The sequence below is a fragment of the Enterococcus sp. DIV0436a genome, assembly GCF_051711605.1.
Lineage (GTDB): Bacteria > Bacillota > Bacilli > Lactobacillales > Enterococcaceae > Enterococcus_B > Enterococcus_B faecium.
On the sequence record NZ_JBIONA010000001.1, the window covers coordinates 115,343 to 173,013 of the forward strand.

55 protein-coding genes, 1 pseudogene and 1 riboswitch (2 of these 57 running past the window's edge) are annotated in these 57,671 nt (G+C 38.9%); of the genes and pseudogenes, 42 read left to right on the forward strand and 14 right to left on the reverse strand.

Features of this window, described 5'->3' with window-relative positions:
- From IGL15_RS00580 to IGL15_RS00590, 3 genes are all read left to right on the forward strand, one after another.
- Positions 1-175, forward strand: the 3' end of a protein-coding gene (locus tag IGL15_RS00580) for a lectin-like domain-containing protein (protein WP_010776644.1). Its footprint begins 1,853 nt before the window's first position; 175 of the gene's 2,028 nt are visible here — the last part of the coding sequence; the start codon falls outside the window, past its left edge; it ends in the stop codon at positions 173-175.
- 107 nt (positions 176-282) lie between these two features.
- A complete protein-coding gene (locus tag IGL15_RS00585) occupies positions 283-1,380 on the forward strand; it encodes a DUF916 and DUF3324 domain-containing protein (protein ID WP_002317549.1) in 1,098 nt (365 codons plus the stop codon).
- Positions 1,381-1,686: 306 nt separating this feature from the next.
- Positions 1,687-3,156, forward strand: coding sequence for a helix-turn-helix domain-containing protein (locus IGL15_RS00590; protein WP_002294277.1), 1,470 nt, complete (start codon positions 1,687-1,689; stop codon positions 3,154-3,156).
- A gap of 92 nt (positions 3,157-3,248) precedes the next feature.
- Here IGL15_RS00590 and IGL15_RS00595 read toward each other — a convergent pair whose 3' ends face one another.
- Entirely contained in the window at positions 3,249-3,983 is a 735-nt protein-coding gene (locus IGL15_RS00595) for an MIP/aquaporin family protein (RefSeq protein WP_002290500.1), read from the reverse strand.
- 325 nt (positions 3,984-4,308) lie between these two features.
- Between IGL15_RS00595 and IGL15_RS00600 the strand changes: the two genes are divergently transcribed.
- The 6 genes from IGL15_RS00600 to IGL15_RS00625 all read left to right on the forward strand — a co-directional run bounded on the left by IGL15_RS00600 (position 4,309) and on the right by IGL15_RS00625 (position 8,886).
- Entirely contained in the window at positions 4,309-4,719 is a 411-nt protein-coding gene (locus tag IGL15_RS00600) for a CidA/LrgA family protein (protein WP_002294274.1), read from the forward strand.
- The gene (locus IGL15_RS00605) at positions 4,712-5,413 is read left to right on the forward strand and encodes an LrgB family protein (protein ID WP_002294273.1); all 702 of its coding nucleotides are present in this window, start codon (positions 4,712-4,714) and stop codon (positions 5,411-5,413) included. The genes IGL15_RS00600 and IGL15_RS00605 overlap by 8 nt, the downstream gene beginning before the upstream one ends.
- Positions 5,413-6,990 (forward strand): helix-turn-helix domain-containing protein, encoded by a 1,578-nt coding sequence (locus IGL15_RS00610; RefSeq protein ID WP_104765171.1) that lies wholly within the window; start codon positions 5,413-5,415, stop codon positions 6,988-6,990. The genes IGL15_RS00605 and IGL15_RS00610 overlap by 1 nt, the downstream gene beginning before the upstream one ends.
- Positions 6,991-7,016: 26 nt before the next feature.
- Entirely contained in the window at positions 7,017-7,238 is a 222-nt protein-coding gene (locus IGL15_RS00615; RefSeq protein WP_002290506.1) for a DUF2829 domain-containing protein, read from the forward strand.
- Positions 7,235-7,996: a 3-oxoacyl-ACP reductase gene (locus IGL15_RS00620; protein ID WP_002297929.1), complete on the forward strand. Its 762-nt coding sequence runs from the start codon at positions 7,235-7,237 to the stop codon at positions 7,994-7,996. Before IGL15_RS00615 ends, IGL15_RS00620 begins: the two co-directional genes overlap by 4 nt.
- 380 nt (positions 7,997-8,376) lie before the next feature.
- On the forward strand, positions 8,377-8,886 hold the full coding sequence (locus IGL15_RS00625) for a QueT transporter family protein (RefSeq protein ID WP_002294268.1): 510 nt from the start codon (positions 8,377-8,379) through the stop codon (positions 8,884-8,886).
- Between the two features lie 69 nt (positions 8,887-8,955).
- On the opposite strand, the gene IGL15_RS00630 is transcribed toward IGL15_RS00625, so the two are convergent.
- Positions 8,956-9,495, reverse strand: a complete 540-nt coding sequence (locus IGL15_RS00630; RefSeq protein ID WP_002297927.1) for a biotin transporter BioY — start codon at positions 9,493-9,495, stop codon at positions 8,956-8,958.
- A 139-nt stretch (positions 9,496-9,634) separates the two neighbouring features.
- Positions 9,635-10,246, reverse strand: coding sequence for a 30S ribosomal protein S4 (rpsD, locus tag IGL15_RS00635; RefSeq protein WP_002294265.1), 612 nt, complete (start codon positions 10,244-10,246; stop codon positions 9,635-9,637).
- 261 nt (positions 10,247-10,507) lie between these two features.
- Here rpsD and IGL15_RS00640 point away from each other — a divergent pair, with 261 nt between their 5' ends.
- From IGL15_RS00640 to IGL15_RS00675, 8 genes are all read left to right on the forward strand, one after another.
- Positions 10,508-11,359, forward strand: coding sequence for a formate/nitrite transporter family protein (locus IGL15_RS00640; protein WP_181045212.1), 852 nt, complete (start codon positions 10,508-10,510; stop codon positions 11,357-11,359).
- A gap of 27 nt (positions 11,360-11,386) precedes the next feature.
- Positions 11,387-12,022, forward strand: a complete 636-nt coding sequence (locus IGL15_RS00645) for a DNA alkylation repair protein (protein WP_104765160.1) — start codon at positions 11,387-11,389, stop codon at positions 12,020-12,022.
- Positions 12,023-12,041: 19 nt separating this feature from the next.
- Complete coding sequence (locus IGL15_RS00650; protein WP_002294261.1) at positions 12,042-12,815, forward strand: Cof-type HAD-IIB family hydrolase; 774 nt, start codon at positions 12,042-12,044, stop codon at positions 12,813-12,815.
- 407 nt (positions 12,816-13,222) lie between these two features.
- Positions 13,223-14,020: a TIGR00282 family metallophosphoesterase gene (locus IGL15_RS00655; protein WP_002297139.1), complete on the forward strand. Its 798-nt coding sequence runs from the start codon at positions 13,223-13,225 to the stop codon at positions 14,018-14,020.
- The gene (locus IGL15_RS00660) at positions 13,998-14,411 is read left to right on the forward strand and encodes a YlbF family regulator (protein ID WP_016628157.1); all 414 of its coding nucleotides are present in this window, start codon (positions 13,998-14,000) and stop codon (positions 14,409-14,411) included. Before IGL15_RS00655 ends, IGL15_RS00660 begins: the two co-directional genes overlap by 23 nt.
- Positions 14,395-17,040 (forward strand): DNA mismatch repair protein MutS, encoded by a 2,646-nt coding sequence (gene mutS / locus IGL15_RS00665; RefSeq protein WP_002297135.1) that lies wholly within the window; start codon positions 14,395-14,397, stop codon positions 17,038-17,040. The genes IGL15_RS00660 and mutS overlap by 17 nt, the downstream gene beginning before the upstream one ends.
- A gap of 17 nt (positions 17,041-17,057) precedes the next feature.
- The gene (mutL, locus tag IGL15_RS00670) at positions 17,058-19,166 is read left to right on the forward strand and encodes a DNA mismatch repair endonuclease MutL (protein ID WP_104765159.1); all 2,109 of its coding nucleotides are present in this window, start codon (positions 17,058-17,060) and stop codon (positions 19,164-19,166) included.
- Positions 19,167-19,187: 21 nt separating this feature from the next.
- The gene (locus IGL15_RS00675; RefSeq protein WP_002307359.1) at positions 19,188-19,748 is read left to right on the forward strand and encodes a Maf family protein; all 561 of its coding nucleotides are present in this window, start codon (positions 19,188-19,190) and stop codon (positions 19,746-19,748) included.
- Between the two features lie 84 nt (positions 19,749-19,832).
- Here IGL15_RS00675 and treP read toward each other — a convergent pair whose 3' ends face one another.
- Positions 19,833-21,821 carry a PTS system trehalose-specific EIIBC component gene (treP, locus tag IGL15_RS00680; RefSeq protein WP_104765158.1) on the reverse strand — a complete coding sequence of 663 codons (1,989 nt, stop codon included), beginning with the start codon at positions 21,819-21,821 and terminating at the stop codon, positions 19,833-19,835.
- A gap of 221 nt (positions 21,822-22,042) precedes the next feature.
- Here treP and treR point away from each other — a divergent pair, with 221 nt between their 5' ends.
- The 7 genes from treR to IGL15_RS00715 all read left to right on the forward strand — a co-directional run bounded on the left by treR (position 22,043) and on the right by IGL15_RS00715 (position 26,697).
- Entirely contained in the window at positions 22,043-22,756 is a 714-nt protein-coding gene (treR, locus tag IGL15_RS00685) for a trehalose operon repressor (protein ID WP_002294254.1), read from the forward strand.
- Between the two features lie 76 nt (positions 22,757-22,832).
- Entirely contained in the window at positions 22,833-23,279 is a 447-nt protein-coding gene (msrB, locus tag IGL15_RS00690; RefSeq protein WP_104765157.1) for a peptide-methionine (R)-S-oxide reductase MsrB, read from the forward strand.
- 169 nt (positions 23,280-23,448) lie between these two features.
- Positions 23,449-24,051, forward strand: a complete 603-nt coding sequence (gene ruvA / locus IGL15_RS00695) for a Holliday junction branch migration protein RuvA (RefSeq protein WP_002290528.1) — start codon at positions 23,449-23,451, stop codon at positions 24,049-24,051.
- Positions 24,052-24,063: 12 nt separating this feature from the next.
- A complete protein-coding gene (gene ruvB / locus IGL15_RS00700) occupies positions 24,064-25,065 on the forward strand; it encodes a Holliday junction branch migration DNA helicase RuvB (RefSeq protein ID WP_002289812.1) in 1,002 nt (333 codons plus the stop codon).
- Positions 25,066-25,093: 28 nt separating this feature from the next.
- Positions 25,094-25,672, forward strand: a complete 579-nt coding sequence (locus IGL15_RS00705) for a TetR/AcrR family transcriptional regulator (RefSeq protein WP_104765156.1) — start codon at positions 25,094-25,096, stop codon at positions 25,670-25,672.
- Between the two features lie 51 nt (positions 25,673-25,723).
- On the forward strand, positions 25,724-26,212 hold the full coding sequence (locus IGL15_RS00710) for a low molecular weight protein-tyrosine-phosphatase (RefSeq protein ID WP_104765155.1): 489 nt from the start codon (positions 25,724-25,726) through the stop codon (positions 26,210-26,212).
- Between the two features lie 110 nt (positions 26,213-26,322).
- The gene (locus IGL15_RS00715; RefSeq protein ID WP_104765154.1) at positions 26,323-26,697 is read left to right on the forward strand and encodes a hypothetical protein; all 375 of its coding nucleotides are present in this window, start codon (positions 26,323-26,325) and stop codon (positions 26,695-26,697) included.
- Positions 26,698-27,496: 799 nt separating this feature from the next.
- Here IGL15_RS00715 and brnQ read toward each other — a convergent pair.
- The gene (gene brnQ / locus IGL15_RS00720; RefSeq protein WP_002294246.1) at positions 27,497-28,849 is read right to left on the reverse strand and encodes a branched-chain amino acid transport system II carrier protein; all 1,353 of its coding nucleotides are present in this window, start codon (positions 28,847-28,849) and stop codon (positions 27,497-27,499) included.
- Positions 28,850-28,995: 146 nt separating this feature from the next.
- On the opposite strand from brnQ, the gene IGL15_RS00725 reads away from it, so the two are divergent.
- Positions 28,996-29,586: a TMEM175 family protein gene (locus IGL15_RS00725; RefSeq protein WP_104765153.1), complete on the forward strand. Its 591-nt coding sequence runs from the start codon at positions 28,996-28,998 to the stop codon at positions 29,584-29,586.
- Positions 29,587-29,713: 127 nt separating this feature from the next.
- Here the strand turns inward: IGL15_RS00725 and IGL15_RS00730 are convergent, their stop codons facing one another.
- The 4 genes from IGL15_RS00730 to IGL15_RS00745 form a co-directional block, all read right to left on the reverse strand.
- On the reverse strand, positions 29,714-31,063 hold the full coding sequence (locus tag IGL15_RS00730; protein WP_002294242.1) for an amino acid permease: 1,350 nt from the start codon (positions 31,061-31,063) through the stop codon (positions 29,714-29,716).
- 167 nt (positions 31,064-31,230) lie between these two features.
- Positions 31,231-31,971: an amino acid ABC transporter ATP-binding protein gene (locus IGL15_RS00735; RefSeq protein WP_002294240.1), complete on the reverse strand. Its 741-nt coding sequence runs from the start codon at positions 31,969-31,971 to the stop codon at positions 31,231-31,233.
- Positions 31,972-31,983: 12 nt separating this feature from the next.
- Complete coding sequence (locus IGL15_RS00740; RefSeq protein ID WP_002297081.1) at positions 31,984-33,576, reverse strand: ABC transporter permease subunit; 1,593 nt, start codon at positions 33,574-33,576, stop codon at positions 31,984-31,986.
- 137 nt (positions 33,577-33,713) lie between these two features.
- Positions 33,714-33,888, reverse strand: a riboswitch (Lysine riboswitch).
- Positions 33,889-34,143: 255 nt separating this feature from the next.
- A complete protein-coding gene (locus IGL15_RS00745) occupies positions 34,144-34,440 on the reverse strand; it encodes a hypothetical protein (RefSeq protein ID WP_002293448.1) in 297 nt (98 codons plus the stop codon).
- Between the two features lie 175 nt (positions 34,441-34,615).
- On the opposite strand from IGL15_RS00745, the gene IGL15_RS00750 reads away from it, so the two are divergent.
- Genes IGL15_RS00750 through IGL15_RS00760 form a run of 3 tightly spaced genes read left to right on the forward strand, consistent with a single transcriptional unit; the run spans position 34,616 to position 36,700 of the window.
- Complete coding sequence (locus IGL15_RS00750; protein WP_002297083.1) at positions 34,616-35,341, forward strand: NAD-dependent protein deacylase; 726 nt, start codon at positions 34,616-34,618, stop codon at positions 35,339-35,341.
- Entirely contained in the window at positions 35,334-36,176 is an 843-nt protein-coding gene (locus tag IGL15_RS00755) for a chorismate mutase (RefSeq protein WP_002294234.1), read from the forward strand. The genes IGL15_RS00750 and IGL15_RS00755 overlap by 8 nt, the downstream gene beginning before the upstream one ends.
- 2 nt (positions 36,177-36,178) lie before the next feature.
- Positions 36,179-36,700, forward strand: coding sequence for a transcription repressor NadR (locus tag IGL15_RS00760; RefSeq protein ID WP_002294232.1), 522 nt, complete (start codon positions 36,179-36,181; stop codon positions 36,698-36,700).
- 252 nt (positions 36,701-36,952) lie between these two features.
- On the opposite strand, the gene def is transcribed toward IGL15_RS00760, so the two are convergent.
- Positions 36,953-37,516, reverse strand: a complete 564-nt coding sequence (gene def / locus IGL15_RS00765; protein ID WP_002289284.1) for a peptide deformylase — start codon at positions 37,514-37,516, stop codon at positions 36,953-36,955.
- A 250-nt stretch (positions 37,517-37,766) separates the two neighbouring features.
- Here def and rpsO point away from each other — a divergent pair, with 250 nt between their 5' ends.
- The 5 genes from rpsO (at position 37,767) to IGL15_RS00790 (ending at position 44,792) form a co-directional block, all read left to right on the forward strand.
- Positions 37,767-38,036 carry a 30S ribosomal protein S15 gene (gene rpsO, locus IGL15_RS00770; protein WP_002289282.1) on the forward strand — a complete coding sequence of 90 codons (270 nt, stop codon included), beginning with the start codon at positions 37,767-37,769 and terminating at the stop codon, positions 38,034-38,036.
- A 187-nt stretch (positions 38,037-38,223) separates the two neighbouring features.
- Complete coding sequence (gene pnp / locus IGL15_RS00775) at positions 38,224-40,350, forward strand: polyribonucleotide nucleotidyltransferase (protein ID WP_002297086.1); 2,127 nt, start codon at positions 38,224-38,226, stop codon at positions 40,348-40,350.
- A 509-nt stretch (positions 40,351-40,859) separates the two neighbouring features.
- A complete protein-coding gene (locus IGL15_RS00780; RefSeq protein ID WP_104765273.1) occupies positions 40,860-41,126 on the forward strand; it encodes a GlsB/YeaQ/YmgE family stress response membrane protein in 267 nt (88 codons plus the stop codon).
- Positions 41,127-41,269: 143 nt separating this feature from the next.
- Complete coding sequence (locus IGL15_RS00785) at positions 41,270-43,261, forward strand: KUP/HAK/KT family potassium transporter (protein ID WP_002289279.1); 1,992 nt, start codon at positions 41,270-41,272, stop codon at positions 43,259-43,261.
- A gap of 229 nt (positions 43,262-43,490) precedes the next feature.
- On the forward strand, positions 43,491-44,792 hold the full coding sequence (locus IGL15_RS00790; protein WP_104765272.1) for a hemolysin family protein: 1,302 nt from the start codon (positions 43,491-43,493) through the stop codon (positions 44,790-44,792).
- Positions 44,793-44,921: 129 nt separating this feature from the next.
- Here IGL15_RS00790 and IGL15_RS00795 read toward each other — a convergent pair whose 3' ends face one another.
- From IGL15_RS00795 to IGL15_RS00805, 3 genes are all read right to left on the reverse strand, one after another.
- Positions 44,922-46,292 (reverse strand): MATE family efflux transporter, encoded by a 1,371-nt coding sequence (locus IGL15_RS00795; RefSeq protein ID WP_002289277.1) that lies wholly within the window; start codon positions 46,290-46,292, stop codon positions 44,922-44,924.
- A 181-nt stretch (positions 46,293-46,473) separates the two neighbouring features.
- Positions 46,474-46,797 carry a DUF960 domain-containing protein gene (locus IGL15_RS00800; RefSeq protein ID WP_002289744.1) on the reverse strand — a complete coding sequence of 108 codons (324 nt, stop codon included), beginning with the start codon at positions 46,795-46,797 and terminating at the stop codon, positions 46,474-46,476.
- A 325-nt stretch (positions 46,798-47,122) separates the two neighbouring features.
- A complete protein-coding gene (locus IGL15_RS00805; protein ID WP_002299254.1) occupies positions 47,123-47,731 on the reverse strand; it encodes a 50S ribosomal protein L25/general stress protein Ctc in 609 nt (202 codons plus the stop codon).
- Between the two features lie 329 nt (positions 47,732-48,060).
- On the opposite strand from IGL15_RS00805, the gene IGL15_RS00810 reads away from it, so the two are divergent.
- From IGL15_RS00810 to IGL15_RS00840, 7 genes and pseudogenes are all read left to right on the forward strand, one after another.
- Entirely contained in the window at positions 48,061-48,777 is a 717-nt protein-coding gene (locus IGL15_RS00810) for a 16S rRNA pseudouridine(516) synthase (RefSeq protein WP_002289747.1), read from the forward strand.
- A 12-nt stretch (positions 48,778-48,789) separates the two neighbouring features.
- On the forward strand, positions 48,790-49,485 hold the full coding sequence (locus IGL15_RS00815) for a YjjG family noncanonical pyrimidine nucleotidase (RefSeq protein ID WP_086324356.1): 696 nt from the start codon (positions 48,790-48,792) through the stop codon (positions 49,483-49,485).
- Positions 49,486-49,568: 83 nt separating this feature from the next.
- Positions 49,569-50,198 carry a uridine kinase gene (gene udk, locus IGL15_RS00820; protein ID WP_002289751.1) on the forward strand — a complete coding sequence of 210 codons (630 nt, stop codon included), beginning with the start codon at positions 49,569-49,571 and terminating at the stop codon, positions 50,196-50,198.
- 503 nt (positions 50,199-50,701) lie between these two features.
- Positions 50,702-51,304 carry a TVP38/TMEM64 family protein gene (locus IGL15_RS00825; RefSeq protein WP_002294220.1) on the forward strand — a complete coding sequence of 201 codons (603 nt, stop codon included), beginning with the start codon at positions 50,702-50,704 and terminating at the stop codon, positions 51,302-51,304.
- Between the two features lie 21 nt (positions 51,305-51,325).
- Positions 51,326-51,814: a GNAT family N-acetyltransferase gene (locus tag IGL15_RS00830; RefSeq protein ID WP_104765606.1), complete on the forward strand. Its 489-nt coding sequence runs from the start codon at positions 51,326-51,328 to the stop codon at positions 51,812-51,814.
- A 321-nt stretch (positions 51,815-52,135) separates the two neighbouring features.
- Positions 52,136-53,510, forward strand: a pseudogene (locus IGL15_RS00835) (hypothetical protein).
- A complete protein-coding gene (locus IGL15_RS00840) occupies positions 53,494-53,961 on the forward strand; it encodes a YaiI/YqxD family protein (protein WP_002325207.1) in 468 nt (155 codons plus the stop codon). The pseudogene IGL15_RS00835 and the gene IGL15_RS00840 overlap by 17 nt, the downstream one beginning before the upstream one ends.
- Positions 53,962-54,209: 248 nt before the next feature.
- Here the strand turns inward: IGL15_RS00840 and IGL15_RS00845 are convergent, their stop codons facing one another.
- Positions 54,210-55,955: an ABC1 kinase family protein gene (locus IGL15_RS00845; protein ID WP_104765608.1), complete on the reverse strand. Its 1,746-nt coding sequence runs from the start codon at positions 55,953-55,955 to the stop codon at positions 54,210-54,212.
- A gap of 195 nt (positions 55,956-56,150) precedes the next feature.
- On the opposite strand from IGL15_RS00845, the gene IGL15_RS00850 reads away from it, so the two are divergent.
- Complete coding sequence (locus tag IGL15_RS00850; RefSeq protein WP_104765609.1) at positions 56,151-57,227, forward strand: D-alanine--D-alanine ligase; 1,077 nt, start codon at positions 56,151-56,153, stop codon at positions 57,225-57,227.
- A gap of 152 nt (positions 57,228-57,379) precedes the next feature.
- Positions 57,380-57,671, forward strand: partial view of a UDP-N-acetylmuramoyl-tripeptide--D-alanyl-D-alanine ligase gene (locus IGL15_RS00855; protein ID WP_025479235.1) — the beginning only. Its footprint extends 1,061 nt past the window's final position; the window shows 292 of its 1,353 coding nt (coding positions 1-292); the start codon lies at positions 57,380-57,382; its stop codon lies beyond the right edge, outside the window.

Sequence of the window (57,671 nt, forward strand, 5' to 3'; positions counted from 1 at the left end):
GACATCCGCTGTTACGATTTTCGAAAGTGATCAAAAGGGTGAAAGCGATTTGTCCTCTCTTTTAGATTCTACAGCTCATCGTGGAATCAGAATAGATATTCCTGTAGAAAACCAAAGAATCGGAACCTTTGAGGGGAAACTATCTTGGATACTTGCAGATGTCCCAGGAAATTAACAGGAAGAGAAGAATATAACAAAATTATTGAGTTTCAAGAAGGGCACAGGTACCATAGGCTCTTGTGTCCCACAGAGACAAGATTTTGTTATAGTCTTCTCTTACATATGATTAAAGGAGCGATTTTCTTGAGACCAAAACAACAATTATTTATAACACTCCTAGTTATTTTAGGGGCACTTTTTAACAATATATCAGTGTCAGCTAGTGCATTTAATTTTTCAGTGACGCCGATAACTTCAGAGAATCAAATCGACAAGAGAAAAACTTACTTCGATCTTCAACTTGATCCGGATCAGGAAGTAGAAGTAAAAGCGGAATTGAGAAATGATACAGAAAAAGAAGTGAAAATCGATATTTCTGTGAATAGCGCAACCACCAATTCAAATGTGATGGTTGAATACGGAAAAAACGAGATTGAAAAAGACATGAGCCTGATCTTTGATCTGGTAGATTATGTGAGCTATCCACAGATAGTGACGCTAAAACCTAAAAGTGTCCAAACCGTTGCTTTTCATGTCAGGATGCCGAATAAGCGATTTGATGGTGTATTGGCTGGTGGGATCACATTCCAAGAAATCCAGACGGAAAAGGACCAAACAGAAACTAAGGATCAAAGCTTATCGATTGAGAATGAATACACCTATATTATTGCTTTGTTGATGCGACAGACACTGAACGAAGTTGCTCCGAACCTTACTCTTCATGAAGTTAAACCAGATCAAATCAATGCAAGAAATGTCATCTTAGCAAACGTTCAAAATGATCAAAAAACCTATATCAATCAAGTAGTTATTGAAACAAAAATTACAAAAAAAGGACATTCTGAAGTTTTATATCAAGAGGAAAAAGAAGCGTTGCAGATTGCGCCGAATACAAATTTTTCTTTTCCAACTGCTTTAAATGGTCAACCGCTAACCCCAGGTGAATATCACCTTACAATGACTGTTTTAGGAAATGAAAATGAAAATGGAAAATTTTCGAGAAAAAAAGGAAATACTACGATCAACTATACCAATCAATGGGTATTTGAAAAAGATTTTACAATAGACGGAAAAGTAGCCAAGGAATTGAACACGACGGATGTTACGATTAAAAAAGACAATAATTGGATTTATATCTTAGTAGCTTCACTTTTCTTATTGTTTATTTTATTATGCATACTTTTGTTTGTTTTGAGAAAAAAAGAAGAGAAAGAAAAGTAAGGTTAAGATAACAAATAGTAAATTTTTATTATTGTAGGATGGTTGGGCTCTTTTTATAATAATATAAAATATACCATTTTATTAATAAAAATGCATACTAGTAAATGATATAATTCTTATAACAGGTTTGATCGCGAGAAAGGCCAAATAAAACGCTCTCCAAAATGTTAAAAAAAAGACAGGACGATGTATATTATACAAACAAGAATCGCTGACAACAGTGACTCGGATCCAGGAAATCAGTTTTATCCCCAGCTAGTTGGTGAATGCATGGAAAGTAATATACGTAGAAAGAGCTGATGACTAATGAATTATGAGTTTTTTTTAAGCAAAGAAGATCACAGAAGTTATTCATTACTTAAATATTTAGAAGCAAGCTCAAATTTATCAGAGTCAATATCGAATGTTCAAGAAGAGTTGTCGCTATCGACATTTCTCTTGAAAAAAACGATCGATAAGCTGAAACATGATTTACAAAAGTTCGATCTAGAGAAAAATTTGCGAGTAACCGTCAGTGAATTGGATATATGTCTGGAAATTAATGGAAAATGTTCTAGCAAAGCTCTGTTATCTCGTTATATAACGGATTCTTTATCTATGAAAATGGTATTGGCTTTCTTTCAGGAAAAATATATCTCAGTAGAAAATTTTGCTAAACAGCATCACGTGAGTTATTCTGTGGCTTATAAAGTATTACAAAGACTAAAAAGAAATCTTAAAAAATATCAAATTTTTTTTGAAAAGAGAAAGTTGACAGGGAATCCTAAAAACATTCGGCTTTTTTTATATAATCTTTTTAACTCAACAGAGATAAGTTTTGTGGAATTGTATACGCTACCTATAATTATAAAAACAGAAAAAATGTTAAAAGATTTAAAACAGTATTATCCTCTGTCTGCTTATGAAAAAAAGAAATTATTCCACTTTTTAGCAATCAACCTGTTGGCTGAACAAGCTGATTCTTTAGATATTGCTAGCAATCAGTCGCTATTTTTTTCGGATATAGGATTTTACCACTTAAAAGGAGTATTAGGAGAAAAATCCGTTATTTTTATCAATAAGACACTCTCTTGGCTTTATCTTCATGATAAATTGGATCAAAAATACTTGAGAAAAAATGAAGATGAAACAATCGAATGGTTGAATGAACGATTCATTGAAAGTTTTGAAAATCAGTTTAATCTGTTGCGAGAAGAGACGAGCCAATTGATCCGAAGAGAGTTAACCAAAATACATTTTAAACTTTTGCATTACACTATTAATAAAGCTGATGAATTTCCACTTGATGTTTCTTTTTTTAGAGAAAACTATCCAGCATTTTATTGCTATTTGATAGAGTATATAAATGATCTAACGTCAAAACGCAAAGAGTTGCTTCAAGATAAATTTTTTCTTTTTTTCAGTTATTTATTATTATTGATCAATCACATACCCATTCAACTGATTTCTGAACCAGTAAAGATCATCATCGATTTTTCTTATGGTGCTGCCTATAATCAATTTATCAAGAAAAATTTAAGCTTGTACATTAATCTGAACACGGAAGTGATAGAGGCAGGAAAGCCTGAGTTCCCGGATGTTATAATCACGAATAGGAATAATCTATATGAAGAAAGTGCATCTCAAGTAGTGGTTTGGCTCGATCCGCCAAGAGCAGTAGACTGGGGGAATCTTACAAAGATTTTGTTGACTATCCAAGAAGAGAAATACAAAGACAGCAAAATTGACAAGCAAATAGACGATTTTCCTGAAGAAATCATCGATAGGATCGAATAGTGAACTTCTTTTAGAAAGTCCGACTGCTTTTTCTAAAAATAAAAAAACTTGGTACGCAATCGCTGTACCAAGTTTTTTTATTTAGCTTTTGATTAAGCCATAAATAATAATTTATATAAGAATACTGCTACGACACCAGCACAGATAGGTGCTACAACTGGTACCCATGCATATCCCCATTGAGAAGAACCTTTATGTTTCAATGGAAGAAGTGCGTGTACAAGACGTGGAGCAAAGTCGCGGGCTGGGTTTAGTCCAGGACCTGTAGGACCACCAAGTGAAGCAACTAATGTCCATACAAGGAAACCGAGTGCTAAGTGAGCTGTACCAAGATTATCTTGGAAGAATGGTGCTTTTGTAATACCTAGGGCACCAAAGAATAAAACGAATGAACCAAAGAATTCATTGACGAAACCATTGAATTTAGAACCAACGCTGTTGATTGTTGAGAATGTACCTAACACATGGTTCACGTCTTCTGTTTGGTCGTAGTAAGGTTTGTAACAAGCTACTACGATCAATTGTCCAATCGCTGCACCAATCAATTGTGCAATGATATAAGGAACAACTTCAGCCCAAGGGAATAGACCATTAGATGCTAAAGCAATTGTAAATGCTGGGTTGATGTGGTTACCGCTGATTCCACCAAAAATCATTGCTGGCATCATAACCCCGAATCCATACCCGACAGCAATCAGCATCCAGTCACTGCCATATCCTTTTGTACCTTTTAAATCTACGTTTGCTACAGCACCGTTACCTAGAACGATTAGTAATGCTGTACCAATCATTTCCGCCGCAAGACGGGTCATTAGTGAGTAATCCATAAATACCTCCAAAAGTTATAAAAATGCAAAAAAAAAGAAACATCAACACGAAAAGCATCGGTGCAGTGTTTCGTGTCGGAAGGATTTCTGCAGTCTTAACAAATGTGAATAAAAAAATGAATTCCATTACTTATAAGAAACCAGACCAACAGTAAAACTCCAACTCTTTTTAAAAGTTCTCCACAAATCACCAAGCTTAACTATAAATATACCAAAAAAAAAACGTTTTTTTTCTCAAAAATTGTATCTTAGAAACAGCATGTTTTGAAACTTTCAGAAAAGGTTTGTTAGTAAAATGAAAGCTATACGTAAGGAGTGTTGTTTGATGAAATTTTTTCAAGAGTTTTTCATTATTATTTTCTTTTCTGTATTAGGAGAAGGCATACGGATTTTTGCTCATTTACCTATTCCTGGAAGTATCTTAGGTATTCTTTTTTTATTTTTAGCATTTGAAATGCATCTTGTTGATCCTGAAAAAATCGGAGCAACTGGTGATTTTTTATTGAATAATCTAGCTATTTTATTTGTTCCTGCTGGTGTAGGTTTATTGGAATATTTTGATGATATTGCTTCGATATGGCCTGTTTTACTGGGAGCAGTCGTCGTGTGTTCCATCGTCACGATGGTTGCAGCGGGAAAAACGGCAGAAGGTGTAGAAGCTTTGCTGGGCTATGTCCGTAAGAAAAAAGCAGGAAGGGTATCTGTAAACGAAATGGAGGAAAATCAAATTGACTGAGTTTTTTGTGAATCCACTATTTGGCTTAAGTTTGACTTTAGGAGTGTATGTATTATCTGATAAATTTTTGCGGAAATATAAACTGCCTGTTTTGAATCCTCTCGTATTATCGATTGTTGTTATTATCTTATTTTTGCATTTTTCTGGGATCAGCTATAAAGACTATAATATCGGGGGCAATTTTTTGACTATGCTGATTACTCCTGCGACAGTGGCACTTGCCATCCCTCTTTATAAAAACTTCCGTTTACTGAAAGAGAATTTTTATCCTGTAATGGCTGCGATTTTAGCAGGAATAGTCGCAAATTGCTTGGTTAGTGTAGGGTTCGGTTACTTCTTCTCTCTTCATAAAGAGATGGTGATCTCATTACTACCTAAATCTGTAACGACGGCTATTTCTGTCGATTTATCTCATACGATGGGCGGGGTGAATGCCGTGACACTTGCTATTGTTGTCTCTACAGGTATTTTTGGTTCGCTGATCGCCACTCATATTTTCCGCCTATTCAAGATCGAAAGTCCAGTTGCTCGCGGTGTGGCGTTAGGAAGTACTTCTCATGCTATCGGTACAGCAAAAGCAATCGAGATTGGCGAAATAGAAGGAATCATTTCCGGACTTGCGATATGCGTAAATGGGATATTGACCGTTTTGTTGCTGCCGTTATTCTTTCAGCCTTTTGCTGGCTTGTTTTGATGCGAAAACCACTATTTTATGCTACAATAACCAAAACGTTCGAGCATAAAAAAGGAGGGAAAGACGTGTATTTGTCTTCCGAGTATCTTAAACAATTTGATAAAGATCTATATTATAAGATTCTCCTCCTAGAAAGTTTTGAGGATCAAGCTTGGCATACCGCTGCACAATTAGCGCAAGTTGTTCAGCTGGATGCCCGCAGCGTGTCGAAATACCTGAACGAGCTGTCTAAAAACTATCAGCAGTTTAGCGGTAAGACACACCCTTTGTTTACAAAAAATCACCGTTCTGGTTATAACTTTTATGATACGCTCGATTCAATTGAACATGAGCGTTTTTTGATCTATCTCGTGCAAAGTACGCTGAAATTCCAGTTGCTGCACGACATTTTTTTTGAAGAATTCCATACAATGTACCAATTTGCGCAAAAGCATTACATTAGTGAATCTACTGCTCATCGAAAAATCAATGAATGGAAACAGCAACTGCAAACTTACGGAATTCGGCTGCAACGAGGTACATATATCGCTCAAGGCGAAGAAGAAATCATTCGACTTTACTTGCATATGACATTCTGGCAGTTGTTTCGAGGGAAAATCTGGCCATTTGAAACGATTTCTCAAATGGACGTAAAGAATATGGCAGAACATATCATGGCTTTTTTTAATGTTCGTCTGAACGAGATCAAAAAAAGACGATTGGAATACATGCTAGGTGCCTTTTTTTTAAGAAAATCACAGAAGCATTATGTTGTATTGAATGAGAAAAAAAGACGGCTGATTTCTGACAATCTGTTGTTCCAGCGATTTTGCCAAGTCATGGAGCCGGTATTTCCTAATTATTTTCAAGTAGAAGACGAGTTAGGCGCATTATTTCTTGTACTGATGACTCGTGAAGAATATTATAGTGATCCTAAGATACGGAAGAAAATTTTTGATTTTCATCAACAAGCAAAAACACCGCCCTTTACAGCCCTTTCAGAAGCAAAAGCCGCTCTTTCTCTTTATCAGGAAGAGCAGGGGCTGCCAGCAGAAAATCTAACCTTCGAGGCAGAAAACTATTTATTCAGCAGTCATTTTTTCGCCTATCTTTTTCCTAATGCGAAAGAAACGATTGATGGCAATAGTAGTGATTTTATTAATCATTTAGTTATTGAAAACAAGGAATTGAAACAATGGCTCGTACATTTTTTTGAAAGTAGACACAAACATCCCAATCATCTGGCATTTAAAAATCATGCGTTTTTGATGAGTCGGTATCTGACTGTGTTTAAAACATTAGGAGCCTTTACTCCACAGCTTCCAAAGATCACGATCCTTTTAATGACAGATTTCCCATTATTTGAAGAGCAACTGTTAGAGGAGGGATTACGGACATTTTTCCGTAATGAGTATCAGCTGATTTTTCTGCCAACAGATTATCGGGGGAGAGAAGTTGATCTTCTGATTTCGACAAGTAAAGTCCACCGCAAACCATGGGCGGATCTTGACTATTTTATTGTGACCGAAGAACTAAAATTAATTGATTACATCCAACTATCTCAAAAATTTGAAATGATTCAAAAAAAAAACTATTAAAACAATAACAAAGAAGGAGAAAAAAGATGACATTTGAAGAAATTTTACCAGAATTGAAAAAAGGTGCAAAGATTATTCGTAAAGGATGGAGTGGATTTGAACTTTATGTTGTTCTCGTATCCGATGATGAATTTGATGGCTGTCCAGTGACACCTTACTTATTGATCAAAACAAGTGACGAAGGTTTTTCCAGCTTCGCTCCTACAGTTTGTGATATTTTAGCAGATGATTGGGCGATCGTAGAATGAAAAACCAGTATCCAGATCTAGCTAAACAGGTTGTATTTATCACAGGAGCTGCTTCTGGAATTGGTGCTGCGCAAGCCCGAGCGTTTCTTGAACAAGATGCTTTTGTATTTGGATTAGATCAAAAGTTCGGTAAAATGGAAGAACTCTCTTTGCGATTTCCTGAAACTTTTGCCTACGCACTAGGTGATGTTCGACAAATGAAAGAACTCCAACAAGCGGTATCGAAATGCCAGGATCGTTTTGGTGAAGTTACGATTTTACTGAATACATCGGGGATATTGGATGCCTACAAACCATTGATGGAAACTGACGAATCGCTGTGGGATCTTATTTATGAGACGAATGTGAAAAGCATGTATCAGCTGACAAAAATCATCCTTCCTGATATGATCCGCCGAAAAAGCGGAACAATCATCAACATGGCTTCGATTGCGGGTTTGGTTGCTGGCGGAGGTGGGATCGCTTATACAAGTGCGAAACATGCAATCGTCGGATTTACCAAACAACTCGCTCTGGATTACGCAGGACAGGGTATCCGAGTAAAAGGAATTGCTCCAGGAGCCATCCAAACACCAATGAATGCGGCTGATTTTGAAGGGAAAGGTGAGATGGCTGAGTGGGTCGCAAATGAAACACCAGTCAAGCGATGGGCACAGCCGGAAGAAGTAGCTGAGCTGACGTTATTTCTTGCCTCTCCTCAAGCAAGCTACATACAAGGAACGATCATCCCAATCGATGGCGGATGGTTGTTAAAATAACCTTGTGTTTTTTTCAAGCTTCTGTATGATAAAACTAAAGAGAGAAACAACGGTTGATGATAAAAGAAAGTCGATGACTGTTCCCGACATTCGATGCCGAACAGCCAGTTCAAAAAATTCTTTTTAATAATCGTTAATATTCGAAACTAAGCGGCTTTTCACGACCTTTTGATATAAACGGTGTTCAAAAGCTTGCAACTGCGGTAACAAGTCCAGCCAAATGAAAAATATAAGGAGCTATTTTTATTTGACTATTCTTATTACTTGTTGCAGGGCAGCTTTTTCACTACCTTCTGCGGCACTTCAGTTGGAATTTTCTTCCCATCCTTTGGTCGCAGTCATTACCAAGATAAAATTATCTTGCAAAGGAGAAATAGAACATGGAAAAAAATAATACCCGTTCAGCCAAACGCTGGACAACGACAGATGTGACTCGGATGGCGCTAGTCACTGGTTTATATGTGGCAGTGACGCTGGTTTTGTCTGTCTTTAGCTTTGGAGTGATTCAGATTCGTCTATCGGAGATGTTCAACTATCTGTCCTTGTATAACAAAAGATACATCGTCGCGGTAACAGCGGGAGTAGCTTTGGCTAATATGGCTTCTCCTCTTGGACTGATAGATGTTGTAGTAGGAAGCGTCAGCACGCTGCTTGTATTGCTTATCAACTATAAAATCACTAGTCGCATCAAAAACATGAAAATCAAAATGGCTGTGACAGCATGCGTATTTGCTTTTTCCATGTTTACAGTAGCTGGTCAGCTAACGATTTTATATCAACTACCTTTTTTCTTGAATTGGTGGGTGATTGCTTTAGGAGAATTGGCATCAATGATTGTCGGTGGGATAATTATTTATTGGATCGGTAAAAAAGTGGATTTGTCAAAATAAAGATCTGTTTAATTTAAAATATGGCAGCGTGGAAGAGACTTTGAGTCTTCTTCCATGCTGCTTTTTTGATTAATTTGTATGAAGAAATCGATTTAGCCGTTTTTTCATCAAGATACCGATATAAGCTGCTCCAGTTGCCTTGATTGCTTCCGGCAGTAAAAACGGCAGTAGTCCACTGGCAAATGCAGTTGTAAAAGTAAGATCACCACTTATTTTCAGCCAGATCGTTCCGCAGATCAATGCAGCAAGAGAGCCCATTAGATTGGCAAAGATTGCATATAAGTAATGAGCATCCGTTCTTTCGATCATCCAACCAGTTATCCACGTTTGTAAGAGAAATCCAATCAAATATCCGCCAGTTGGCCCAAATAAAACAGCTATACCTCCAGTCATCCCTGAAAATACAGGAAGACCAATCAAGCCAAGTAAAAGATAAACTGCAACAGATATCAATCCTAGTTTTCTTCCGAGAAAAGTTGCTGTTAATCCAATAGCAAATGTTTGCCCCGTCAAAGGAACCAAGCCAAAAGGAATGGTCATCTGAGAAAGGACAGAAATAATCGCGGCAAATTCCGCAGCAAGTATTAATTCTTTCAATGTTCGGTTCATAATGCCCTCTTTTCGTTAACTTAATATTTTTATTTGGTTAACGAAATTGTAAAACAAAGTGATTACTTTGTAAATAGAAAATATAAAAAAAGACCAGCTATCCAATAGATAGCGGTCTTTTTCAAGAAAGCTTTTGAAATTATAAGCTTTGGTTGTAGTATTCAACGACAAGAGCTTCGTCGATTTCTGGATATAGTTCGTCACGTTCTGGTAAACGAGTCAATGAACCTTCCAATTTTTCAGCGTCAAAGCTTACGAATGCTGGGCGTCCAACAGTTGCTTCTACAGCTTCTTTTACTGTTACGATGTTTTGTGATTTTTCACGAACTGAGATCACTTGACCCACTTCTACGTGGTATGAAGGGATATCAACGCGTTTGCCATCAACTAAAATGTGACCATGGTTAACTAATTGACGTGCTTGACGACGAGTCGTTGCAAGTCCTAAACGGTAAACAACATTGTCTAAACGTTGTTCTAGTAAGATCATGAAGTTAACACCATGTTTACCTTCTTTGATTTTGCTAGCTTTTACGAACAAGTTACGGAATTGACGTTCGTTCATTCCGTACATGTGACGAAGTTTTTGTTTTTCAGTTAATTGCATGCCGTATTCTGATTGTTTGCCACGGCTGTTAGGTCCATGTTGACCTGGTGCGTAAGGGCGACGTGCTAATTCTTTTCCTGTGCCTGACAATGAGATGCCTAAGCGACGAGAAATTTTCCATGATGGTCCTGTATAACGAGACATTAAAATTTCCTCCAATGAATATAAGTTTTTGGAGTAAAATAATCCGTTGAAAAATTCATAATCATATAGTTTGTTCTTCAATCTTCACCTTTGCAGCCGCGGTTACACAATCGAACCCGAGACGGGGCAACAAACTAGGGATGAGTTATTATTTTTCTGCTGCATTATTTTACACAAACTACAGTATATGATAGATCATCCACGAATGTCAAGATAATTAGTACATAAAAACGCTTTACAAACCTAGGCTGTCTTTATAAAATGAGAGGGTATGTGCAAATGGAAAAAAGCGAAGGAAGTTTAAGGAGAAAATCAATGAATCCGGTATCACCATTATTTGAGAAAATCGATGCTTCAATTGAAAAGAAGGCGAATCTTTTTGAAAACAGCTTTTCACGTTACGCTGTTCGAGCGGTTCTCGCCTATTTGTTTTTGACTTTAGGAACGGCTGTGGCATTTGCAATCGCGATGAAGGGGGAAGATATCGCGCATGGTCTAGGAAAGATTTTATACGCATTTATGTTCAGCTGGGGTCTGGTCATGATTCTATACATGAACGCTGAATTAGGAACATCGAATATGCTTTATATGACCGTGGGTGTTTTTCGGCAGAGACTTGCTTTAAGTAAGGCAGCCAAGATTCTATTTGCCTGTATTTTTTTCAATATGATTGGCGGTATATTATGTGGATTTCTTATTTCTATGACTACGCCATTTCAAGATTTAACGTTGGACAACTTTATGTTAGAATCAATAGCAGTAAAACTAGCAAAACCTGCAGCAACGATTTTGGTGGAAGGGATGTTTGCGAATATCGTTGTCAATACCGCTGTACTGATCAGCATGCGGATGAAAGAGGATGCCGGGAAAGTGATCACAGTCGTATTCATCATTTTCATTTTTGCTTTTTTAGGATATGAACACGTGATAGCGAATTTTCCTGCCTTTACGCTTGCTTACTTTGCTTCTCAAGGACAGACGGATGGAATGACAGTCAGCAATGTGTTACATAATTTGTTTTTTGCTTTGGCAGGAAATTATATTGGTGGCGGTTTAGTAATGGGACTGGGATATGCTTGGCTGAATCAGTCAAAATCATCCTATGTGGACTAAAAAGTCGTTCATTAAAGGGGAAGTGCCATGGAAGTTTTAGTTTTTCCAAAAAATGAGGAAAAAGCGTTACAAATGGAAAAGTACATGAAAAATCTTTTTTCCTTTGCTGGAGTACCTAAGCCGGAACGCGCTCTTTTACAACAACCGTTACTGGATGAGAGCAAAAATTTATCTATTTCTGAAGTTTTAGCTTTTGTTTATTATTATTATGAACAAATCGAAAGAGAGTATCAGTATGTAGCGATCGATTTAGTCCAGAAAAACATCAAACGGCTTACATTTGAAGACTTAGTCGTATTGTTGCCACTAGTTCAGAAAAAAGAATGGTGGGACAGCATCGACTCTTGGAGAAAAGTATACAGCACATGGTGTAAAGCCTACCCAGAGCAGCGTGAAGAAGTCTTTCAATTGTTTGAAAAAAAGGAAGATTTTTGGCTGCGTCGAATAGCAATCACGTTGCAATTAGGTTATAAACAGCAAACAGACACAGGACTATTGATCCGAGCAATAGACGAAGATCGTCAAACAAAGGAATTCTTTATCCAAAAAGCAATTGGTTGGGCATTACGCGATTACAGTAAGACCGATGCCGATTGGGTAAAAAGACAGCTGGCAACAGATTTGAGTAAGTTAGCTGTTCGAGAGGCAAGTAAGTATTTATAAGAAAGCGAGACGACAAGAGATGAGACGCAAATTATTTGCTTTTGATATTGATGGAACGTTGTTAGATTCAAACAAACAAGCTTTAGATAGCACGAGAGAAGCATTGGAAAAATTACGCAAAGCCGGTCATCTGGTCACGATTGCTACAGGGCGGAGCCGATTTCATGCGCAAGAGATCATTCGCGATCTTGATTTTACGAACTACATTTTATGTAATGGAGCGGCCGGTTTTTTAGACCATGAACAAGTATATAAGAATTTACTAGATCGCGACCAGTTGGATGCGTTCGTTCAAGAAGCGCATCATGAGCAGATCGATACAGCTTTTGTCAGCTTAGACAATATCAAGCGTTCTTCTTCCAATGATGTAACGGTGATGGAAGAAGCGATGCATTCTTTCGGTGCTGTCTTGCCTGAATTAGATCAGTTTTTTGCAGAGGAACAAGAAATATACCAAGCGTTAGCATTTTTCGATCAAACATATGATGGGAAGTTCTCTTCATATGATAAAATTCGATTTGTCCGCTGGCATGAGAACAGTGTAGATGTCGTACCTAAAAATGGTTCTAAAGCAGCGACAATTCTGCACTTAGCAGAACAAGTAGGCATCCCTCATGAAGACATCATCAGCTTTGGCGATGGACAAAACGACCGTGAAATGTTGCGCATGTCAGGAATTGGGATAGCTATGGGGAATGCTGTGCCAGAAGTACAAGCAGAAGCTAAGATGGTCACTGATACAAACGATCAGGATGGAATTTGGAAGGCATTGAAAGAGTTAAGCGTGATTTAAAAGAGGTTGTGAAAAAGCTGTTCTGCATCAAGTAATAAGCCCAGCCAAACAAAAATAGCTCCTCCTATTTTTCGTTTTTCTGGGCTTATTACCGCAGATGCAAGCTTTTGAACACCGTTTAAGGAAGAGGTCGTGACAGAAGTGGTCAGTTTCAAGAAATAAGAAGGGATTTACGAAAATTGCTTCTCAAATTTTTGTAAAATTACGGCTTATTTCTGAAGAAGTAGATGAAACAACGTTTATTCGGGAAATGGGACTGTGACAAGATGTTTGTCATAGTCCCATTTTTTTATTTTATTTTTCAAAACTAAGAAATACCAGGAAAGAGTTCCTTTTGTTTGACCTTTTCTTTCTTATTGAAAACAACTATAATATAGAGTGATGTTAAAAGAGAAGAGGAATTTAGTGTGCGGGTATTGTTTATTGGTGATGTAGTAGGTTCAATGGGACGAGAGATGATTACTGAATATCTTCCTAGATTGAAGAAGAAGTACCGTCCGCAAGTAACGATTGTAAATGGTGAGAATGCCGCTTCTGGACGTGGAATCACAGAAAAAATCTATAAAAAATTTTTGCAAGACGGCGTAGATGTCGTGACGATGGGGAATCATACGTGGGACAACCGCGGAATCTTTGAGTTTGTAAATGAAGCTAAAAAGATGGTTCGTCCGGCAAATTTTCCGGAAGGGACGCCTGGACAAGGGATGGTCTTTGTCAAAGTGAACCAAGTCGAACTGGCAGTGATCAACATGCAGGCTCGTTCTTTTATGGTGGACTTGGATGATCCTTTTCGTAAAATGAATGAGCTGGTAGAAGAAGCCAGAAAACGTACGCCGATCATTTTTGTAGATTTTCATGGAGAAACAACAAGTGAAAAACAAGCAATGGGCTGGTTTTTAGATGGGAAAGTTTCAGCAGTGGTCGGTACACATACACACGTTCAGACAAATGATGCGCGAATTTTGCCAAGAGGAACAGCGTATCTGACAGACGTTGGGATGACAGGTCCCTATGATGGTATTTTGGGTATGCGCAGAGAACCTGTAATCGAAAAGTTTCTGACCGCATTACCAAAACGTTTTGAAGTTGTGGAACAAGGCCGATCGATTTTAAGCGGCTGTATCTTGGAATTGGATGATACGACAGGTCATGCAAAAGAAATCCAGCTGATTCAGATCAACGATGATCGACCGTTCATGGAGTAGAAAGAGAGGCAGTTTTTTGCAGCAGGAGCCGGAAATTCAAAAAGAAGTAAGGAAACTGACAAAACTTTTAGGAGAGAATGAAACGATCATTCGCTACAAAGAACTTGAAGAAAAGATCCAGCAAAACCAGTATTTAGCTGAGTTGAGAGAAAAAATCAAACAAGCGCAAAAAGATGCTGTTCATTTTGCCCACTATGACAAACCAGCAGCAGAACAAGAAGCAATCAAACAAGCGGATCAATTCATGCAAGAATTTGATCAGCATCCGCTTGTTGTAGCTTATAGAAAACAGCTGTTGGAAGCAGATGATCTGCTTCATCATTTAACAACTATGATACAAGAAGAAATCAATGGACAAATAGAGGAGGAAAAACATGCCTCAAAAAACTAAAAATACTCCTATGATGGAACAATATCTAAGCATCAAGGCCCAATACCAAGATGCTTTTTTGTTCTATCGTTTAGGAGACTTTTATGAACTATTTTACGAAGATGCGATCAAAGCGTCACAGCTTTTGGAATTAACGTTGACGAGCAGAAATCGAAATGCAGAAGAACCTATTCCTATGTGCGGTGTACCTCACCATGCAGCACAAGGATATATCGATGCCTTGATTGAAAAAGGCTATAAAGTAGCGATTTGCGAGCAGGTAGAAGATCCAAAGACGACTAAAGGGATGGTCAAGCGCGAAGTGATCCAGCTAGTCACTCCTGGTACAGTCATGGACAGCAAAGGATTGTCGGCAAAAGACAACAATTTTTTAACAGCTGTAGTTAGTCAAGGAAATGAATTTGGCTTTGCTTATGCCGATTTAAGTACGGGAGAATTGAAGACGGCTCGGTTGCATGATGAAGAAGCTGTTTTAAATGAAGCCTCTGCATTGCAGACAAAAGAACTCGTATTAGGCAGTGAGATCACTGATACCCTTCGTGAACAGCTAAGCGGGCGTTTAGGGCTAGTCTTTTCTCAACAAAATGAGATGGAAGAAAACGCGGAATTTAGCTTTTTGACAAGCGAACTAGTCGATCCGCTGGAAAAAGAAGCAACCGGCAAACTATTGACTTATTTATCGGTGACACAAAAGCGGAGTTTAGCTCATATCCAAAAAGCAGTAGAATACCAACCAGATCATTTTTTGAAAATGGATTATTATTCAAAATTCAACCTAGAATTAAGCCAATCTATTCGGACTGGGAAAAAGCACGGCACTCTTCTATGGTTGTTAGATGAAACAAAAACAGCAATGGGTGGCCGTTTACTAAAACAATGGCTAGACCGTCCGCTTATCCAGGCAAAACAAATTAAAGCAAGACAAGAAATGGTCGCTTCTTTGCTAGACAGCTATTTTGAACGTATCGATTTGCAGTCAGCATTAACGAAAGTCTATGATCTGGAACGCCTAGCAGGTCGAGTAGCTTTCGGTAATGTCAATGGGCGAGACTTGATCCAGCTGAAAACTTCTTTAGAACAAGTGCCAATGATCAGAGGGTTGATTGAAGGAATCGATCAAGGTCAATGGCAAAGTCTGCTTTCAGAAATGCAGCCGATGGACCATCTCGTCCAATTGATCGACCAAGCTATCCAAGATGATCCGCCGTTACAAATAACGGAAGGAAACATCATCAAAGATGGATTCAATGAGCAGCTCGATATGTACCGTTCTGCTATGAGAAACGGAAAGAAATGGTTGGCAGAACTTGAAGCAAAAGAGCGTCAAGAAACAGGAATCAAAAACTTAAAAATCGGATTTAACCGCGTTTTCGGTTATTATATAGAAATCACAAAAGCAAATCTTGGAAATGCAGAACTGGAGAAGTATGAACGAAAACAAACTTTAGCAAATGCAGAGCGTTTCATCACACCAGAACTAAAAGAATTGGAGACACAAATCCTCGAAGCAGAAGAAAAATCTGTTGATTTAGAATATCAGTTGTTTTTAGCTGTGAGAGAAGAAGTCAAAAAGGCTATCCAGCCGCTACAAGTACTTGCAAAAGCAATCAGTGCAGTAGATGTGCTACAAAGTTTTGCAACGATCAGCGAACGCTATCAGTATGTTCGGCCAGAACTTGTCAGTGACAAGCATCAGCTTCTGATCAAAGACGGACGACATCCTGTAGTAGAAAAAGTATTAGGACATCAGGAATATATCCCTAACAGCGTAGAAATGGCAGAAGACGAAATGATCTTGCTGATTACAGGACCGAATATGTCTGGTAAAAGTACGTATATGCGACAGTTGGCATTAACTGTTCTGATGGCGCAAATGGGCTGTTTCGTTCCGGCAAAACAAGCAGTTTTACCTATTTTTGATCGGATTTTTACCCGAATTGGTGCAAGTGACGACTTAATTGCTGGACAAAGTACTTTTATGGTAGAGATGATGGAAGCCAATCAAGCCCTGCGTTATGCTACGCCAAACAGTTTGATTTTGTTTGACGAACTAGGGCGAGGAACAGCAACCTATGACGGAATGGCGTTGGCCCAAGCAATCATCGAATATATCCATCGTCATGTACAAGCAAAAACACTCTTTTCTACTCATTATCATGAACTGACGGTACTTGAGAAAGAACTTCCGCAGCTTAAAAATGTCCATGTTGGAGCCGTTGAAAAAGACGGAGAAGTTGTCTTCTTGCATAAAATGATGGATGGACCTGCGGATAAAAGCTACGGCATACATGTGGCAAAGATCGCAGGATTGCCTTCCAATCTACTAGAACGAGCAGCAGATATCCTGCATACGCTAGAAAATGGCGATAACGGACACCATACTGTTCCAGCTGAAGTAGAAGAGAAAACTAAAACAGCCAAACAGGAGCAAATAAAACCACCTGCAGAAAAAGTAAATCAAGACCATATACAAGACCGTGTAAAAGAAGAAAACCAACAGCTTTCTTTATTCAGTGAATTATCCGAAAATGAAACAGAAGTCATTGAATCACTGAAGCAAATAAATTTACTAGAAATGACGCCAATGGATGCACTAAACACATTATATGAATTACAAAAACAACTGTAGGAAGAAGGCGGATATCGATGGCCAAAATCCAAGAATTATCTGAACGTTTAGCTAATCAGATCGCTGCGGGAGAAGTAGTGGAGCGACCAGCTTCCGTTGTGAAAGAATTAGTGGAAAATGCAATTGACGCCGGCAGTACTCAGATTGATATCTTAGTTGAAGAAGCGGGACTGCGGACGATCCAAGTGATTGATAACGGAGAAGGCATTTTGGCAGACGACGTAGAGAATGCCTTCAAGCGGCATGCGACAAGTAAGATCCATAATCGCGACGATCTTTTTCGCATACGAACGCTGGGCTTTCGAGGGGAAGCTTTGCCAAGTATTGCCTCTGTTTCTGAAATGACTCTGGAAACGGCGAATCAGGAAGAAAAACAAGGCACCTATCTGTCGCTGAAAGGCGGAGAAGTTATTGAGCATCGACCAGCACCACTGCGTCAAGGAACGAAGATTACCGTCAGCAATCTGTTTTTCAATACGCCAGCCCGCTTGAAATACGTGAAAACACTGCACACAGAATTAGCGAACATCGGGGACATCGTCAATCGACTGGCATTGAGTCATCCATCGATTGCTTTTCGTTTAGTACATGATGGAAACAAAATGCTGGCAACCGCTGGAAATGGCGATCTGAAACAAACAATTGCGGGAATCTACGGATTATCTACCGCAAAAAAAATGCTGAAAATCGAAGGAAAAGATCTAGATTTTGAGTTATTTGGCTATGTTTCATTGCCTGAGGTGACTCGTGCCAGTAGGAATTACTTATCGACGATCATCAATGGACGTTTTATCAAGAACTTTTCCTTGAATAAAGCAATCGTTGCAGGTTATGGGTCAAAATTAATGGTCGGTCGTTTCCCTATTGCTGTATTGGAAATCAAAATGGACCCGCTTTTAGTAGATGTAAATGTTCATCCTACGAAGCAGGAAGTCCGGCTGTCGAAGGAAAAAGAACTAACAGAGCTAATTAGTAACGCCATTCAAAAAGCATTGTCTCAAGAAAATCTGATTCCAAGTGCAGCGGATAATCTACGGTTTAAGAAAAAAGTACCCGATCAGCCTAAAACAGAACAAATCGAAATCGATTTGTCCTACGCTTTTGAAGAAGAAAAACCTAAAAAGCCAAGTAGTTTGAATTTTGATCGAGAGACAGGAACCTTTTTCGTAGAAGAACCAAAGAACACATTTGTTGACAGAATTGTTGATAAGTCTGTGGAAAATGTTGAAAACTATTCTGGTTTTTCTGAAGAAAACACCACTTATCCAGAAAAAACAGCGAAAACGGTGGATAAGTTTGGTGAAAATGTTGATAACTTTGTAGAAAAAACAGTGGAAAAATCTGAAAAGAAAGAATTTCCCATTGTGGATAACATGGAGAAAACAAATGAAGAACAAGCAGATAAATCCGTAGAAGAGGATGAACAGATTTACGAGGAAGAATTGACACTCCACCCTGAATTTGATTTCACTCAAGGAAACGACAAAACATTAGAACAAGCCATCAAGAAATTAGAAACGGAAAAACCAGTACAACGTTTTCCTCAGTTGGAATATTTTGGACAGATGCACGGAACGTATCTTTTTGCCCAAAGTAGCGATGGGTTGTACATCATTGATCAGCATGCTGCCCAAGAGCGCATTAAGTATGAATATTTCCGGGAAAAAATTGGGGAAGTATCTGATGATCTGCAAGAATTGCTTGTTCCATTTGTGTTAGACTATCCAAACAGTGATGCTTTGAAATTAAAAGAGCAAAAACACTTGCTAGAAGATGCAGGGATTTATTTAGAAGAATTTGGTCAAAACAGCTTTATTGTACGGGCCCATCCTACTTGGTATCCCAATGGAGAAGAAGAATCAATTATTCGGGAGATGATCGATATGCTGCTGACAACTGGAAATGTGAGTGTAAAAAAATTCCGTGAAGCAACAGCAATCATGATGAGTTGCAAACGATCGATTAAAGCCAACCATTATTTGAATGACGCACAAGCACGTGTGCTGCTGAAGGATCTGGCACGATGCGAAAATCCTTTCAATTGTCCCCATGGCCGTCCAGTATTGATTCACTTTACCAATTCGGATATGGAAAGGATGTTCAAACGAATCCAAGACCCGCATTAAGTCAAAGAGAAGAGGGAAAACATGAAGATTGTATTAGCATCCCAATCACCAAGAAGAAAAGAGTTATTGGCTCATATCGTTTCAGAATTCGAGATTGAACCTGCTGATATCGATGAAACGCCATTTCCAGACGAACAGCCCGTCGATTATGTTCGTAGAATGGCTGAAGAAAAAGCACGAACTGTCTGGGAACAAGTTGAAAAAGAAGACCATTTAGTGATTGCCAGTGACACGACTGTTGTTCTCAATCAAGAGATCATGGGTAAACCAGAAGATCTGGCTGAGGCTGAATTCATGCTGAAAAAACTAAGCGGGGAAACACATACTGTATATACAGCTGTTGTTTTAAAAACAAAGGAACGAGAAGAACGGATACTAGCAGAAGCACATGTCACTTTTTATCCTTTGACAGACGAAGAGATCAAACGCTACTTGGAGACGGGGGATTATGCGGATAAGGCAGGGGCATACGGCATCCAAAATGCTGCGAGTGTATTCGTCAAAGAAATTTCTGGAGATTATTACAGTATCGTAGGATTTCCGATTGGTGCTGTCAATCAGGCACTGAAAACATTCATTTAAACAAAAAAGCGGACTATCTGATTTTCGATTGAAAATCCATGATAGCCCGTTTTTTTTATTGAAAAGATTACTTATCTACTCTGACTAAGATTTTACTTCAGCTTTACCGACTGCTTCGCCCGGGCGAACAAGTCCTGATTGGTCAAGAGAAAGTCCTGCAACTTTTTCATTATTGGTCAAAGCAACAATAATGTCAGTTTTCTTGCCAGCTTGTTCTATTTCTGGCAAATCCATTTCAGCAATCAGGGTCTCTGGTGTGACAAGGTCTCCTTCTTTCACGAATACATTGAAAGGAACACCCTTTAGTTCAACAGTATCTAATCCCATGTGAACAAGTACTTCCAGCCCCTCATTAGAAAGAATACCAATGGCATGTTTTGTTTCAAAGACACTCGTCACTTTACCGTTTACTGGTGCATAGACTTTGCCGTTTGACGGTTCGACAGCATAACCGTCACCCATCATTTTTTGTGAGAAAACTGGGTCATTTACTTCAGTTATTTCCTTGATGGTCCCTGCAGCGACTGCGAATAATGTTTCTTTTGTTGCAACTGCCGTACCAGTTGCTGAAACAGGTTCGAAAGACTGTGGCGTTGCTGTTGCGCCATTTGCTGTTTGAAGTTGTACATCAGCAGCATTTTCAGGAACAGCAGGATCAATCTTATTCAAAATTCCCTGACGTCTAAAGATGATCGTCAAGCCAAATGGAATGATGACAGCAATGATCATTGCGATGATGAAAGGTACCCATGTTTCTGCTTGGATAGCTAGTATTCCTGGCAAACCACCTACTCCGATCGCGTTAGCTCGAACACCCATCAAGTTAGCAAACATGCCAGCTAATCCAGAGCCGACCATTGCAGCGACGAAAGGATAGACGTATTTTAAATTGATTCCGAACATAGCAGGTTCAGTTACGCCTAAGTAACAAGAAATCATTGCTGGAATCGAGATTTGTTCTTCTTTTTTATTCCCACGATGTAAGAAGATGATGGCTAAGACTGCAGAGCCTTGGGCGATATTTGATAAAGCAATCATCGGCCATAAATTCGTTGATCCGAAATCTGCAATCAGCTGCATATCGATGGCATTGGTCATATGGTGGAGACCAGTAATCACTAAAGGAGCATACAGGAATCCGAATACGGCACTAAACAACCAGCTGATAGAAGACGTCAATCCAGTATTTACGATATTTGAAATCCAGCTTCCGACTGTCCAGCCGATAGGACCTAAAATAACGTGTGCAGCTAAAACAGTTGGTAACAATGAACACAATGGAACAAAAATCATCGAGATCGACTGAGGGATATATTTGCGGAAGAAGATTTCTAGATACGCTAACATAAACCCTGCCAGCATGGCTGGAATAACTTGCGCTTGATAACCAATCATCTGGACTTGAGCAAAACCAAAATCCCAAAATGGAATATCTGCTGCGGCTGTGGAAGCTACACTATAAGCATTTAATAATTGCGGAGAAACTAACGTAATTCCTAAAACGATTCCTAATATTTGTGTAGTACCCATCTTTTTTGCAATACTCCAAGTGATACCTACTGGAAGAAAATGGAAAATTGCTTCACCCGGTAACCACAAAAAGGCATTGACACCATTCCAAAACTTCGAGTGTTCAACGATTGTTCCACCAAGACTTTCAAACTGGATACCTTCAAGTACATTTCTGAATCCAAGGATCAATCCACCGACAATGATTGCAGGAATCAGTGGTGTAAAGATTTCTGCTAAAACGGCAATAGCACGTTGAACGGGATGAAGATTTTGTTTTGCAGCTGCTTTTCCTTGTTCTTTGGAAACCCCTTCAACTCCAGATACTGCAACGAAGTCGTTATAAAAAGTAGAAACATCGTTTCCTATGATGACTTGGAACTGTCCTGCATTCGTGAACATCCCTTTTACGCTAGGTATATCTTCGATCGCTTTTTCGTCCGCTTTTCCTGGATCATTCAGGACAAAACGCATACGAGTCGCACAATGACTAACTGCAGCAATATTTTCTTTTCCGCCGATATCATGTAACAGCTTCTCGGCATCTGCTTGATATTTTGCCATATCAATAAACCCCTTTCTCTTAACTTGTCTATGCAAGTTGTTTCTTCATTTACTATACTTTTTTTCGGAGAGAATTGCAAGCGTTTTATTAAAAAGTACGAGAGAAAATGATATCGTTTTAAAAAGCTTAAAATAAGCTTTTCTTAAAAATAGGAACATTGAAATACAAAAAGAGCTGTAGTATAGTGAAGAAATGATGGAAGAACGAGTGAGGGAAAAACATGAATAAGTTCAATGAAATTTTTTTAGATTTGGAACAGAAAATTTTAGCGAAAGAATATCCTCCGCATTCGCTTTTACCCAGTGAGAACCAATTGATCAAAATTTATGGTGTTTCACGAGAAACAATTAGAAAAGCGCTGAATCTTTTGACTACGGAAGGTTATATTCAAAAAAAACAAGGAAAAGGTTCGATCGTACTGGATCGGAATCGCTTCGACTTTCCTATTTCTGGATTGACTAGCTATAAAGAGCTACAGGAGACCCAACGTATTCCAAGTGAAACGATCATCCATACGTTAGAAGAAACAGAAGTGACAAAAGCATTGAACGAGATCACTGGCTGGGAGATCGGTGCGCCTGTTTGGCATTTGATACGCGAAAGAAAAATCAATGGCGAAGTAGTTATATTAGACACCGATTATCTATTAAAGGAAATCGTTCCTATTTTAACTCCAGCACAAGCACAAGGATCGATCTATGAATATTTTGAAAATGAGCTTTCTTTGACGATTGCTTACGCGCAAAAGGAGATCACAGTAGAAGAAGTAACGGAAATCATGAAAACAGCGATGGATCTTCACGATGACACTTATGCAGTAGTAGTCAGAAGCCTCGTTCATCTGGAAGATACCCGCTGTTTCGAGTATTCTGAGTCGGTTCACCGATTAGATAAATTCCGTTTCGTTGAGTTTGCCCGACGCCGAAAAGTGTAAATAGTTCAAAAGAAAGCAAATTGTTGGCATCTGTCCACTTTGGCGCTATGATAGGATCACAAAGGGGGCATTTTTAATGGATAAACCAATAAGACCAGAAAAAGAAGAACTGAAAGAAAAGTTATCACCCATGGCTTATGCAGTCACACAAGAAAATGCAACAGAACGACCATTTAGCGGGAAATATGATGATTTTTACGAAAAGGGGATCTATGTAGATATCGTCAGCGGTGAACCGTTATTCAGCTCTGCAGAAAAATATGATGCAGGTTGTGGCTGGCCATCATTCAACAAACCAATAACGAAAAGACAAGTGCGCGAAAAAGCCGATTTTTCTCATGGCATGCATCGAATAGAAGTTCGAAGCAAAGAAGCAGATTCTCATCTCGGACATGTGTTTACCGATGGACCAGTAGATCAAGGTGGTCTACGTTACTGCATCAATTCTGCCTCACTGAAATTCATTCCATATGAAAAGATGGATGAATTAGGTTATGGGGAATTCAAATCACTTGTAGAATAATGGAAATACACAAAGAGCGGTACAATACGGGGATTTACTCGATCGTCCGCTCTTTTTTTATTCAAGCGATTGCTATTTGAAAGAAACGCTCCCCAGACTCCTTTTTTCACAAGGTGAAATGTGCTACAATAAAGGGAACGTATGTGTGCAAAAGAAAGAGGACTAGAATATGTATGAATATCTGACAGGTGTGGTTACCTTTATCAACCCCTATTACATAGTAGTAGAAACCAATGGTATCGGCTACCAGATCGCACTAGGAAATCCTTACCGCTACAGTAGCAAACTAAATCAAAAAATAAAAATTTATGTCCATCAGGTGATACGTGAAGATGCGCATCTTCTGTATGGATTTGATTCGCTAGAAGAAAAGCAACTGTTTTTGCGATTAGTAAGTGTTTCAGGAATCGGTCCGAAAAGTGCCCTTGCAATCATGGCAAGCGAAGACCACTCCGGTTTGATTCAAGCAGTAGAATCCAGTGATGTCACTTATTTGACGAAATTTCCAGGAGTAGGGAAAAAGACAGCACAACAAATGATCTTGGATCTAAAAGGAAAATTCGGTGAGCTGAGTATCGATACACCTTTTAGTCTATTTGATGAAGCAAACACAAAAGACGCTACAGCTCTATCTGAAGCAATGGAAGCTCTCTCGGCTCTTGGTTACAGTGATCGAGAAATCAAACGTGTAGAAAAACAATTAAAAGAAGTCGATAATCAGACAACGGATGAGTATCTACGCCAAGCACTCAAGCTAATGATGAAAAAATAAGGAGGAGACCAAATGACAGATGAATACTTGTTATCACCAGAATCTGGCGAAAATGAACTGAGTTTGGAAAAATCTCTTCGACCACAGCTGCTTTCTCAATATATCGGACAGAGAAAAGTCAAACAAGAACTTCAGATTTACATCGAAGCTGCCAGAAATCGGGAAGAACCTTTAGATCATGTTCTGTTGTACGGGCCTCCTGGATTAGGAAAAACGACGATGGCCATGGTCATTGCTAATGAGATGACCGTAAATATTCGTACGACGAGTGGCCCTGCTATCGAACGTCCGGGTGACTTAGTAGCAATCTTGAATGAACTGGAAGCAGGGGATGTCCTATTTATCGATGAGATCCATCGATTACCTAGAGTGGTAGAAGAGATGCTTTATTCAGCTATGGAAGATTTCTATGTAGATATCATGGTAGGACAAGGGCCAACCGCACATCCGGTTCATTTCCCTCTTCCTCCCTTTACTTTGATTGGCGCGACGACACGGGCAGGTATGCTTTCTGCACCTTTACGAGATCGATTTGGCATCATTTCTCATATGGAATATTATGACGAACAGGATCTGCAGGAGATCGTTTTACGTTCTTCGGATATTTTTCAAACAGAGATCATTGAAGAAGGGGCATTGGAAATTGCTCGCCGATCACGAGGAACGCCTAGAATTGCTAATCGCTTGCTCAAACGGGTTCGTGATTTTGCGCAAGTCCAAGGAGACGGGAAAATCGATCGTCCTATAGCGGATCAGGCACTTACTTTGCTACAGGTCGATCAGGCTGGATTGGATTATGTTGACCAGAAATTGTTGCGAACAATGATCGAGTTATATGGCGGCGGACCAGTAGGGTTAAGTACGCTTTCAGTAAACATAGGAGAAGAGCGTGAGACGGTAGAAGATATGTATGAACCGTATCTGATCCAAAAAGGATTTTTAAAGCGTACACCTAGAGGGCGAATTGCTACTGCTTATGCCTATGAACATTTTGGTTACGACTATCATATATGATTTTTGCTTTTAGATTGGAGGAAAATGAATGAGTGATACAACACGTACGAAACAATTGATCAAAAACGTATTGATTGATTTGTGCCAAACGCAATCTTTTCGAAAAATCAGCGTCCAAAAAATCGCAAATGAAGCAAAAATCAATCGACAAACATTTTATTATCATTTTACAGATAAATACGATTTGCTTCGTTGGGTCTATTGTGAGGATGCATTGCATTATTTAGATCCACAATGTCTTTCACTTGATAATTGGGAAGAGCAAGCATTGAAAATGCTGGAAGCAATTGCTGAGAAGAAAGAATTTTATGCAAATACTGTGCTTTCTGACCCAGAAATTTTACAAAAAGAGTTTTCTCAACTGATCCAAAAATCATTTATCAAGATTTTTGAACAAATGGATGAAGAAAGACAACTTTCTGCAAGAGACAAACTATTTTATGCTCGTTTTTTTTCTTACGGTTGCAGTGGTGTATTAGTCAATTGGATCACGAATGAATATGAAGAAACACCGATGGAAATCGCTATGCAGCTTTTCCGTTTAGCCAAGGATACGGAATTATATTCTTATCGTCTTTATGCAAAAGAAGAGTTGGAAGAACAGTAATAGAAAAATTTTTTGTTGGAAAAGCAATGATCGCTAAAAGGAGATGGGGAAATGACAAAAATTTTATTTGTTTGTTTGGGAAATATTTGCCGTTCACCGATGGCAGAAGGCTTGCTGAGAAAACGAATAGCATTAGAAGGAAGGGAAGCAGAATTTTTTGTGGATTCTGCTGCTACAAGCACGTATGAAGTTGGAAAGACACCGCACCCTGGAACGAAAAAAATATTAAACCAAGAAAAAGTAGATATGACGAATATGGTTGCTCGGCAAATCACACCCCACGATTTTGAAACTTTTGATTGGATCATTGGCATGGATCAAGAAAATGTAGAAGAACTGAAACGAAGAGCACCACGCTCAGCGCAGGGGAAAATCCATTTGTTTTTAAGTAGCATTCCTGGAAAAGAAAAAGAAAATGTTCCCGACCCATACTATACCAATAACTTTGATGAGACATATCACTTAATCACAGAAGGCCTGGATCATTGGTGGAATATTTGGATTGACGAAAATAAAATAACAAACAATTTGCAAAGTTAACGCTTTCTTTTTAAGGCGATGTTAGAGCATTTCCTTGTTTTTTTGTAAAATGTTAGGTAAAATAAAATTAATTAAGTAACACTTTCTTAGCTAAAGGAGGAGTGCATTCGATGAACGAAGAGACAGTATCACCAATGAAGAAGCTTACGAAGTTAGTTACTCGTACCTCGTATCAACTTTTTGATTCTTTTGTAAATGACACTGAAGAACATGCTAAGAATGTACGATTGCAAGGAAAGTTTATTCTTGAGCTGCAAAAAGCTGCTACTGAACATAGTTTAGTTATCTTACAAGTAAGAGCGAATCGTTTGAGTAGCAAGTATGAAACAATCTCAGGTTGGGTGGCGACAAAAACGGTCGAAAAAGACCGAGTAATGATCCGCCTACAAAACGAAGAGCAGCAGATCCGCATGGTTCCCGTAGAACAAATTGAAAAAATAACAATCCTTTCACCAGCAGGGGAACAGGAACGGTTATCAAAATAATTTATACCAGATAGAAAAGCACGTATGAGCTTGTACCATCAATCATTACTAATCAAAAATAACCGAATGCTTTAAGCTGATATCAGTAAAACGGAACGTTTTAGGATGAGTATCACAGCATGACAGCATTGGGTTGATTAGTTGAATCGATTGGATGGTACAAGTTTTTTTGATAAAAAAAGGTCCTGCTAGCCGGGGAGCTAGCAGGATAAGGAGTTAAAAATGAAAAAGTGTTGTTAGGGTTGTTTGTTGGTATGCTTATATAATAGTCACTAGTTGTGAATATTTTGTGACGAAAGTTTTCGAAAGTTGTTAAGTTTTTTTGCGAAAACTATTTTTATATCATATATATGTCTAAAATCTATATTATAAAAGAAATATTGTTTGATCAGCTTCTCTTCGGTATTAGTTCAAAACAAAACGGCAAAGTATATGGAGCTACTTTGCCGTTTTGTTTCTCTAATACTCAGGTCAGTTTATAGACGCTCAATAAACGGTGTTCAAAAGCCAGTTTCTCGGTATTAAGTCAAATTTATGCAAAAATGTGAGAAGCCATTTTCACAAAATATTTCTTAATACTCGAAACTAAGCGGCTTTTTCACGACCTCTCAATAAACGGTGTTCAAAAGTCAGTTTCTCGGTATTAAGTCAAATTTATGCAAAAATGTGAGAAGCCATTTTCAAAAAATATTTCTTAATACTCGAAACTGAGCGGCTTTTTCACGACCTCTCAATAAACAGTGTTCAAGAGACAGCCTATCGGCAATAAGGCTGAACGTCTCTTTCACAACCTCTTTTATCAATCTGCTACTTCTTCTTTCTTAGCGAAACTCCAAATCAGTCCGATAACAAAACCGATAACTGCTGGTACGATCCACCCCATCCCCAATTTGAAAAACGGCAAGTAGCTTTCCGCAACATATAAAAGATTTTGAACAATAGGTGTTTGTTTGATAGTTTCTGGGCAAGCGTTCAACCCATCAAAAATCGAAGCAATCAATGTAAAATAAGTAGTCATTCGATAAACAGCCGTACGCTGCTTAAACAAAGGACCAACTAACACTAGTAAAATCAGTGTCATTGCTAATGGATAGATGAACATCAAAACAGGCAACGAAAATTGAATGATATTCGTCAAGCCTACGTTTGCCGCTAAACAAGGAAGGATACTAGCAAGTGCAACAAAGAATGCGTAATTTCTTTGCGGAAACAAATCTGTGAATGTTTCTGCAAAAGCTGTAATCAAACCAATACCGGTCTTCAAGCAAGCTAATATAACGATAAATGCTAATAAGATACTGCCATAAGTACCTAAATAATGATCAGCAATCTGAGCCAGCGTGATCCCGCCATTTTCACTTAGAGCAAAGCTACCTAAGCTCATAGCACCTAAATAAGCGAGCAAAGTATAAATGATTCCCATCAATATAATGCTGATCGCACCAGATTTGATCGTGTCTTTAGCGATTTCAGCAGGTTTTGTTACACCCATGTTTTGGATTGTTGTGACAATGATGATCCCAAATGCTAAAGCAGCAAGCGCATCTAATGTGTTATATCCTTGAGTAAACCCTGTGAAAAAAGCATGCTCTTGATAATTTGGCTGAATAGGCGCTTGATTTACAGAACCTAGTGGATTCAAAAAAGCAAGGAGAAGCAAAGCACCTAATAAAACCAAAAATGCAGGATTCAGGAACTTTCCAACATAATCTAATATCTTTGTCGGTTTTCTTGAAAACCACCAAGCCAGCACAAAAAATACAATACTGAAAATTGCTAGATATAGCGTCTGTCTGCTAGGATCGATAAATGGTGCTAAACCAATCTCGAAAGATGTGGTTGCAAGGCGAGGTAAAGCAAAAAACGGTCCGATAACTAAGTAAAGCAAGATGGTAAAAACCATCGCATATGTTTGATTTATCCGTTTTGCTAATTCATATACACCTGAGCTTTTCGATACACCAATGGCAATCACCCCTAAGAAGGGAAGACCGATACCGGTAACCAAGAAACCTAGATTCGCCCAAAAGGTAGCAGCGCCTGCTTCTTGACCCAAATGAACGGGAAAGATAAGATTTCCAGCACCAAAAAATAGACCGAAAAGCATGGAGCCTATAAAAAGATAGTCTTTAAATGATAATTTTTTTGTCATACATAACTCCTTTACGGTTTTTTTAAAAGTAACAAAATTTCGAAAAATATGCAACAATTTTCAGAAAATTTCCTATATAAAACGATGGTTATTTAATAACGTAAGTGATAAAATAAAAGCGCTGAATCATCTGAGGAGGAATCATCGTGACAAAGTCGAGATTAGAAGCATTTACTGATGGAGTGGTAGCCATTGTTTTGAGAGTTCTTGTATTAGAGATCAAGATCCCTAATACATCTAGCTTTCATTCTTTATGGGTCATCCGAAATACATTATTAGCTTATACCATCAGCTTTATATTTGTTGCGGTGATCTGGGTGAACCATCATCGTATATTTCAGATGGCAGAACGAATTAATTACCGAGTGGTCTGGTCGAATATCTTTTTGCTCTTTTGGCTGACTTTATGTCCTTCTGTTACTAGTTGGGTCGGGCGTAACCCTGAAGCTTTTTGGCCTGAGATGGCTTATGTCTTAGTATACACGATGTGGAGTTTTTCTTTTGGTATCTTGATGAGGCAAATCATGAAAGCAAATAAACCAGATTCCAATGTCGTGAGAGTTTTGTCAAAGGACCGTCGAAGTCTTATCTCCATGATGATTAACTTATGCTTGATTGCCGGTGTCTTTTTTGTACCGTTGATCGGGTTATTCGGACGTTTTTTTGTATCTGGTATTTGGATTTTTTCCTATAAAAAAGCAGATGCCTATTATCAGCGGTTGTTTCCGGGGAAATAGAAAAGAGGCTGGGACAGAAGCTTTTAACTCCAAGAAATAAGCCGAAATTTCACAAAAATTTAAGAAGCAATTTTCGTAAATTCCTTCTTATTTCTCGAAGCTGACCACTTCTGTCACAACTACTTTCTTACTTCTTACGTTCATATTTCATATGATAGATTAGTAATAGAAGCAAGAACCACACAGGTGTTAGTAATAAAGCGATTCTCGTATCTTTTCCTAGGAACAAGACGACACACACAAAGGCCATGTAAAGAAATACCAGATAATTACTAAATGGGTACAACGGCATTTTAAATGAATGAGCTTTTTTGCCGAGGATACTTTTACGATATTTCATGTGCGTGTAGACAAGCATACTCCAGATAAACAAGAAACAAGTAGTGGCAATACTGCTTACTAGTGTGAATACTTCACTAGGCATCACGTAATTCAAGATAACAGAAATGAAAATGACGATAGTAGAAAATGTCAAAGCATTCCCTGGCACATGATGTGTTGTTAACTTTTTGAATTTTTTAGGGGCACTGCCTTCTTGCGCTAAAGAACGAAGCATACGTCCTGTACTATATATTGCACTGTTGCAGGCAGAAGCTGCTGCACTTAATACGACTAAATTGATCAAGGAAGCAGCAATCGTGATCCCAATTTCCGAAAATACTTCTACAAATGGACTGTTATCTGGATTCAAGCTGTTCCATGGATAGATTGCCATAATGACAAAAAGAGATCCTAAGTAAAATAAGATGATCCTGATAGGAATATTATTGATAGCTTCCGGCAACACTTTTTCAGGATTTTCTGTTTCTCCAGCGACTAATCCAACTAATTCTATCCCAGCAAAAGCAAAGGTTACCATTTGGAAAGCTAAGATAAATCCTTTTGCACCAGTTGGAAAGAATCCGCCATGAGACCATAGATTCGTGATACTGGCTGTGCCAATATCTGTCGTATAGTGGGTGAGGATCATATAAGCTCCTACGAGGATAAAGGCAATGATCGCTACAACTTTGATCAATGCAAACCAAAACTCTAACTCACCAAACAATGAGACAGCCACCATATTCAAGCAAAGAAGAAGACCTAATGCAATCAGTTCAGGAAGCCACTGAGGAACACCAGGCGCCCAGTAGCGTACATACATTCCGATGGCTGTTAAATCGGCCATTGCAATCGATACCCAGCAGAACCAATACGTCCAGCCAGTGATGAAAGCCGCTTTTTTGCCAAGATATTCTGCAACAAAATCCAGAAAAGAATGGTTATTGGTGTTTGATAACAGAAGTTCGCCTAACGCACGCATAATGAAAAAACAGATGCATCCAGTAATAAGATAGGCGAGCAATATCGAAGGACCAGCTAGCTGGATAGACTTTCCGGAACCTAAAAACAACCCCGTTCCAATCGCTCCGCCAATAGAAATCAGTTGGACATGTCTATTTTTCAGTCCACGCTGCAGTTCTTGCTCTTCATTCATTTTTAAATCATCCTAACTAAAAAAGTTTAATTACTTCCATATTAAGAGAGTTTTCTGAAAAACACAACTAAGATTCCAAAATTTTCAGAAATTTACCTTTTATGAGTAATTCATAAAAAAGAACTGCGGTAAACACCGCAGCTCTTTGTCCCAATCAGCTATTGATCCTAAGCATTTAAAATACGTGAAAGGAATTCTTTTGTACGTTCTTCTTTCGGATGGACAAAGATATCTTCTGGTGTACCTTCTTCTGCAATCACACCTTTATCCATAAAAATGACACGGTCAGATACATCTTTTGCAAATTCCATCTCATGCGTCACGATAAGCATTGTCAAGCCAGTATGTGCTAAGTCTTTGATCGTATTAAGCACTTCGCCAACCATTTCAGGGTCTAACGCCGAAGTAGGTTCGTCGAATAGCAATACATCTGGATTCATTGATAATGCCCGAGCAATTGCGACACGCTGTTTCTGTCCACCAGATAATTGTGCTGGTTTGGCTTCGATATAACGATCCATACCAACTTTTTCCAGATTTTCGATTGCTACTTTTTTGGCAGTTTCTTTATCTCGTTTCAGGACAGTTGTTTGACCAGACATACAGTTTTCCAAGACATTCATATTGTTGAACAGGTTGAAGGATTGGAAAACCATACCTAGATTCGTTCGATATTTAGGTAAATTATATTTAGGAGCTAATACATTTTCTCCATTATAAATGATCTCGCCGCCTGTTGGTTTTTCCAGTAAATTGATACAGCGCAAGAAAGTAGATTTACCAGAACCGGAAGAACCGATGATCGTCACAACTTCACCTTTATTGACTGTTACGCTGATATCTTTCAATACTTCATTTTCACCGAAGCTTTTTCTTAGATGTTTGATTTCAATAATTTTTTCATTCATGATTCTTCCTCCTTATTCCTGCAAATTTGAATTGTCGATTTCTTCAAGCTTGGTATAAGCTGAAGGACCATCGATTTTCTTTTCTACCGCCCGCAGGATTCTGGTGATCGTAAAGGTCATGACTAAGTAGATGATCCCGACGATCGTAAATGTTTGGAAGAATTGGAAATTCGCACCGGAAGCAGAGTTTCCTTGGAAGAACAAATCAGCTACGCCGATTACACTTAAAACTGCTGTATCTTTGATATTGATAACAAACTCATTTCCTGTTGCTGGCAAGATATTCCGTAAAACTTGTGGAATAACAACTTTTCTCATCGTTTGGCCATGGGTCATACCAATGGCTTGCGCAGCTTCGAACTGCCCTTCATCTACTGCAAAAATCCCCCCACGAACGATCTCTGTCATGTAAGCTCCAGTATTGAGAGAGACAATAAACAAAGCGGCAATCGTTCGGTTCAATGAAATGCCAAAAGCGAGTGCCAGACCGTAGAAGATGACCATTGCTTGTACCATCATCGGTGTTCCGCGGAATACTTCGACATAGATAGAAAGAAGTGCATTTCCGATTTTTTGGAAGAAGCGAGTCAGTGCATTTCCTGATTCAGGTACCGAACGGAAGACACCAATCAGTAATCCAAGTGTAGTACCGACAACTGTCCCGATCAATGCGATGAACAAGGTAAGTCCAGCACCTCGTAAGAACATATTGCCGTATTGTTTCCAAATCGTAGTGAAATCAGAAATGATGCCAGGTTTTTCTTCACTATCAGTTGCAGCAGGCTGATCTTTGACTGCTTGGTCCATAATTTTGGTTCGTTCATCGTTAGAGATGCCAGAAAGAATCTGGTTTACTTTTTGGATATCCGGGTCGCCTTTACGCATACCAACAGAAATCTGAACATCTTCCGGGTTTGTCTGGAAGCCATCTGCACCGCTGAATTCAAGCATTTCCAAGTCTTTGTTCACACTAGTTGCCGTTACACCTTCCGGACGTTCGCTGACATAACCATCGATCATTCCAGAAGCTAAAGCTGTTCTCATTGCTGAGAAATTATCCATTGCTTGTTGTTTCTGCACATCTGGTATCTGATCGATCACAGTATAGTGGAATGTATTTAACTGAGCAGTGATCTTTGCTCCAGAAAGATCTGCTAAACTTTTTGCTTTTGCATATTTGCTATCTTTTTGAACTACTACTACTAATTGTGATTCGTAATAAGGATCGGTAAAATCAATTTCTTTTCGTCGTTCAGCAGTAGGGCTCATTCCGGCGATGATCGCGTCGATCTTGCCTGATTGAAGGGCAGGAGCCAGACCATCCCATTTCGTTTGGACGATGACTAATTTTTTCCCTAAACCATCTGCTACTTTTTTAGCGATTTGAACATCATAACCGCCGGCGTAACTATTTTGGCCTTGAATTGGCAAGGCATTATTCTCATCTGTTTGTTGAGACCAGTTGAAGGGTGCATACCCAGCCTCCATACCTACGCGAAACTCATCGCTCGGTGTTTTTTCATCTGCATTTGCCAGAGATCCCACACTGAATAGTGAGAAGACAAAAGCAAATAGTACGGCAACTGAAACCATATTTTTTTTCATTTTTTTCTCCCTTTCTGATTATATGATACACGAGCGGTCTAGATGAAATGCGGTAAAGCTTTATCTGAAAAAATAAAAAGCGACCGATTTATAGATATAAAAAGGCCGCTAAAATTCCATAAGGTGATAAACCTCTCACAAAACATAGCGCAACTTAGCATCACTGCTAAGACAGTCCGCAAGCTCTTAACTTGCGTCCCAACATACACTCCAAGCAAAAAAGTGCACATTTCGGCGATCCTCCCTATTCCTGCTTCTCCATGTTTGCTTCACTCCACAGGGTTAATGATTCTCGCGACCTCTACCTCATTGATTGAGGCATCTCGTATTCAGTTATTTATACAAAAAAAGTTTACGATACTCGAGAGGCTTTGTCAATCTATAACTGCTGGTTTTTGAAAAAATACTGATAAATATAGAAATCTTTACTTTTACCGAAAAAACAATCAAAATGTGAATCATCTATCCATTGCAAACGATAGTATAATTATACACAAAAATGTATGTAATACAATAAAAAAAGAACTAGAACAGAAAATTTCCTGTGTCCAGTTCCATCTCGATCATTTAAGCTGCCGCTTTCTTTGGCTCACGTCCTAGGATCGCTTGCAAAAGAACAACGACGCCATAAATGGCTAATATTAGATAAATCAAACTTGAGTATTGGGTGATTCCCCAGCCCCATGTTCGATATACGGCTAATGTAATGGCTAAAACAATTGCGGCAATCACGTTGAATAAAGCAAAAGCCCAAAGATTTCCATTTTCTTTGCGTACAAGATAAAAAACAGAGAAATAAACGCTTAACGCTAACCAGGCGATACAAGCCAGAATAACGCCCCAATAAATAAAGAATGGTAACATATCGATTCACCTCACTTTTATACAGCAGTATTGTAACACGTTTTCATTCTTTTGTCAGTGAACATTGTGATAAATTGCTCAAATGCCCATAACACTTTTTTATACCCATTTTTCTGACTTTTCAACAATAAATTTGTTCGAGTATGGGCTATAATGGAAAGTGAGGTGACAAAACATGAAACAATTAACAGTAGACGAAGCAGCAAAAGAGATATTAGCTTATCAGCAAATTACATTTTTGACCGGTGCAGGGGTATCCACACCTTCTGGAGTGCCAGACTATCGATCTTTGTCAGGAATCTACCACGGGATGGAGCAGCCGGAATACTTGCTGAGTCATCAAGCAATGGTGAATGAACCGGATAAATTCTATCAATTTGTCAAAAAGATTTATCATCCTGAAGCAAAACCCAATATCATTCATTTGGAAATAGCACATCTAGCGAAAGAAAAAAATGTTTGGGTTGTTTCCCAAAACATCGACGGTTTGCACGCAAAGGCTAAAAGCCCGCAACTCGTCAATTTTCATGGGAGTCTGTATCAATGTCATTGTCGAAAATGTCAACAAACGGTAGACTGGAAAGAATATCTTCACAGCGACAAACATCAAGCATGCGGAGGACAAATACGCCCAGACATCGTGTTATATGGTGAAGGGTTTCAAGATGGAGTCATGGAGCAGGCGGCTTATGCCGTCAGCCAAGCAGAGCTGATCGTCATTGTTGGAACGAGTTTTCAAGTTCATCCGTTTTGTGATCTGGTACAGTTTCGCCAGCCGTCAGCCAAAATCTTAGTAATCAATCAAACGCCTGTTTATTTAGCGGAGCCTTATACGTTTATTCAAGAAGACGGAGCGGTTGTTTTCAAAAAAATACAAGAATTAGGAGCAGATTATGACTGAATTCAAAACCGAAAAAGAAAAAATGATTGCAGGCGAGCTTTATTTTGCCAATGATCCTGAGCTGGTTGCCGACCGTATGTTTGCAAGAAGTCAAAGCCAAATCATCAACCAAGCAGAATCAGCGGAACTGCGATCCCAATTGTTGAAAGAGACTTTTGGCCGTACAGGGAAAAAAATCTATATGGAGCCAGTTATCAATTTTGATTACGGATATAATATATTTGTTGGGGAGAATTTTTATGCAAATTTCAATTGTACATTTTTAGATGTCAGCACGATTGAAATCGGTGATAACTGCATGTTCGCTCCGAATGTCCAGCTTTACACGGCGACGCATCCACTACATCCAGTGAAACGTAACAGCGGTCTGGAGTACGCAAAACCCATTAAAATCGGTAATAATGTTTGGTTAGGCGGAGGAGTTATCGTCACGCCGGGTGTCACTCTAGGGGACAACGTAGTAGTCGGCGCAGGTTCGGTTGTGACCAAATCTTTTCCCGACAATGTAGTGATTGCAGGAAATCCTGCTCGTATCATCAAGACAGTAGAGGAAGAACTAACAGAAGAGTCTCTTGAAACATTACGTCATAAGATCGATATGATCGATCGAGAGTTGGTTGCTTTATTAGAAAAAAGAATGGATACGGTAACTAAAATAGGACAAGTGAAAAAAGAAGAAAACCAAGCAGTTTATGATGCAAAAAGAGAGCAGCAAGTATTGGATAAAGTTGTTAGTCTGCTGAAAAATAAGGGATATAAGGAAACAATAACAGACACGTATGTTGATTTGATGAAACACTCGCGCGAATACCAAAACAAAATGAAGGAGGAATAAGTGTGATCGAAGGAGAGACACGGCGAAAACAAATCATGCAAACCTTGGCAAATACAGAAAAACCAGTGAGTGCTAGCAAGTTTGCGAAAACTTTTGGAGTCAGCCGTCAGATCATTGTAGGCGATATTGCTTTACTACGAGCTGCAGGTAAAAGTATCGTGGCAACAGCAAGAGGTTATATCCTCGAAACAGAAGAAACCAATACTGGGCACATCAGTAAAATCGCTGTCCAGCATGGAAAAGATCAAACAGAAGAGGAACTGAGACTAATCGTTGAAAATGGTGGTGAAATCATTGATGTAATTGTGGAACATCCCCTTTACGGTGAGTTAGCAGGAACTTTGCACATCAAAACGCCACAAGATATCGATTCCTTTATGAGACGTTATCAAAAAAGTAATGCTACTTTGTTATCCGAATTAACAGGCGGCATCCATCTGCATACGATCCGCTACCCAGAAAAGCATATGCTGAAAAACATCAAACAAAAACTAGCTGAAGCAGGAATCCTCTACGAAGGATAACATCGTAGCTGCTACTTTTTATCCTAGAAACTATTCTATCATCTCTGAGATAAACACCCATATGGAAGAAATAAGAAAAAATAAGAAAAGATGCGTATCCAATACACAGAATTTTTTGGAATTGCGATTTCTAGATGTCTATCTAAATTTCGATTAGTGGAGAAACATAAAAAAGGGAAGTGCAGCTTTTGAGCACTCCCCTTTTTTATAAAGCTTTCTTGTAGCATAGTATCGAAGGAACCTGCCAATTCTCTACTCGATTACCAATACGCCTTCTTTTAGTGCAAATGGATTTTGATCGTTGATGTGGTCATAGAACATCACACCGTTGATATGGTCGATTTCATGTTGAACGACGATCGATTCATAATTCTTCAAACGAATCTTGTGTTTTTCACCATTCATATCATAATAAGACACAGTGATTTTGGCATGGCGAACAACATATCCTGGTACTTCTCGATCAACAGATAAACAGCCTTCACCTTCCCCTAAACAAGCATCTTGAACAGAATGGCTCAAAATTTTAGGATTATACATAACAGTACTTAGAGAAGGTCCATCTGCCTCTGGGTCAGGACTTGGTACGTGAACAGCAATGATTCTTTTAGAAATATCTAATTGAGGAGCAGCTAAGCCAACACCGCCTCGTAAGTGTAGTTCTTCAGCTTTGATTGGATCTTGGCTGTTTTTTAAGAACTCAAGCATCTCTTTTCCTAAAGAGATATCTTCTTCGCTTAATGGAAGAGAAACTTCTTTTGCAACTTCGCGTAAGGTCGGATTTCCTTCACGAATGATATCATCCATTGTAATCATGGAATATGTACCCCTTTCTTAAAAGACTGTGTTTCAAGTCTATTTTCGCATTATAGTTTACCACAAAAATGGAAAAGTAGTAGTAAGATTGTTTGAAAACTACCTTTTCTTAATGATTAACTACTTGATTTTCAACCCGGTTTCAGGTAAAGTATAGCTGTGTGCTCTAGGCACATGACCTGCCACTTGGTTAAGCGAATCACCAACGTTTTACTCAGTCGCAGGGGAATAATCGAAAGAGGTGAAAGAAATGGCAATTTCAAAAGAACGCAAGAATGAAATCATCAACGAATACGCTCGCCATGAAGGGGATACTGGTTCTCCAGAAGTACAAATCGCTGTATTAACTGAAGAAATCAACCACTTGAATGAACATGCACGCGTGCACAAAAAAGACCATCATTCATACCGCGGCCTAATGAAAAAAGTTGGTCACCGCCGTAACTTGTTAGCTTACTTACGTAAAACTGACGTTCAACGTTACCGCGAATTGATCAAACGTTTAGGCTTGCGTCGTTAATTTTAGTCAAAAAGAGTGGGATTCACATGAATCTCACTTTTTTTACTCGTATATCAATTAAGTAAAATTCCGTGATCAAGCTAGATGGACTCCTACTAACCAAATGAAAGCTGCTCAAAAGACGGCTTTCGGCAGTTTTCATTTGTTTAGTAGCGTCTTGCTTTCACGAGAAGGAAAAGGAGAAGTTATGTCAGAAAAACAAGTATTCAAAACGACATGGGGCGGCCGTCCCTTACAAATCGAAGTCGGTCAGCTAGCAAAACAAGCAAACGGAGCCGTTTTAGTCCGTTATGGAGATACAGTAGTCTTAAGTGCAGCTGTGGCCTCTAAAGAAGCAAAAGATACAGACTTTTTCCCATTAACGATCAATTATGAAGAAAAAATGTATGCAGCAGGGAAAATCCCTGGAGGTTTCATCAAACGAGAAGGCCGTCCAAGTACGGAAGCAACATTGACTGCCCGTTTGATCGACCGTCCAATTCGCCCGATGTTTGCAGAAGGCTTCCGTAATGAAGTCCAAGTAACGAACATCGTGATGAGTGTAGAAACAGACTGCTCGCCAGCTATGGCAGCAATGCTAGGTTCTTCTTTAGCACTATCAATCTCAGATATCCCATTTGACGGCCCAATCGCAGGCGTAGAAGTTGGTCGTGTAAATGGCGAGTACGTCTTGAATCCAACAGTAGAACAAGCAGAACAAACAGATATCGAATTGACTGTTGCCGGAACGAAACAAGCCATCAATATGGTTGAAAGCGGCGCGAAAGAAGTTTCAGAAGAAGACATGCTTGGTGCATTGCTGTTTGGTTTTGACGCTATCAAAGAGTTAGTTGCTTTCCAAGAAGAAATCGTTCAAGCAGTAGGGAAAGAAAAAATGGAAGTGACTTTACTGCAAGTTGATGAAGTATTGAAAAAAGAAATCTTTGATGCTTCTTACGCTACAATGAAAGCAGCAGTAATGACTGAAGAAAAACTTGCTCGCGAAGATAATATCGAGCAGGTGAAGATCGATATCCGCGAAGCTTATGCTGAGAAATTTGCAGGTCATGAAGATGAAGATCACTTGTTGAAAGAAGTTAAACAAATCACAGAAGATCTTGAAAAAGATGTCGTACGTGAATTGATCACCATCGATAAGATCCGTCCTGACGGGCGTAAATTGGATGAAATCCGTCCATTGTCATCAGAGGTCAGCTTATTGCCACGTGTACATGGATCAGGTTTGTTCACACGAGGACAAACACAAGCTTTATCAGCTTGTACACTCGCACCTCTAGGAGAGCACCAAATCATTGATGGTTTAGGGGTGGAAGTCAGCAAACGATTCATCCACCACTACAATTTCCCTCAATTTTCTGTTGGTTCTACAGGACGTGCAGGCTCTCCAGGGCGTCGGGAAATCGGACATGGCGCATTAGGTGAACGTGCGTTAGCACAAGTAATCCCTTCAGAAGAAGAATTTCCTTATACGATCCGTTTAGTAGCAGAAGTATTGGAATCAAATGGTTCTTCTTCCCAAGCAAGTATCTGTGCTGGCACATTAGCATTGATGGATGCAGGTGTACCAATCAAAGCGCCAGTCGCCGGTATTGCGATGGGACTTGTTTCTGATGGTGAAAACTATACGATCCTAACTGATATCCAAGGGCTGGAAGATCATCTTGGCGATATGGACTTTAAAGTTGCCGGTACAAAAGATGGTATCACTGCTTTACAGATGGATATCAAGATTCAAGGAATCACAGAACAAATCCTAACTGAAGCATTAACTCAAGCAAAACAAGCACGTATGGAAATCTTAGAAGAATTGACTTCAACGATTGCTGCTCCACGTGAAGAATTAAGCCAATATGCACCAAAAATCGAAATGATCCAGATCGAACCTGCTAAAATCAAAGATGTTATCGGTAAAGGCGGCGATACGATCAACGGAATCATCGATGAAACTGGTGTGAAAATCGATATCGATCAAGATGGAAAAGTAAGCATTGCTTCAGCTGATGCAGAAATGATCAAAAAAGCTATCAAGATCATCGAAGATTTGACCAAAGAAGTCAAAGTTGGTGAAGTTTATCTAGGGAAAGTTGTCCGTATCGAAAAATTCGGTGCATTCGTCAACTTGATCAAAGGAAAAGATGGACTTGTCCATATTTCCCAATTAGCAAACGATCGTGTCAATAAAGTCGAAGATGTTGTTAAACTAGGTGATGAGATCCTTGTGAAAGTAACTGAAATCGATAAACAAGGACGCGTAAATCTGTCAAGAAAAGCAATGTTGAACGAAGATGGTTCAACGAAAAATGAAGAAAAATAATTTAATTCATAGGAATAATGTACTTGTGATCGTGAAGGTGACAGGGGAACAATAATTATTCGAAAAAAGGGGACTGTGACAAAAGCCGTGTCACAGTCCTTTTTTTTCGAATAAACGGCGTTCAAAAGCTTGCATCTGCGGTAATAAGTCCAGCCAAGTTAAAAACATTAGGAGCTGTTTTTACTTAGCTGTTCTTATTACTTGATGCAGAACAGCTTTTTTACAACCTCTCCAATAAACGGTGTTCAATCAGCTGTCCCTCGATATTAGATCAAAAAACGGCAAAATATGAGGAACTATTTTTCCGTTTGTTTCTCTAATACTCAGGTCAAACCGCTGATTTCACAACCTCTGATTCACGGTGTTCCAGAAGCAGCTTCTACGGAAATAAGCTGAACACTTTTGTCACAACTTCTTTTTTTCTGGAGTTTCTTGGCGCATATTTTTGGAGTCCTTCTGAATAAAGCGTAAAATAAAAGTGAGAAATATGGATAAAGGAGGGAAAGGAGATGCTGAATTTTTTATGGTCGTTATTTATCGGCGGTATATTAGGTTTGATAGCTGGCGCAATTTTAGGAAAGAAAGTCCCGGGAGGCGTATCTGGAAATATCATTATCGGTTTTTTAGGTAGTTGGCTCGGCGAATTTTTACTAGGACCACTGGGACCGGAACTCGGCGGTTTTTATTTGATACCAGCATTATTGGGTGCAATTTTTTGCCTTGCTCTTTATTCATTTGTGGCAAGACGTATCAGAGAACGTCCAAAGAAAGAATAATTTTATTCAAATAAGTTGACACTTCAGTGTGTTACTTGGATAATTAGAAGCAATTTAGGAAAGCGGGTGTCATGGATAAGAATATCATCTATCATTCAAGCTTACCTAAAGGATATCCATATAACAAGAAATGAGGGAAAAACGTGGCAACAACGCACAATACCAAAAAGATATCAATGGCTGGCCTGCTTGTAGCGATGGGAGTCGTCTACGGAGACATCGGGACAAGTCCGCTTTACGTTATGAAATCGATTGTTGAAGATAATGGCGGATTGTCAGGAATCAATCCTGATTTTGTTATCGGATCAGTCTCATTGATTTTTTGGACATTGACTCTACTGACAACAATCAAATATGTCGTGATTGCATTGAATGCAGATAACCATGGTGAAGGTGGAATTTTCTCACTCTACACACTTGTCCGAAAAGGTGGGAAATATTTGATCATTCCTGCAATGATCGGAGGAGCTGCCTTACTAGCAGATGGGGTATTGACCCCTGCTGTGACGGTAACGACTGCGATTGAAGGCTTGCGAGGAATTCCGCAGTTTTTTGACCGGTTCGGTAATAACCAGAACGTGATCGTCATTATCACTTTAGTTATTATTTTTGTTTTATTCATGGTCCAACGCTTTGGTACAGATATTGTCGGAAAAGCATTCGGACCAATCATGTTCGCTTGGTTTACTTTTTTAGGCGTAATGGGATTAATGAACTTCAGTCAAGACTGGACAGTTATCCGTGCACTGAATCCTTATTATGCTATCCAGCTGCTTTTTAGTGCAGATAACAAATTAGGCTTGTTCATTCTTGGAAATATTTTCCTGGCTACGACAGGTGCAGAGGCGCTTTATTCCGATCTTGGACATGTCGGCAAACGAAATATTCGTCTGAGCTGGCCTTACGTCAAAATTTGTTTGGTTATCAATTATTTTGGGCAGGCTGCGTGGTTGTTGAATGTTTATCAAAACCCTGAAGCACAGCAAATCAAGAACCTGAATCCATTCTTCCAAATGATGCCTCAAAGTTGGATCGTGATCGGTGTTGCTTTTGCAACAGTCGCTGCAGTCATTGCTTCGCAAGCATTGATTACAGGTTCGTTTACGCTAGTTTCAGAAGCAATCAAGTTGAAACTGCTGCCTCGGTTAAAGATCATGTATCCTGGGAACAGTATCGGGCAAATGTATATCCCAGCAGTCAATCTGATTTTATGGATCGCCTGTTCTCTAGTGGTTGTCACATTCCGAACGTCTCATCATATGGAAGCTGCTTACGGTCTATCGATCACTGTGACGATGTTGATGACAACAGCACTGCTTTACTTTTATCTTATCCAAAATGGGCATTCTCGTTGGCTTGCATATTTAGTTACCTTTTTCTTCGGTGCGATAGAAGTCGTTTTCTTTATCTCAAGTGTTGTCAAATTCTTCCGAGGCGGTTTTGTAGCCGTTCTGATTGGTTTGATCATCTTAGTCGTGATGTTTATTTGGGAACAAGGGAACATTATTCGCGAATCGTCAACCGAGGATGTGTCTTTGAGAGATTATATCCCGCAGCTTAGAGAATTACGTGATGATACTTCTTTACCAATCTATCAGACAAATGTGGTCTTCTTGGTTCCTGATATGGCTGAAGATAAAGTTGGCCGACAGTTCATCTATTCGATTTTAGATAAACGGCCTAAAAGAGCACGAGTCTATTGGTTTGTTCATGTGGAAGTGACGGATGAGCCATATACGAAAGAATATCAAGTAGATATGATGGACACTGATTTTATTGTCCAAGTGAATCTGTTCTTAGGTTTCAGGGTCCAACAGGAAATCAACGTATATGTTCGCCAAGTCATCCATGATTTGATGAAACAAGGCCGTTTGCCAAAACAGCCACAAAGATACTCTCTGACACCAGGGCGAGAAGTTGGCGATTTCCAATTTGTCCTGATTGATGAAGTAGTTTCCAATGTGACAACTCTAGGAAAATGGCAACGTCAAATCATGCAGGCCAAACTGGCAATCAAAAAAATCGCTACCTCGCCAGAAACATGGTTTGGGCTAGAGTACAGCGAAGTAAAACATGAAACTGTTCCGCTTATCATTGGAAATACTCGGAAAACATGGTTGAAAGAGCGGTTGTGAAAGTAGCGCTTTGACCTGAACTAATGTCGAATGTCAGCTACTTGAACACCGTTTATCAGAGGTCATGAAAAAGCTGTTTAGCAACAAGTAACGCAATGATTTTGAAGTGATAAGGAGATGTGGCTGAAAAATGCCGCATCTCCTTTTTTATTCCTAAATATGAATACGCATTATTTTCAATCTTTTTGTAGAAAAAGGGTACAATAGAAAAAGAGAAAGGCGGGAGAATATGGTTATCAATTTCATTATTTTATTTTTGATGATTGCAATTACTTCATTTTTTGTAGCAAGTGAATTTGCTTTAGTGAAAATCAGACGATCAAGATTGGAACAACTAGAAAAGGAAAATGTAAAGAACGCCAAGCTAGCTCTTCATGTTACACACCATTTAGATAACTATTTATCAGCTAGTCAATTAGGAATTACGCTAACCGGTTTGATCATCGGGTGGGTCGGTGAAGGATCTGTCGCGGCTTTACTAGAACCAGTGATCGGTAAACTACCTTTTAGTTCGGCTATTAGCAGTACAATCTCTGTGGCGCTGGGATTTATTTTAGTTACGTATATCGATGTGGTTATTGGCGAACTGCTTCCTAAGAGCTATAGTATCGTCAATACGGAGAAGGTCGTCTTGTTCGTAGTTAAACCACTTCATTATTTTTATAAAGTAATGTTTCCTTTTATTTGGGTATTGAATCATTCAGCTGCAGGGCTAGGGAAGCTATTAGGTGTGCGTCTCGTATCTGAAGGAGAAGAGACATTGTCTCAAGAAGAGCTGACATTAGTCGCATTGAATTCTTATGAAAAAGGAGAGTTGACCAAAGAAGAATATCATTATTTGGAAAACGTGTTTGAATTTGATGATACCTTGGCAAAAGATATACAAGTAGACCGTACGTCCATGCAAGTATTCGAAGCTTCAGAAACCGTCAAAGAAGCGATAAGAGCTTCGATTGAACAAGGACATACTCGCTATCCGGTTATCTTAGAATCAAAAGACAATGTTTTAGGTTATGTCACCTTGCCAGATTTGATCAAGCAATCTTATAAAGATGACCAGCTGACAGTAGAACATTTGATTGAAGAGCCGATCGTAACAACTGAAACGATCCCTATAAAAAAATTATTGACGATCATGCGAAAAAAGGGAAAGCATATTGCTATCTTAAAAGATGAATACGGAGGAACAAGCGGTTTAGTGACGATTGAAGATATTTTAGAAGAAATTGTCGGGGAAATCCGAGATGAGACAGATTTGGACGAAGCATTGATAGCGGAACAGTCAGATGGCTCTTATATCATCTCCGGCAAACTAACATTAGATGATTTCCAGCGTTATTTTCATGTAGAGATTCCAGAGTTTGAAGAAACGAATTTTACTACACTTGCGGGCTTTGCTTCTAGCCGATATAAAGAAATAAAAGCAGGAACAATCATTGAGATTGCATCATTTCGTTTCACGGTATTAGAATACCAGCATGCACATATCGATTATTTCAAAGTAGAGTCCACGGAAAGAAAAACAGAATAAAAGAAAAAAGGCTGTGACATTTTTTGTCACAGCCTTTTTATTATCTAAAAAACCTGTTTTCGGTAAACGAAGAAGATATTTTCAATAAAAGTTTTCATTTTTAGCCGCAACGATTTCTTTTAATCAAGGCTATCTTGCTTCTGCATGTTCTAATGTGAAATGTTCCTCTTCACCCATGTGTTTCAATTGTTTCATCGAACGCATATAAGAGTAAAGCAACACGGCAACAGAACCGATCCAAGCTAAAGGAGAAGCTGCTGCTGCTCCTGGGTATCCCCACATTCCTGTAAGAACGATAGCTGCAAAAGAACGCATAAGCAATTCCATCATACCGGCGATCGTAGGGATCTTGCTTTGTCCAAGCCCTTGAAGTGTGTAGCGTAAAATGAACAGGACTGCTAAGATCCAGTAAAGAGACCCATTGATATTGAAGTAGGTTTGTGCTAATTCAAATACACGTGTTTCTGATGGGCTAACAAACAATTGAACAAAGAAATGACCGAAGAAAATGACGATAGCACCTGCTAAGAGACTAAATCCGACACTCATCAATAAAGTTTGACGTACCCCTTGCAAGATTCGGCCATATTCTTTCGCACCATAGTTTTGTGCAGTGAAAGTTGCCATTGCAATACCAAATGACATCATCGGCTGATTTGCAAATTGGTCGATACGACCAGCAGCGGCTTGAGCAGCTACGACATCTGTCCCTAGACTATTTAGTGCTGCTTGTAACACGATAGCACCAACAGCGATGATCGAAGATTGAAACGCCATTGGCAAAGCAGCATTTAGGTGTACAGCAAACTCTTCTTTTTCAAATTTGAAATCTTTTTTGCGTAACTGTAACAAAGGCATTTTTTTCTTGATATACACTAGACACAGTACGCTGGAAGAAACTTGTGCGATTACTGTAGCAATAGCTGCACCTTCCACACCCATGCCAAAATAGATAATAAAGATCAAATCAAGTACGACGTTGATGATGACCGCAATGATCAGAAAGAATAGTGGTGTGCGGCTGTCACCAAGTGCGCGAATGACATTAGAAAGCAAATTGAAACTGACTGATGCAAAGATCCCTAATAAAATAATTGAAATAAATGTTTGTGCTTGATCAAGTATTTCAGGAGGAGTTTGCATCAATTGAAGCATCGGACGAATAAACAGGAGACTTAGGACAGTTAAAATCACAGTGACGACAAGACTAATGACAACACTAGCAGCAAAACTTTTCTTCAGACCCCGATAATCTTTTGCACCGTAACGTTGTGCGGTAATAATGGCTAAACCAGCTGTTAAACCTTGGGCAAAGCCAATGATCAAAAATGTCAGGCTTCCAGTTGCACCAACCGCTGCCAGCGCATTTTTACCTAGTGTCTGACCCACGATGATCATATCGATCATATTGTAGAACTGCTGAAAAACATTTCCGATCAGTAAAGGAACAGTGAACATCAAAATCAGTTTAGCGGGGCTTCCTTTTGTTAAATCGCGCATCTTTTAAACTCCTTATATCTTTAAAATTTAGTTAGTAGTATATAGCGTTTATCCTGAGAATACCAATTAGAAATCAATGATAATTTATGAAACTCCATAAAAAGAAGCCAAGAATTGAGTCAAAGAATCAACAACTTGGCCTGGTCTGTAAAATAAGGGACATCCACGTTTATCTATCACCTTAATATTGTCTAATCTCACTTGGTAAAAGGATCGTTTCTCTCGTACCGTCATCATAGGCGTATACTTGAGCAGGGAATTGGTTCGAATAGGCAAACGGCAAATCAATATCCATTTCCACATTGCTTCCTGCTTGAGAAAAATGCATCGTCACTTTTCCACGATTTTCGATCAAATCAAAGGTTAATATATTTTCTAATGGAATGACTCCCTTAAGATCTAGGTCAATAATAAACCATATACTGTCAATCAATTCATCTGGCAAACTTGATACTACACCAACTGAAGCGTAACGGTTGCGGCTGCTATCAAAACTTTCAAACATCTGGTTAACCTCCTTCGAATCAACGAATGTTTTATTTTTATAATTAATCATAGGATAAACTAGAAATACTTACTTTAACGAGGGTTCATTCTAATAAAGAATCAGGAAAAATGCAACAATAATTGAATACTTTTTTTCAAAGTATAAATTTTTATAAAGGTACGATAAAAGTATGCGAGGAAAAGCTTGGTAAATTAGGATTTTTCGTTTGCAAAGCTATTTGTAAAAGTGGAAGCCTCATATGAAAATAAACGATTAGAAAGAAAAAAAGGCGTGTTAAAAGCTGCTGACCCGCCGCTTCTAACACCACCTGATTGTTTCAGTATTATTCTTCTGTTGAACCGATCACTTCTGGTTCGCCACCTTCACCTGTGCTTTCTTCTTCTTCACTTTGAGCGACTACAGCAGCGATTTGCTCTTCACTGTCGGTCACGAATTTGTAATCATCGTTTTTTGGAAGATCGGCTACTGTAATAGAATCACCTAATTCCAAGTTTGTCACGTCAACTTCAATTCGTTCAGGCAATTTGTCTGGTGTAGCAGATACGACTACTGTATACAAGTTTTGAGCTAACACTCCACCAGATTTAGCACCCACTGATTCGCCAACAAGAACGACTTCTGTTTCGACTTCTGTTTCTTCCGACATGTTTACAGATAGAAATTCTGCATGTTCGAAATGATTGGTAAAAGTGTTCGTTTGGATCTTGTGAACCAATGTATTGACTTTTTGTCCATCGATGTCCATCGTGATGACTGTGTTCGCTCCATGTTCACGCAACAATTTGCTTAGTGTCAAACCATCGAATGAGATAGGGGTACTTTCTACTTTATACCCATAAACAACAGCTGGAACTTTCCCTTCGTGACGAAGTTTGTTTCTTAATGAACGGGGACGTACTTCTCTTTTACTTACTTCTAATGATACTGACATAACCAAAATTCCTCCTTAAAATGTGACTGTCTGCTTTGGTAACGGACAGATTTTATTTAAGTGAATTCTAAAGGCTAATCTCGTGCACATCATCGAAGGCAGGGCGCTTAAAAAAGCGCAAAAGGAGAGATGCGCGCATCTCCCCTTAGAAAGTCAGGATTCAACTTTTCTCCACCAGGTCATTACGCTGTGTATGAGAAATCCAATTCACTTTACTATTTAACCGTAACGTGAACTGTTAATTAAGTCAAGGAATAACTATGATGATGTATTTGCAAGCAAGAATATTCAAGGTATAATTAATTAGTAGTAATAAGAAAGGAAACAGCATGCGTTTAGATAAATTAATAGAAGAAAAATTAGAAACGACACGCAAGGAAATGAAGCGGCTGTTTGCTTTGAAGCAAGTGATGATAGATGGCACAGTCGAATTTCGACAAAATCGAAATGTAGATAGTTTACTGCATCAAATCGAAGTAGCAGGTGAACACTTAGAAACAAATGAGTCCTATTATCTTCTCAATAAACCTGAAAAAGCTGTTACAGCTGTATCAGATCCAGAAAAGACGACAGTAATCGATCTGATTGCAAGTGCCGATCGTTTCCAACCATTATATCCAGTGGGAAGACTAGATAGAGATACAACAGGACTATTGCTGATCACTTCGAATGGACAATTGGGATATGAAATGCTACTTCCAGAAAAAAAGGTTTCAAAGACTTATCAAGTAGTTGTGAACGAAAGGGTGACACCGGCAGACGTAACAGCATTTGAAAATGGAATCGTATTCGCTGATGGGTATCAATGTAAGCCGGCTGATTTAAAAATACTCAAAGCAGACAAGCACCAAAGTACGGTTTTATTGACGATCCAAGAAGGAAAATTCCATCAAGTCAAAAAGATGTTCTTAGCCCAAGGAAAGAAAGTGACCGCATTGAAACGGCTAAGCATGGGACCATTGGAATTAGATGAACAGCTAGGAGTAGGCGAGTATCGATCGTTGACATTAGCAGAGATGAAAAAGTTAAGTATTTATTTTAAATAGGAGGTCAAAAAGATGAAATATAAAACTTTATTGTTCGATGTAGATGATACATTGTTAGATTTTCAATTAACTGAAGCCAATGCTTTAAGTGCTTTGTTTGCAGAACAAGGAATCACGTTGACACCAGAAATCAAAACGAGCTATAAGGCTTTGAATCATCATTTATGGCAGGAATTTGAAAAGGGCAGACTATCACGAGAAGAAGTAATAGGCAGTCGTTTTGGGTTACTTTTCCAGCAATTTGGGAAAACAGTAGATAGTGATCAAATGGAAAAACGCTACCGCCACTACTTGAACCAAGGTCATGATCTTGTTCCAGGAAGTCTAGAAATCCTGAAAAAGGTCCATCCGCATGCTGAACTTTATATTGTGACGAACGGTGTGTCGCACACGCAACATCAGCGATTAACAGATGCAGGAATGCTTGATTACTTCAAGGATATCTTTGTCTCAGAAGCTGTCGGAGCGCAAAAGCCGATGAAAGAATTTTTTGATCATGTCTTTTCCCACATTCCTAATTTTGATAAAAAGCAAACTGTGATCATTGGTGATTCTTTGACTTCTGATATCAAAGGAGGAAATATGGCAGGGATCGATACGATTTGGTTCAATAGAAATAAATTACCAGAAATCGAAGAAATCCAGCCTACTTATCGAATCGATTCATTAGAGGAACTTTATTCATTATTGGAAATTGAAAAAGATTAATTTTCAGAAAAATATAGCATTTTCGTGTTTTTTCGCTATAATAGATTAGAATGAAAAAACGGATACGAAAGAGGTTTTAGTCAATGACAAAAAGCAAGCCAATTATCATTGGTGTGACGGGTGGATCCGGAAGCGGAAAGACAAGTGTCAGCCGTGCGATTTTCAACAACTTCCCGGACCATTCCATCATGATGCTTGAACAAGATTCTTATTACAAGGATCAGAGCCATTTGAGTTTTGAAGAACGATTGAACACAAATTACGATCACCCATTTGCCTTTGATAATGATCTGCTGATTCAGCATGTAGGCGACTTACTGAACTATAAAGCCATTGAAAAACCCGTGTATGACTATGTAGCGCATACAAGAAGTCAGGCAACGATCATTCAGGAACCAAAAGAAGTGATCATTCTAGAAGGAATCCTGATTTTAGAAGACGAACGTCTGCGTGACTTGATGGATATCAAAGTATACGTAGATACAGATGATGACATTCGTATCATTCGTCGTATCAAACGGGATATGGAAGAACGGGGACGCACATTGGACTCCGTGATCGAACAATATTTGACAGTTGTTAAACCGATGTATCATCAATTTATCGAACCAACGAAGCGCTATGCGGATATCATTGTTCCAGAAGGCGGAGAAAACCACGTTGCTATTGATTTGATTACAACAAAAGTAGCTAGTTTCTTAAACCATAAATAGTGCGCAGCGAAACAGTTGAACGGACTGCGACCGTTTGAAAAGCAAGGATTCTGCTTTTTGAACAGTCACCAGCCAACTGTTTTTTTATTTATAACAAGAGGTTGTGAAAACAGCATCTTGACCTAAGTATTAAAAAGAAGAAACGGAAAATAGCTGTTTATATTTTACCGTTTTTTGAGCTAATACCGAAGGTCAGCTGATTGAGCACCGTGAAGTAGAGGTTGTAAAAAAGCTGTCTTTGCATCAAGCGATAAGAGCATCCAAATAAAACAGCTCCTCACGTTTTTCGTTGGGTTGGGCTTATTATCGTAGATGCAAGCTTTTGAACACCGTTTAACGAGAGGTTGTAACAGAAGTGGTTAGATGCAATAAATAAGAAGAAACTTACGAAAATTATTTCTCGAATTTGTGTGAGATTTCGACTTATTTTTTTGAAGAAGCTCTTTTGTCGCACCCCCTAAGGAGGCAGTTTTAATAAATGAAAAAAGATGTGGGGAATATAGATGTCTAAAAAAGGATCAGTTTTACAAAAATGTCTTCAGATCATGCCCATTATTGGTCTGTTTTTTTTCTTTGTGTTGATTCTTTATGCTTATCATCATGGAATTTTTCGATCGAGCACGTCTTTGCAAGCGTTTATCCAGCAATTTGGCAAGTATGCAGTGATGATATTTGTTCTGTTGCAAGTGATCCAAGTGATCATTCCTATTTTGCCGGGAGGGATCTCCTCAGTAGCGGGCATGCTGATGTTTGGCAATGGATTTGGGCTTTTATATAGTTGTATTGGCCTAGTGATTGGGGAAGCAATCGGATTTTTACTTGTCCGTTACTATGGCGTAGCCTTTGTCCAGCTTATTTTATCGCCAAAAAAGTATCAGAAATTTGATGAATTGCTGACAAGAAAAACGAAAGATATCAAAAAAGTACTAGTTGTTACCTTGCTGCTTCCCTTTGCGCCAGACGACTTGATCTGTCTAGTAGCTGGTTTGACGAAATTATCTTTTAGGGAATTTATGCAGATTGTGATTTTCTTGAAACCATGGTCGGTGGGTGTGTATAGCATGATCATGCTCTTTTTATTCCATCAAGCGCAAGGTCATTTATAATGTAAAAAAGGACGTGGGTGTATGGAAAAAATAAAAGTAACAGAAAATGAATTGGATGAGCTGATGGCAGTCATACAAGAAGTATGGCCGGAAGCTTTTGTGCCGATCATTGGTCAAAAACAAGTGGATTACATGCTGAAAACTTATCAGTCAAAAAAACAGATTCAAAAAGAACTGGCAGAAGGTGTGTCCTACTTTTTATTAAAAAGCGAAGAAAAGACGGTCGGTTACACTGCTTATGAAGAGATAAATGGAAAAATTTATTTAAGTAAATTATATTTGCTAAATAAAGTACGTGGTCAAGGATTGACTTCTTCAGTTTTTCGCTGGTATGAAAAACTTGCTGCGCAAACAAAGGAAAGAGAGATCTTTTTGCGAGTGAACCAGGGAAATCATCAAGCAATCGAGGTTTATAAGCATGAAGGATTTGAGATTACAGAAGAACTTGTTTCAGATATCGGTCAAGGATTTCAAATGGTCGATTATAAAATGAAAAAAGCTCTCGCATAAACATAGGAACTGTGTTAAAGTAAATTTATGCGACGGGTCGAGAAGGACTCTGGTTTACAGAGCTCCTAATTGATTTTGGAGGCACAGGATAATTGATTTCTATCTTTATCACCTGCCGGATGCAGGGGTGTCGGGCAAGACTTTTGTGGAGAAGGGCTTGTCTGCTTGAGTAATCAAGTACCGTAAAAATGCAGAAAGAAGCTTATGCTTCTTTCTGCATTTTTTTTTACAAGAATATATTCTGTAAAATTGGTTTATTTCCCCTTTAATGCTAAAATCGAAGAGCGGATTAGTTATAAGACTGTTTAAGGAGCCATTGTCATGTTCGAAAAACTCAAACGATTTGGGCGTAATTTTACACAAACAACGCCCTTTATCTTAAGTAACACGGTTATTTTTATTCCTTATCTTTTATTTTTGGGACTAACAGACTCGCATAATTGGCGGACGATTTTGCCATTTACGCTGTTTTATGCCTTTCGGATGACTGGACTATTTTTAGTCAACAGTCTACGATTTGGTCTAGATAGTTACACGTTGCTGATGATCGCTCTGCTGATTGGTGGTGCTGGTTCATTGCTTGGAATATTAGGCGTATTTTATTTTCCTTTATTTTATTTTTCAAGTGTTTTGCTAGGGCTGAGTGCAGCATGGCTTGTACCTGCTAATACCACGGTCAATTTTCACGAAAAGACGCAAGGTTTTATCAATATGGATGGGAAAAAGTACTTATTTGCAGCTATCTGGCTATTTCTCCTGTATCAAGCGATTGAGTTGCCTGCACCGACTCAGATTGCAGCAAGCTTTACTATTTATACACTTTTTTACGTCATGGCCTACCATACGGTTAGTCATTATCCGCGTTACGAACTGGATTTCAAAGACATCAAAAGAAATCTGGTAGCTACGCGAGAGCTTGTTTTATTTTTGATATTCTTTGGCTTATTGTTTCTTTTGAGAAATGCCCGATTGTTATTCGATGAAAGGCTTTTTGATCTTGCTATTTATGGTTTCTTGCTACTGTTCATCTTGTTCGTGTTTGTTTTAGGACACCAGAAGAAGGAATGGAAGTTGCCAAGCTGGCTAAATCTGTTTACTTTTCTAAATGGAATGCTAGGGAATTTCCTTTTTTTATTTAGCAGTTTTTATGTTGGCATACTGTATGGATTAGAAAAACTTTCGATTTTTATGTATTTGCCTTATGCAGCAGGCTTGATTGCAGCAAAAATAGTCGGACCATGGATTTTGAAACGTTTAACATGGTCTCCATTGGCTATGCAATTGCTTGGACTGAGTTCTTCTTTATTGGTCCTCTTGATTCCAAATGGTTTTGCGATAGGTGTCTTTCTGCTTAGTTTCTGGCACGTAGTAACAGGCAGCTGGCTAAATAAGGAATATTATCAAACTGATGCAGCTATTCCAATGGATCGCCGGATCGTTGTCAAGTATACTACTCAAAATAAAGGGAGTGTGATCCACCAGTTTTTATTGATGACGCTTTTGTTTGTTTTAGCAAAAGAAATGGGAGAGCCAATCCATCTATTATTGATCACGCTGAACCATGAATCAGTGCCGATAGAAAGTGTACAACTGCTTATCTTGGCAAAATGGATCAATGTTGGTCTCTTACTGAGCGGATTAGTAACTGTTTATCATTTATGGAAGAAGGCGAAAAAAGAATGAGGCTATTCATTGATGGAGATGGTTCTCCAGTAAAAGAAGATGTCATAAAATTAGGAGAATCCTATGGTCTTGACGTGGTTATCGTGACCAGTGTGGACCATTATACGACCAAAGAATACGCTAATCATGTCCAAATCGTCTACGTAGACCGCGGAGCTGATAGTGCGGATTATAAAATCGTCGGTATGGTTAAGAAGAATGACTTTTTGATCACGCAAGATTATGGTTTAGCTTCACTTGTATTGCCGAAGGGCGTCCGAGTGTTCCATCACTCTGGAAAAGAATTTGACGAAGCGAATATCGGCACGCTTCTAGAACAACGTTATCATAGTGGAAAGTTAAGAAAAGCTGGCATAAGGACAAAGGGTCCAAAACCCTTTACGGAGAAAGATCATATGTCTTTTCGTCAAGCGTTAAAAAAGGCAATTGACCAAGGTTTACCAAGTACAGAAGATAGTAGGTAACGAAGGTATTTTATTTATGCTCGAATACACCAAAAAAGGAACAGGGAAACAGGATAAATGTGCCCCATGTTCCTTTTTGATTGTTCTTATTACTGGGTGCAGAACAGCTTTTTCACATTTTTTATTCTCGGTGTTTCAGAAGTAGCCTCTTCGAAAAATAAGCCGAATTTTCACAAAAATTTGAGAAACAATTTATGTAAAACCCCTTCTTATTTCTTGAAGCTGATTCTTTCTGTCACCACCTTTTTCTACTTTTTCCTCTTCTTATACATTTGGATCAATGCATCGATTGCCAAAAAAATAATGACGAATGCGGCAATAGCATACGTAAATATCCCTAATAAGGAAACGACCTCTGCGTTTTCTACAGGTGCTGCTTGGACAAGCAGGGAGGACCCTACGATCAATGCAGCTAAAATCATACCGAAAACAAGCCGATTGATCATACTTTCGATCCTGCTCAATAATTTGTCTTGCTTTTTCAATTCCAAATTGACTTTTCCTTGTCCCGAAGTCCACATTTCTAATAGATGGTGGAGCTGTTGAGGGATCTTAGGCGCAGCCTTCATCCCTTCCAATAAGTCTAATCCGCTTTGTTTCAATGTATCTTCTACATCCAGATGAGTGAGAAAATAATGTTGGGCAAAAGGCGAAGCGACTTCCATGAGGGAAACTTCAGGATCGAGGACGCGGATCACCCCTTCTAATGTCCCAAATGCTTTCAGCAAAAGCGTGATATCACGATCGAACTGCAGATTATTTTGATGACAAATCGTCACAACGTGTGTGAATACTTCTTGCAAGTTGATTTCATCAATAGGAGAATCATAATACTGTTCAAGAAAACTTGTCAGTTCTTGGTGGAACCGACTTTCATCAAACGCGCCTTCTTGCTGACAAAGTCGAAGGACCGCTTTTTCGATTCGATAAGCATCTTTCGTATACAGCGCTAAAACGGCTTGTGTGAGCTTTTGCCTAAGACCTGCAGAAAGATGCCCCATCATACCAAAATCGATGTAGTTGACGGTATATGGCGCAACAGGGTCTTCTGTAGAAGTAGAGGCTCGAAAAGTAAAGGAACCGAACTCTTTTTCATGGACTGTTTCAGTTTTTCGGCTAGCTTGTGTCTGTTCTTCTTTTGTTAGTACATGGAATAGCAGATTCCCTGGATGAGGATCAGCATGGAAAAAACCATCATCAAACACCTGTTTCATAAAGTTCTCAACTAAAAGTTTTGCAACTTTTTGTTTCAGCTTCTTGTTTTGAATACCGGTGATAAAAGTTTCAGTTTTGTTTTCGGCGTTCATTAAATGATTCAAGTTTTTACCAGACATTTCTTCCATCACGATCACTTTTTTCGAACAAAAAGCGTCATAAATCTTGGGGCTGCGGATCTCTTTCCAGCCATTGTTCTTTTGATAGAATTGTTCGCCATTTTGACTTTCTTTTAAGAAGTCCATTTCATTGATCAAGGAACGTTTCACTTCTTGGAGTACCCCTTTTAGATCAACTACGCTAGTTTCAGGAATGTATTTGATCAAAGGGATCGCTCGTTCAAATAGTTGAAGATCAAGTCGGATCTCTTCGGCGATGTTAGGGTGTTGGATCTTAACAACTACCGCGTCACCGTTCTTCAGCTTGGCACGATGAGCCTGCCCCATAGAAGCAGAGGCAAAAGGCGATTTGGAAAAATCATCGAATATATCTGATAATGAAAGAGAAAGTTCTGTTTCGATCGTCTTTTTGACCGTTGAAAATGTGTCGCTAGGTACACTATCTTGTAATGTTTTGAATGTTTGAGTGAAGGCAGAGGAAAGCAAGTCCTCTCGAACAGAAAGCATCTGTCCTATCTTGATGAAGGTGGGGCCTAACTCTTCAAAGGCTTTTTTTACCTGTTCGGGATTTTTTTGCTGTACAAAGTTTGGCACTACATTGTAATTGATGAACACTCGAATGATTTCTGCCAAGCGGCTGCGTGGATTTGTTTGCGCCATCATCATCCCTCCTTTTCTTTATCATAACTTTTTATAAAAAACGGGACAAATAATCTAGCTGACAAAAAATAAATGACACTCGTTCTTTTAGAAGCTGGCTCGTTTTTTTATAAATAAGTTATTCGTTTATTTTTGTTTTGTGCTAAAATATGAGAGTAAATCACTGAACGATTTAGAATACAGGAGGACAATCTTTTGAAGATTACTTTACTATATGGCGGACGCAGCGCAGAGCATGAAGTGTCTATTCTTTCCGCATTTTCAGTTTTGAATGCCATTTATTATAATTATTACCAAGTTCAACTCATATTTATTACAAAAGAAGGACAATGGGTCAAAGGTCCATTACTAACAGAAAAACCTGCAAGCAAAGATGTCTTGCATCTTTCATGGGACCCAAGTGGACAGGCAGAGGAAGGCTTTACAGGAAAAGTGATTAATCCAGGCGAAATCAAAGAAGAAGGAGCCATCGTTTTTCCAGTTTTACATGGGCCAAACGGGGAAGATGGAACGATCCAAGGCTTCTTAGAGACATTGAATATGCCTTATGTCGGTGCAGGCGTATTGACCAGTGCATGTGCCATGGATAAAATCATGACCAAATATATTTTACAAGCTGCTGGTGTGCCACAAGTTCCTTATGTACCAGTACTTAAGAATCAATGGAAAGAAAATCCTAAGAAAGTATTTGATCAATGTGAAGGTTCTTTGCTTTATCCGATGTTTGTCAAACCGGCGAATATGGGTTCTAGTGTCGGCATTACAAAGGCAGAAAACCGAGAAGAATTGCAAAATGCTTTAGCAACAGCCTATCAGTATGATTCTCGAGCAATCGTTGAACAAGGAATTGAAGCGCGCGAAATCGAAGTTGCTGTATTAGGAAATGAAGATGTTCGGACGACTTTGCCTGGCGAAGTCGTAAAAGACGTAGCATTCTATGATTATGAAGCCAAATATATCAATAATAAAATCGAAATGCAGATTCCAGCCGAAGTGCCGGAAGAAGTTTATCAAAAAGCACAAGAGTACGCGAAGTTAGCTTACACGATGTTAGGCGGAAGCGGATTGAGCCGGTGTGATTTCTTTTTGACAAATAAAAATGAATTATTCCTGAATGAATTAAACTCTATGCCAGGATTTACGGAGTTCAGTATGTACCCACTTTTATGGGAAAATATGGGCTTGAAATACGGTGATTTGATTGAAGAACTGATTCAATTAGGAATGAATCGATACCATCAGCGTCAATCTTTTTTTGAAAAAAATGAATAAAGAGAAATAAAGAAGAAGCTGGAGTGAACGCGTAGCCGCGTTCATTCTAGCTTCTAAATACGAATAGAGAAATTTACTTGGAAGTGAGAGTCATGCGAACCCGCCGTTTAGGCCAAACGCTTTTTTCACAACCTTTTTTAGGAGAGATCTCAATGAATCTAACAATACAAGAAATTGCACAAGCCGTGGGCAGCGAATGCTCTGCACTGACAAAGATTACCAATGTCGAATTTGACAGCCGGAAGATAACCGAAGGAAGTTTATTCGTTCCTCTTGCCGGTACGAGAGATGGACATGAATTTATCCAGCAAGCGATCACAAACGGAGCATCTGCTTCATTTTGGAGCTTGCCTGTTGAACAAGCTCCAAAAGATTTTCCAGTTATTCCTGTAGCAGATCCTTTGAAAGCCATGCAGCAATTGGCAACCTATTACTTGGAAAAAG

Coding starts and splice junctions, on each gene's coding strand:
- treP (WP_104765158.1), bottom strand. CDS start 21,821: ATGGCAAAATATCAAGCAGATGCCGAGAAGCTGTTACATGATATCGGC.
- IGL15_RS00735 (WP_002294240.1), bottom strand. CDS start 31,971: ATGAATGAAAAAATTATTGAAATCAAACATCTAAGAAAAAGCTTCGGT.
- ruvB (WP_002289812.1), top strand. CDS start 24,064: ATGACAGATGAATACTTGTTATCACCAGAATCTGGCGAAAATGAACTG.
- IGL15_RS00600 (WP_002294274.1), top strand. CDS start 4,309: ATGAAATTTTTTCAAGAGTTTTTCATTATTATTTTCTTTTCTGTATTA.
- IGL15_RS00845 (WP_104765608.1), bottom strand. CDS start 55,955: ATGGCGCAAACAAATCCACGCAGCCGCTTGGCAGAAATCATTCGAGTG.
- IGL15_RS00790 (WP_104765272.1), top strand. CDS start 43,491: ATGGTTATCAATTTCATTATTTTATTTTTGATGATTGCAATTACTTCA.
- IGL15_RS00585 (WP_002317549.1), top strand. CDS start 283: ATGATTAAAGGAGCGATTTTCTTGAGACCAAAACAACAATTATTTATA.
- IGL15_RS00590 (WP_002294277.1), top strand. CDS start 1,687: ATGAATTATGAGTTTTTTTTAAGCAAAGAAGATCACAGAAGTTATTCA.
- ruvA (WP_002290528.1), top strand. CDS start 23,449: ATGTATGAATATCTGACAGGTGTGGTTACCTTTATCAACCCCTATTAC.
- pnp (WP_002297086.1), top strand. CDS start 38,224: ATGTCAGAAAAACAAGTATTCAAAACGACATGGGGCGGCCGTCCCTTA.
- IGL15_RS00780 (WP_104765273.1), top strand. CDS start 40,860: ATGCTGAATTTTTTATGGTCGTTATTTATCGGCGGTATATTAGGTTTG.
- IGL15_RS00740 (WP_002297081.1), bottom strand. CDS start 33,576: ATGAAAAAAAATATGGTTTCAGTTGCCGTACTATTTGCTTTTGTCTTC.
- IGL15_RS00755 (WP_002294234.1), top strand. CDS start 35,334: ATGACTGAATTCAAAACCGAAAAAGAAAAAATGATTGCAGGCGAGCTT.
- IGL15_RS00610 (WP_104765171.1), top strand. CDS start 5,413: ATGCGAAAACCACTATTTTATGCTACAATAACCAAAACGTTCGAGCAT.
- udk (WP_002289751.1), top strand. CDS start 49,569: ATGACAAAAAGCAAGCCAATTATCATTGGTGTGACGGGTGGATCCGGA.
- IGL15_RS00805 (WP_002299254.1), bottom strand. CDS start 47,731: ATGTCAGTATCATTAGAAGTAAGTAAAAGAGAAGTACGTCCCCGTTCA.
- IGL15_RS00745 (WP_002293448.1), bottom strand. CDS start 34,440: ATGTTACCATTCTTTATTTATTGGGGCGTTATTCTGGCTTGTATCGCC.
- IGL15_RS00840 (WP_002325207.1), top strand. CDS start 53,494: ATGAGGCTATTCATTGATGGAGATGGTTCTCCAGTAAAAGAAGATGTC.
- IGL15_RS00640 (WP_181045212.1), top strand. CDS start 10,508: ATGAGAGGGTATGTGCAAATGGAAAAAAGCGAAGGAAGTTTAAGGAGA.
- IGL15_RS00650 (WP_002294261.1), top strand. CDS start 12,042: ATGAGACGCAAATTATTTGCTTTTGATATTGATGGAACGTTGTTAGAT.
- IGL15_RS00710 (WP_104765155.1), top strand. CDS start 25,724: ATGACAAAAATTTTATTTGTTTGTTTGGGAAATATTTGCCGTTCACCG.
- IGL15_RS00810 (WP_002289747.1), top strand. CDS start 48,061: ATGCGTTTAGATAAATTAATAGAAGAAAAATTAGAAACGACACGCAAG.
- mutS (WP_002297135.1), top strand. CDS start 14,395: ATGCCTCAAAAAACTAAAAATACTCCTATGATGGAACAATATCTAAGC.
- rpsD (WP_002294265.1), bottom strand. CDS start 10,246: ATGTCTCGTTATACAGGACCATCATGGAAAATTTCTCGTCGCTTAGGC.
- IGL15_RS00750 (WP_002297083.1), top strand. CDS start 34,616: ATGAAACAATTAACAGTAGACGAAGCAGCAAAAGAGATATTAGCTTAT.
- IGL15_RS00630 (WP_002297927.1), bottom strand. CDS start 9,495: ATGAACCGAACATTGAAAGAATTAATACTTGCTGCGGAATTTGCCGCG.
- IGL15_RS00800 (WP_002289744.1), bottom strand. CDS start 46,797: ATGTTTGAAAGTTTTGATAGCAGCCGCAACCGTTACGCTTCAGTTGGT.
- msrB (WP_104765157.1), top strand. CDS start 22,833: ATGGATAAACCAATAAGACCAGAAAAAGAAGAACTGAAAGAAAAGTTA.
- IGL15_RS00620 (WP_002297929.1), top strand. CDS start 7,235: ATGAAAAACCAGTATCCAGATCTAGCTAAACAGGTTGTATTTATCACA.
- IGL15_RS00675 (WP_002307359.1), top strand. CDS start 19,188: ATGAAGATTGTATTAGCATCCCAATCACCAAGAAGAAAAGAGTTATTG.
- IGL15_RS00825 (WP_002294220.1), top strand. CDS start 50,702: ATGTCTAAAAAAGGATCAGTTTTACAAAAATGTCTTCAGATCATGCCC.
- brnQ (WP_002294246.1), bottom strand. CDS start 28,849: ATGACAAAAAAATTATCATTTAAAGACTATCTTTTTATAGGCTCCATG.
- IGL15_RS00625 (WP_002294268.1), top strand. CDS start 8,377: ATGGAAAAAAATAATACCCGTTCAGCCAAACGCTGGACAACGACAGAT.
- def (WP_002289284.1), bottom strand. CDS start 37,516: ATGATTACAATGGATGATATCATTCGTGAAGGAAATCCGACCTTACGC.
- IGL15_RS00795 (WP_002289277.1), bottom strand. CDS start 46,292: ATGCGCGATTTAACAAAAGGAAGCCCCGCTAAACTGATTTTGATGTTC.
- IGL15_RS00815 (WP_086324356.1), top strand. CDS start 48,790: ATGAAATATAAAACTTTATTGTTCGATGTAGATGATACATTGTTAGAT.
- IGL15_RS00615 (WP_002290506.1), top strand. CDS start 7,017: ATGACATTTGAAGAAATTTTACCAGAATTGAAAAAAGGTGCAAAGATT.
- IGL15_RS00660 (WP_016628157.1), top strand. CDS start 13,998: ATGATCGACCGTTCATGGAGTAGAAAGAGAGGCAGTTTTTTGCAGCAG.
- IGL15_RS00595 (WP_002290500.1), bottom strand. CDS start 3,983: ATGGATTACTCACTAATGACCCGTCTTGCGGCGGAAATGATTGGTACA.
- IGL15_RS00645 (WP_104765160.1), top strand. CDS start 11,387: ATGGAAGTTTTAGTTTTTCCAAAAAATGAGGAAAAAGCGTTACAAATG.
- mutL (WP_104765159.1), top strand. CDS start 17,058: ATGGCCAAAATCCAAGAATTATCTGAACGTTTAGCTAATCAGATCGCT.
- treR (WP_002294254.1), top strand. CDS start 22,043: ATGAATAAGTTCAATGAAATTTTTTTAGATTTGGAACAGAAAATTTTA.
- IGL15_RS00730 (WP_002294242.1), bottom strand. CDS start 31,063: ATGAATGAAGAGCAAGAACTGCAGCGTGGACTGAAAAATAGACATGTC.
- rpsO (WP_002289282.1), top strand. CDS start 37,767: ATGGCAATTTCAAAAGAACGCAAGAATGAAATCATCAACGAATACGCT.
- IGL15_RS00705 (WP_104765156.1), top strand. CDS start 25,094: ATGAGTGATACAACACGTACGAAACAATTGATCAAAAACGTATTGATT.
- IGL15_RS00715 (WP_104765154.1), top strand. CDS start 26,323: ATGAACGAAGAGACAGTATCACCAATGAAGAAGCTTACGAAGTTAGTT.
- IGL15_RS00830 (WP_104765606.1), top strand. CDS start 51,326: ATGGAAAAAATAAAAGTAACAGAAAATGAATTGGATGAGCTGATGGCA.